A 55,267-nucleotide genomic window follows, 5' to 3' on the forward strand; every position below is an offset into this window, starting at 1 on the left:
TCCAGGTTGATCTTCCCGACGCCGGGCGCGGGCGCGGCCGGGGCGGCGGGCGCTGCGGGCGCGGCCTGGCGCGGGTCGGCGACCGGCGGGGGCGGGCCCTGCACCGGCTGGCCCACCGGGGGAGCCGGGGGAGCCGGAGGTGCCACGGGCGCGGCGGCCGGGGCCGGGGCGGGCTCCTCCACCGAGACGCCGAAGTCCGTGGCGATGCCCGCGAGACCGTTGGCGTACCCCTGGCCGACCGCGCGGGCCTTCCACGCGCCGTTGCGCAGGTAGATCTCGACGATCACGAGGGCGGTCTCGGTGCCGAGCTGCGGCGGTGTGAAGGTGGCGAGCACCGAGCCGTCGTCGGCGTTGCGGATCGTGGCGGTGGGCTCGACGCCCTGGAAGGTCTGGCCCGCCGCGTCCGGGCTCGCGGTCACGACGATCTTCTCGATGCCGGGCGGCACGGCGGAGGTGTCGACGGTGACCTTGTCGGGGGTCGTGCCGCCACCGGACTGGTAGGTCACGCCGGGCCCGGAGGGCTGGTTGAAGAAGATGAAGTCGTCGTCGGAGCGCACCTTGCCGTCGGCGGTGAGCAGCAGGCCCGATACGTCGAGCCGCACCGGAGCGGCGACGTCCACCGCCACGCGGGTGGCGGTCAGCGGGATGTTCGAGCCAGGGGTCATAGCTGTCATGCCAGGGGTAACGAACGATCCCGCTTTGCCGTTCCCTTACCTGGCGAAGGTTTTTTCCGGGCCTCGCGGGCGGCGGGGCACGGCCGGAAGCGCGTGTCCCGGCCCCGCCGCGCGGTACCGGATTTACGGCACGACCACGATCTTCCGCCCCACCCCGGCGGCGAACCGGTCGAGCGCCTGCGGGTACTCCGCGAGCGGCAGCCGGTCGCTGATGAAGACGTCCGGGTCGAGGACGCCGCCCGCGAACAGCTCCGCCGCCCGCTCGTAGCTGTGCAGGACCGCCATCGAACCGGTGATGGTGATCTCCTGGTTGTAGATCCGGTACGGGTCGATGTTCACGCGCGTGGCGTAGTCGGCGACGCCGAACTGCAGGAACGTGCCCGCCTTGGCGACCCGTTCGAGCCCGTCCTGGATCGCGGCCGCGTTGCCCGTCGCGTCGACGACGACGTCCCAGCCCTGCGGCCGGTCGAGCTCGTCCGCGTGCGCCGCCGACCCCGAGACGCCCAACTGCCGTGCCGTGGCGAGCCGGTCCGCGTTCAGGTCCACGACGTCCACGCTCGCCGCGCCGGTGCGCTTGGCGAGCTCCAGCATCATCAGGCCCATCGTCCCCGAGCCGTAGATCAGCACGTGCGAGCCGAGCCGCGAGCGCAGCACGTCGTAGCCGCGCACGGCGCACGAGAGGGGCTCGATCAGGGCGGCGTCCTCGGTGCGCACGTGGTCGGGCAGGCGTACGCAGTTCGCGGCGGGCGCCACCGCGTACTGGGCGGCGCCGCCCGCGGTGGTCACGCCGATCGCGGCCCACCGCTCGCAGAGGTTGCCCCGCCCGTCCCGGCAGTAGCGGCACTCGTGGCAGTGCAGCGAGGGGTCCACGGCGACCCGGTCGCCGACGGCGAGCGTGCGCACGTCGCTGCCGAGCGCGACGACCTCACCGGCGAACTCGTGCCCGGGCACGACCGGCAGGGTGGGCGCGAACTCTCCCTGGAGGATGTGCAGGTCGGTCCCGCACAGTCCGCATGCGGCGACCTCGACGACGACCTCACGGGGCCCCGGCGTGGGGTCGGGCAGCTCCCCGACGGCGGCCTTGCCGACGGACTCGATGATGGCGGCCTTCACTTGACGGCTCCCAACGACAGGCCCTGGACCAGCTTGTCCTGGGCGGCGAACCCCGCGGCGAGCACCGGCAGGGAGATCACGAGCGACGCGGCGCACACCTTCGCCAGGAACAGGCCCTGGCTGGTGATGAAGCCGGTCAGGAAGACGGGCGCGGTCTGGGCGACGACGCCCGTGAGCACCCGGGCGAAGAGCAGTTCGTTCCAGCTGAAGATGAAGCAGATCAGGGAGGTCGCGGCGATCCCGGGCAGCGCGATGGGCGCCACCACGCGCGTGAGGATCGTCGGCAGCCGCGCCCCGTCGATCTGCGCGGCCTCGATGACCGGTCTGGGGACCTCGGCGAGGAACGACTGCATCATCCACACCGCGATCGGCAGGTTCATCGAGGTGTAGAGCAGGACGAGCAGCCAGATGTTGTCGAGCAGGCCGGTGTTCTTGGCGAAGAGGTAGATCGGCAGCAGGCCCGCCACGACCGGCAGCATCTTCGTGGACAGGAAGAAGAAGAGCACGTCCGTCCACTTCTTGACGGGCCTGATGGACAGCGCGTACGCGGCCGGCAGGGCCAGGACGAGCACGCACAGGGTCGAGACGACGGACGCCACCGTCGAGTTGACGAGCGAGGGCCAGGGGCTCGCGCCGCCGCCCGAGCCGAAGAACTCGCGGTAGCCGTCGAGGGTGAGGGAGGCGGCGAGCGAGGGCGGGTTGGTCGCCGCGTCCTCCTCCGAGTGGAAGGAGGTCAGCGCCATCCAGGCGATGGGCAGGAAGAACAGGATGCCGGCGAGCCAGGCGGTGAGCCCCAGGCCGATTCCCTTGCCGCGTGCGTTGCTCATCAGCGGGACACCTCCTCGCGGAACAGGGACGAGACGACCCGCAGCGCGAAGGTCGCGATGACGAGCGAGCCGATGACGACGAGCACGCCCGCCGCGGAGGCCAGACCGTTCTCGTGGGCCTGGTAGAAGCTCTGGTAGACGGTGTACGGCAGGTTGGCGGTGCCGAGGCCGCCCGAGGTGAGGGTGAAGACGGCGTCGAAGTTCTGCACGATGTAGATCGAGCCGAGCAGCGCGCCCAGTTCGAGGTAGCGGCGCAGGTGCGGCAGCGTCAGATGCCGGAAGACCTGCCAGTTGCTCGCGCCGTCCATCCGGGCCGCCTCGATCAGCTCGGGGTCGCGGCTCTGCAGCCCCGCGAGCAGGATCAGCATCATGAAGGGCGTCCACTGCCACACCAGGGAGGCCTCGACGGCGAGGAGCGGGGTGTGGGAGATCCAGTCGGGCTGGGCGGCGGAGTCCCCGCCGACCCAGTGCAGGAGGCCGTTGAAGAGCCCGTACTCGGGGTTGTAGAGCACGTGTTTCCACAGCAGCGCCGCGGCCACGGGGACCAGCAGGAACGGCGCGATGAGGAGCGTGCGCACCAGGCCGCGGCCGCGGAACCTGCGGTTCAGGAGCAGCGCGAGGCCGAGCCCCGCGACCAGGCTCGCCAGCACGACGGAGGCCGTGAGGACGATCGTGGTCAGCACGGACTTGCGCAGGTCGGGATCGGTGAGGACCTCGGTGTAGTTGGCAAACCCGGTGAAGCTGCGGGCGTCCGGATAGAGGGCGTTCCAGTCGAAGAAGGAGATCACCAGGGTGGCCACGAAGGGCAGTTGGGTCACGGCGATCATGAAGACGAGTGCGGGCAGCAGGGGCGCGCGGGTCGCCCAGGCGCGCAGCCTTCCCGGTGGCCTGGACGCCGTCGTGCCGGGCACGCGCGCGTGCCCCACGGCGGAGGTGCTTGCGGTGGCGGTCATCGTCCCTCGTACTCCTCGGAGATCTTCTCGGCGAGCTCCTGCGACTTCTTCAGGGCCGACCCGACGGACTGGCGTCCGGCGATGGCCGCACTGATCTCCTGGGAGACCTTGGTGCCGAGGTCGGTGAACTCGGGGATGCCGACGAACTGGATGCCGGGCGCCGGGCGGGGCTGCACGCCCGGGTCGCGGGGCCGCGCGCCCTCGATGGCGGCGCGGGTGACGTCCTGGAAGGCGGCGGCCTCCGCGCGGTAGGCCGGGTTCGCGTAGGTCGAGGCGCGTTTGCCCGCGGGGACGTTCGACCAGCCGGTCTTCTCGCCGACGAGCTTCTCGTACTCCTTGCCCGACGCCCAGGAGATGAACTGCCAGGCCCTGTCCGGGTTGTGGGAGGCCTTCTGCATGCCCCAGGCCCACGTGTAGAGCCACCCCGAGCTCTTCGTCCGCTCCACCGGGGCGGGCACGTAGCCGATCTTGCCCTTGACCGGGGACTTGGCGGATTCCAGGGACCCCGCGGCGGCCGTCGCGTCGTACCACATGGCGGTCTTGCCCTGGGTGAGGTTGTTGAGGCACTCGGCGTAGCCGGACTGCGCGGCGCCGGACTCGCCGTGCTCGCGGACGAGGTCCACGTAGAAGCGGGTCGCCCTTTCGAACTCGGGGGAGTCCAGACGGGCCTTCCACCCCTTGTCGAACCAGGTGCCCCCGAAGGTGTTCACCACGGTCGTCAGGGGCGCCATCACCTCGCCCCAGCCGGGCAGCCCGCGCAGACAGATGCCCTTCATCCCCGGCTTCTTGCCGTCCACGCGGGCGGCGAGAGCGGCCACCTGCTGCCAGGTGGGGTGCTCGGGCATGGTCAGGCCGGCCTTCTTGAAGACGTCCTTGCGGTACATCAGGAAGGACGACTCTCCGTAGAAGGGCTGCCCGTAGAGCTTGCCGTCGTCGCCGGTGAGGGACTGGCGCATCGGCGCCAGGATGTCCTTCTCGTCGTACGCCCGGTCCTTTCGCGCGTACGAACCGACCTCGTGCAGCCAGCCGTTCCTCGCGTAGATCGGTATCTCGTAGTTGCTGAGCGTCGCGACGTCGTACTGGCCTGCCTGGTTGGCGAAGTCCTGGCTGATCTTGTCGCGGACGTCGTTCTCCGGCAGGACGGTGAAGTTCACCTTGATGCCCGTCCTCTTGGTGAAGTGGGCGGCGGTGAGCTTCTGCAACTCCACCATCTGCGGGTTGTTCACCATGAGGACGTTGATGGAGTCGCCGCCTGAACCGGACCCGCCGGCGCCGGCCCAGCAGCCGGCGAGCAGCGGGGCGAGCAGCGCCCCTGCGGCGGCCGCGGCGAGCGTGCGCGGCCTCCGTCGGCTCGGGGTTCGCATGAGTCGCTCCTGAACATAGAGGGGCAAGAGGGGTGTTCGGGGCATGCCGGGGCGTGCGGAAGCCCGCGATGCGCGCGGAGAGAGCGGAAGAGAGCGGGAGAGAGAGCGGGAGGAGTTGGGGGGAAGCGGAGGAGAGGGAGGGAGCGGTCGGTCAGGTGCGGATGACCTGGGGGCCCAGGAGCGAGTAGCGGTGTGCCTCGGACGTGGGCAGCCGACTGCTCGTGACGATCGCGTCCAGATCGCCGATCCCCGCGAACCGGCAGAAGCTCGTCGCCCCGAACTTGGTGTGCACGCCCAGGAACACGGTGCGCCGCGACGCCCTGATGGCCTGCGCCTTCACCTCGCTGACCGCGGGGTCGGGGGTGGTCAGGCCGTGTTCGCGGGAGATGCCGTTGGCGCCGATGTACGCCAGGTCGATGACGAATCCGGCCAGCATGCGGGTCGTCCAGTGGTCGACGGTGGCGAGCGTGCCGGGGCGGACCCGGCCGCCGAGCAGCAGGACGGTGATGTTCTCGGCCTCGGCGAGGGCGCCCGCGGTGGCCAGCGAGGCGGTGACCACGGTCAGGGCGCGGCCCGCCGCGGCGCCGGGCAGGGCCTCGGCGATCAGCTGCGGGGTGAAGCCCTCGTCGACGAAGACCGTCTCGGCGTCGCCGAGGAGCTCCGCCGCGGCGGCGGCGATGCGCCGCTTCTCGGGGACGTGCATGGTGGTGCGGAAGGCGAGGGTGGTCTCGAAGCCCGCGCTCTCCACGGGGTAGGCGCCGCCGTGGGTGCGGCGGACCAGGCCGTGGTCCTCCAGGGCCCGCAGATCGCGGCGGACGGTCTCCTTCGCGACCCCGAGCTCCCCGGCGAGCACCGTCACGTCGACGGAGCCGGAGTGGCGGGCCGCGTTGACGATCCGCCGCTGACGTTCTTCCGCGGTCATCGGCGCCACCTTCTTCCCCTGGTCGGTGCGTGCCCGTTCGGGCCTGTGGGGGAAGTTCTACCGTCCGGGCCCGGGGGTGACCAGGCTCGCAGTGGGCTCGATGCTGCCCGTTTGTGCCCGCTTGGCGGGACGACGGCCTGTGCGGCGGGCCGGGGGCGTGCCCGTTCCGGGGGGTCGCGCTGCCCGTTCGGTGCCCGGTCGGGGGCGGGCGGGCACCGGGCGGAGGCAGGCGGCGGCCGGTGCGGTCAGTACGGCCACACCGGCGGGCTCGTGCAGAAGTGGCCCCCCAGGAGCGTGTGGTCGGGATTGGCCGGATCCGGTTCGCCCTGCTCGGCGAGGAGCTTCTGCGCGTACCGCTCGGAGTCGTCCCGCGGGGCGTAGCCGAGCGCCCGCGCGGAGGAGAGGTCCCACCACAGGCGGGTGTTGGCGGAGGAGCCGTGGACCACGGTGTGCCCGACGTCCTCGGCGGTGAGCGCCGCGTGGAAGAGGCGTGCGCCGTCCCCGGGGCTCAGCCAGATGGACAGCATCCGCACGCTCGACGGCTCGGGAAAGCACGACCCGATGCGGACCGAGACGGTCTCGATGCCGTGCTTGTCCCAGTAGAGCTGGGCGAGGTCCTCGCCGAAGGACTTGGACAGGCCGTAGAAGGTGTCGGGGCGGCGCGGGGTGTCGACCGGGATCAGCGGCTCGTCGCCGAGGGGGCGCGGGGTGAAGCCCACCGCGTGATTGGAGGAGGCGAAGACGATCCGGTTGACGCCTTCCTCGCGGGCCGCCTCGTAGAGGTTGTACGTGCCTTCGATGTTGGCTCGCAGGATCTTGTCGAAGGTGGACTCCAGGGAGATGCCCGCCAGATGGAGGACCGCGTCGACCCCGCGCACGGCCTCGCGCAGAGCCGCGGGGTCGGCCAGGTCCGCGGTGATGGCGTCCGGTTCGCCCTCGACGGGGCGCACGTCGAGCAGGCGCAGGTCGTAGCCGTACGTCGGCAGGAGACCGCGCATCAGCGTGCCGAGGCCGCCGGCGGCGCCGGTGAGCAGGACGGTGCGGGGAGCGGGCATGACGGATCTCCTCGGGCGCGTATGTATCCACGGACCGGATTCACATGCATGGACGCAGCTGCGGACACGCTAGGGATCTCCGTCGCGCGGCGTCAAGTGTCCGTGGCGCGCCGCGCGGGGGGCTCGCGGAGGAGGTACTCCGCTCCAGCCGCCCCTGGGTGCGGAGTTCGTCCGCTTGACCGGGCTCGATCGGGCGCTTTAGCGTGGACGCGTTCAGAGATATGGACATGAATCAGAAACGTGCACGCTCCGCACGCACGCCTGGCACGCACGCCTAGGGAGAGCCCGTGACGTCAGCCCCCCTCGCTTCCCGACTCCGCGTCCCCAGCGGGCCGCTCTTCTTCCCGGTCACCGCGTACGGGCCCGACGGCGCCCTCGACCTGGACACCTTCCGCGACCACGTGCGCGACGGCATCGACGCGGGGGCGGCGGCCGTGTTCGCCTGCTGCGGCACCGGCGAGTTCCACGCCCTGACCCCCGAGGAGTTCCAGGAGTGCGTCGCCGCCGCCGTCGACGAGGCGGCGGGGCGCGTCCCGGTGGTCGCGGGCGCCGGGTACGGCACCGCGCTCGCCGTGCGGTACGCGCGCCTCGCCGAGGAGGCGGGCGCCGACGGCCTCCTCGCCATGCCGCCCTATCTCGTCGTCGCCGGACAGGAGGGGCTGATCCGGCACTACACCGAACTGGCCGCGGCCACCTCCCTGGACGTCATCGTCTACCAGCGCGACAACGCCGTCCTCACCCCGGAGACGGTCGTCGCGCTCGCGCGCGCGGAGGGCGTCATCGGCTTCAAGGACGGCCTCGGCGACATGGACCTGATGCAGCGCACGGTCAGCGCCGTGCGCAGTCAAGTGCCGGGCGGCTTCCTGTACTTCAACGGGCTGCCGACCGCGGAGCTGACCGGGCTCGCCTACCGGGGCATCGGCGTGACCCTCTACTCCTCGGCGGTGTTCTGCTTCGCGCCCGACATCGCGCTCGCCTTCCACCGTGCGTTCAACGCGGGCACCCCGGAGGGCGACGCCGCCGTCGACCGGCTCGTCGACGGCTTCTACCGGCCCTTCGTGGAGCTGCGCGCCCTCGGCCGCGGCTACGCGGTCTCCCTCGTCAAGGCGGGCGTGCGGCTCGGCGGCCTCGACGTCGGCCACGTACGGCCGCCGCTGCACGAGCCGGACGCCGAACACGTCAAGCGACTCGCGGAACTCGTCGAGCGGGGCCGGGAGTTGCTGCGGAGCGGGCTGCCCGGCGGCTTCGGGGAGGGCGTGTGAAGGCCGCCGCGTTCCTCTACCCCTGGGACGTCGTCGGCGACCCCGGCGCGCCCACCCGCCTCGCCGCGCTGGGCATCCGCCAGGTCACCCTGGCCGCCGCCTACCACTCCACACGCGCCCTGACGCCGCGCCACCCCCGCCACCGCGTCGTCACGGCCGCCCACGCCGCCGTCCTCTACCCGCCGGGCGACCGCTGGCAGGGGCGCGAGCCGCGGCCGTACGCCGCCGGGGACTGGGCGCCGGGCGACGCCTACGGAGAGGCGGCGCGGGCGCTCGGCGACGCCGGGATCGAGGTGCACAGCTGGGTCGTCCTCGCCCACAACTCCCGTATGGGCGAGGAGCATCCGGCGACCTCCGTGGTGAACGCCTACGGCGACCGCTACCCCTGGGCGCCCTGCATCGCCCGGCCCGCCACGCGCGCGTACCTGGTCGACCTCGCCGCGGAGGCCGCCGTGCGCCCCGGCACGCGCGGCACCGAACTGGAGTCCTGCGGCTGGTACGGCCTCGCGCACCTGCACGCCCACGACAAGACCGCCGGTGTCCCCCTCGGCGAAGCCGGGCAGTACCTGATGTCGCTGTGCTTCTGCGCCTCCTGCCGGGAGGGGTACGCCGGACAGGGCCTCGATCCGGACGAGCTCGCGGCCGTCGTCCGCGGCGCCCTGGAGCCCGTGTGGCGCGGTGCGGGCGAACCCGACGGCTGGACGGCCGTGGAGAGACTGATCGGCGCCGACCGGGCGGCGGCCACGCGCGCGTGGCGCGGGGCGACCGCCCGTACCCTCCAGGAGGCCGCCGTCGGCGCGGTCCGCGCGGCGGCGCGCGACGCGGAGCCCGGCTTCCAAGTGCTGCTCCACGCCGACCCGGTCACGTACCACTGCGGCGCGAACGCGGGCGTCGACCCGGCGCACGTCCTCTCCGTGGCCGACGGAGTGGTGGTGCCCTGCACGGGCGGCCCGCGCCTGCTCGCGCCGTTCGCCGGGCTGGGCGGGGACGGCACGGTCCTGGCCGCCAACCTCACCGTGGTGAGCGGCATGGGCGGCAGTCCCGCCACCCTCGCCGCCGACGCGGCCCGTGCCGCGGAGCTCGGCGCCACCGAACTGCGGCTCTACCACGCGGGCCTGGCGTCGGACGGTGACCTCGGCCTCGTCGCCGAAGCCCTGTCGCGCCCGGCGTGATCGCCGATACGATCCGCGGAACCACAGGCGTCACTCCCGTGACGGTCATGACAGCGACCGGCACGGAGGCGACAGCGGACAGAGGGAGCAAGGTGCGCAACAAGGGGATATCCGGGCTGGTCTGCGCCGGACTGATGGCGGGCGCCGCGGCGCTCGGGGGAGCGGTCCCGGCCGCCGCACAGACGACCGCCGCGGACCGGCACGCCGCCGCCACCGACATCCGTGAACGCCTGGAGCGCATACCGGGCATGACGGTGGTCTCGGTCGCCGACAAGGAGGGCCACCCCCTCTACACGCTCACGTACGAGCAGCCTGTCGACCACCGCAAGCCCCACGGCGCCACCTTCACGCAGCGCGCCACGCTCTGGCACAAGGCCACGGACAAGCCGACCGTCCTGTACACCGGCGGCTACACCCTCCCCGGCGGCACCACCGCGCTCACCAAGCTGATCGACGCCAACCAGGTCGCCGTCGAGCACCGCTACTTCGCCCAGTCGCGGCCCGCGGGCCCCGAGGGCGACGACTGGTCCAAGATGACCATCCAGCAGGAAGCCGCCGACGAGCACCGCCTCACCCGCGCCCTGCGCGGGATCGAGAAGGGCAAGTGGCTCGGCACCGGCGCCAGCAAGGGCGGCATGACGGCGACGTACCACGAGCGCTTCTACCCCGGGGACCTGGACGCGGTCGTCGCGTTCGTCGCGCCGAACGACGCGGACAACCGTGACGACCGGGGCTACGAACGCTTCTTCAGGACGGTCGGCACCAAGGAGTGCCGGGCCGCGCTGAACGCCGTGCAGCGCGAGATGCTCGTACGCCGTGACACCTTCCTGCCGACGTTCGAGAAGGAGCAGAAGGCCGCCGGGCACACCTTCCACGAGACGCTCGGCACCACGGACCGCGCCTACGAGTTCGCCGTCCTCGACCAGGTGTGGAACTTCTGGCAGAGCGGCAACGAGGCCGACTGCGCGGGCGTCCCCGACGCGAAGCAGGTCACCGACGACGAGCTCTGGCAGTGGTCGAAGGAGCACGGCTTCAGCGTCTACCACGACCAGGAACTCGGCACCAACGGCACCGGCCCCTACTACCGCCAGGCCGCCACCCAACTCGGCTGGGCCGACCTGGAGTTCGCCCACCTCAAGGGCGTGCGCCACTACCCCGGCATCTACCAGCCCAACTCGGTGCTGCCCGCCGCCATGCGCGGCACGTACAACAACAGCACCACCGCCGACGTCGACCGCTGGGTGAAGACCCGCGGGCGCCACATGATGTTCGTCTACGGCGAGAACGACCCGTGGAGCGCGGAGAAGTTCACGCCGAGCCGCCACGACTCCTACCGCTACGTGGTCCCCGGCGCCAACCACGGCGCGTCCATCGCCAAGCTGCCCGAGGCCGAGCAGACGAAGGCCGTCGCCACCATCAAGCGCTGGGCGAACGTGAAGTAACCCGCTCCCGGGTCCTCAGCAGGGGCGCGGCGATCAGCAGCCGCGCCCCCGCGAGCACCAGCAGCAGCACGCGGTGGTCGACGCTCTCCACGAGGGCCGCGCCCGCCGCGATGCCGAGCGCGGTCGGCGTGAACATCAGGGTGTTGGCGGTCGCCGCCACCCGGCCGACGAGCGCGTCCGGCGTCTCGCGCTGGACCGCCGTCAGGCCGGCGATGAGCACGCAGGGCAGCCCGACGCCGTTCGTGAAGCTGCCCACGAGCACCGCCGCGTCGTTCGGCAGCGCGTTCAGGACCGCGGCCGCGCCGGTCAGCGCGATGCCCGCGCCCGCGAACCGGCGCGCCCCGAACCGCCGCATCAGCGCCCCCGACGCCACGCCCACCGCCACGGAACCGGCGCCCTGAGCGACGTACAGCACGCCCGTGTACGAGGGGGAGCGGCCGAGGCCCTCGACGATCGCGAAGAGGACCGCGCCGCTGATCCCCGAGCTCAGCATCGTCAGGCCGCCCGCGAGGACGAGGGGCCGCAGCCGTGCGTGCCCCCACAGGTACCGCGCCCCCTCCCCGGTCCGCGCCCGCAGCGACGAGCGGTCGGGCACCGGCACGCTCTCCCGCACCCGCAGCAGCGCGAACATGCCCGCCGCGAGCACGAACGTCACCGCGTCGAGGAGCGCCACCCGGGCGCCACCGTACGCGGCGAAGAGGCCCGCCCCGGCGAGCGGAGCCACCAGCTTCATGCCCTCGTTCGCGGTCATCCGCAGGCCGTTGAAGTCACCGAGCAGCTCCTTGTCGACGGCCGTGGCGACCAGGGCGGCCTCCGCCGCGTCCGTGACGACGCCGCACGCCCCGTACAGCACGAGGACGGCGAAGAGGATCCAGAGCCGCCCCGCGGCGTCGACGGCGAACAGGGACAGGAGCAGGGCGCCGAGCGCGAGATTGGCGGCCACGAGGAGCGGTCTGCGGCGGGTGCGGTCGGCGAGCGTGCCGAGCAGGGGGCCCGCGAGGGTGGGCGCCCAGAGCGCGAACTGGCAGAGCGCGGCCAGCCCGTCGGACCCGGTCAGCTCCTTCACCCAGATCCCGGAGGCCAGCCACAGCGCGGAGCTCCCGAAGCCGGAGACCACCACCGCCCCGAGGTACAGCCCGGCGTTGCGGTCCCGCAGGACGCGCCCGATCGTCGATGTCATGCCTGGTGATGCTGGCTTCTAAGGCCCCGGCGACGGTATCGGGTGTTTTCCCTAGGGCGGGGGCGATGAGTTCGCGGCGCGGTGCCGGTCTACAGGGGAGAGGTACCGAGACGGCCGCCTTAGGCCGTGGTCCGGGACGGGCCCCGGGCTCGGCCCGTCCCGGACTGCCGTCCATGACCCGCACGCACCCAGGGAGTTCCCATGACCGACACCACCGGCGCCACCGGAACCACCGGCGACGCCCTCCCCGACCTCGGCCCGCAGGCCCGCCTCGTGGCGCGGATCGCCGGGCGCATCACGGACGAGCAGCTCGCGGGCCTCACGCCCTGTCCCGACTACGCCGTACGCCACCTCCTCGGCCATGTGCTCGGCCTCGCCGGAGCCTTCGAGACGGCCGCCCGCAAGGAGTTCGGGCCGGCCCTCGACCGGAAGCCCGGCAGCGTCCTGCCCGACCTCGACCCCGGCTGGCGCGAGGAGCTGCCCAAGGCGCTCGACGGCATGGCCGGGGCGTGGCGCGATCCGGCGGCCTGGCAGGGCATGACGCGCGCGGGCGGCATCGACCTGCCGGGCGAGGTCGCGGGCCTCGTCGCGCTCGACGAACTCGTCGTCCACGGCTGGGACCTGGCGCGCGCCACGGGGCAGGAGTACGCGCCGGACGAGGCGAGCCTGGAGGGCGCGCGGGCCCTGCTCTCCCCCGCGGCGCAGGCGAAGCCCGGGGACGGCCCTGACGGGGCCGGACTGTTCGGGACGCCGGTGCCGGTGCCGGACGGCGCGCCGCTGCTGGACCGGGTGATCGGGCTGAGCGGCCGCGACCCGGGCTGGCGGCCGCAGGACTGACCGCCGCGCAGGTACGGATCCGGCCCGCCGCACAGGCACGGACGGGCCCGCCGCGCAGGTACGGATCCGGCCCGCCGCACAGGTATGGATCAGGTAAAGGGTCATCCCGCCCCCTCCCCACACCCGGGTTGATGCGCGTAGACAGTCCTTGACCTGCCCGAACCCTGATGCGGAGACGCAATACATGCGGAAGTCCCTACGCGTGGCCGGCCTGGCCACCGCCTGCACCGTCGCCGGCGCCGCCCTCTACGCCACCGGTGCCGCCAGCGCGGACCAGGCCGAGGCGCGCCCCACCAAGGAGCCCCACAACATCGGTCTCCTCGTCGGCGAGATCGACGCCTACTACGGCGCCGCCAAGGACGCCGACGGCGTGTGGAAGTCCTCGCCCGACAGCCCGTACGCCAAGGACCTGGCCCGCATCCAGGCCAAGGCGAAGAAGGACATCAAGAAGGCCGCGCACCACACCCGGCACGGCAAGAAGCCGGCGATCGTCCTCGACGTCGACGACACCGCGCTGCTCAGCTTCGACTACGAGAAGTCGACGAACTACACGTACAACAACGACAGTTGGAACGCCTACGTCAAGGAGGCCAAGCGTCCCGCGGTCTTCGGCATGCCCCAGCTGGTGAAGTACGCCAAGCGCAAGGGCGTCGAGGTCTTCTTCCTCACCGGGCTCGCCGAGCCGCTGCGCGAGGGTGCCGTGACCAACCTCGCCAGGGCGGGCTACGACACCGCGCTCGACCGCACGCACGTCTTCACCAAGGACAAGGCGAATCCGCCCGCGTACCTGAAGGACTGCGCGACGCCCGCCGCCTGGAACTGCACCACCGTCCAGTTCAAGGAAGGCACCCGCAAGTACATCGAGTCGACCGGCTACAACATCGTCGGCAGCTTCGGCGACCAGACGTCCGACCTCGCGGGCGGCTACGCCGACAGGACGTACAAGCTCCCGAACCCGACGTACTACGTGGGCTGACCGGGGACGCGCGAGATTCTTGGTCTGCCGCGCCACCTAGGTTGCAATCCTGACTAGGTGGCCATACGGTCTAGGCAGCTCAGACGCTCGGGGACCGCGAGGCGTGCGGCACACGCACGCCGCGCGGCCCCTTCGGGAAACGGGGATCCCATGACCATCTCGCCGGACTTCTCGACGGCATCGACCGCCGTCACCGCCACCCTCGCCGCGTACCTGCTGCTCGGCGAGCCCTGGGCCGGCCGCCGGATGTACGGCTCGCTGGCCCGCCGCAGGGACACCGAACCCCGCGCCCTGGTCCGCTACTTCGGCCTCGTGCTCGTCCTCGTCTGGACCTTCGCCGCCTTCGCCGTCGCGGCGCTGCTGCTCTCGCCGGGCACGGACGCCGCCGACCTCGGCCTGACCCTGCCCGAGCGGCCCGTCTACGCCGTCGCCGGAATCCTCGTCTGCACGGCGATCGCCGCGGCCTCGGGGCGGAACTTCCGCGACCTCGCGGAGCGCGGCAGGAACGTGCCGGGGCTCGCCGCCATCGAGGCGATGCTGCCGCGCACCGCCGAGGAGCGCAGGCTCGCCCTGGCCGTCGCCGTGAGCGACGGCCTCTGCTCCGAACTGGTCTACCGCGGCCTGCTCATCGCCTTCGGCGTCGGCGCCCTTGGACTCGACCTCTACGCGGCGGCCGCCCTCTCCGTCCTCGTCTACGCGGTCGCCGGGTACTACCAGGGCCGCCGGGGCGTCCTCGGCTTCGCGCTCTTCGGCGCGGTGTTCACCGGCCTCTACCTCGGGACGGGCAGCCTGCTGCTCCCCGTCGCCGTGCACGTCGCCCTCTCCGTACGCGATCTGACGCTGCCCGCGCCCGACAGGCCGCGCACCGCGCCCGCCGTCCGAAAGGCACAGTGAAGTGACCGACCGCCGCGCCAGCTGGTTCAAGGGCGTACTCGACCTCCTCGTGCTCGCCGGACTCACCGACGGCGAGAGCTACGGCTACGAGATCGCCAAGCTGCTCGACGCCGCGGGCTTCGGCCAGATCAAGGGCGGCACGCTCTATCCCGTACTGAACCGCCTGGAGGAGGCGGGCCTGGTCTCCGCGGAGTTCCGCGCGACCGAGAAGGGGCCGGGCCGCCGCTACTACCGGCTCACCGACGCCGGGCGCGAAACCCTCGGTGAACAGGGCGGCCTCTGGCTCGCCTTCGACGGATCCGTACGCGACGTCCTCGCGAAGGCGGGAGTGACCCCACGATGAACACCACGGACGCGACGAACGCGCGCCACGAGCGCGACGGTTACCTCATCGGCCTCGCCGAGCGGCTGCGGGCGCACGGCCTGCCCGCCGACCGCGTCGAGGCGACCGTCAGGGACCTGGCCGCCCACCTGGAGGAGGCCGGCGCCGACGACGCCGAGGCCGAGTTCGGCCCGGCGGACGAGTTCGCCCGGCAGCTGCTGCCCGCCGCGGGGGAGCGGGCACCGGCGCCGGGCGACACGGTGGAGACCTGGCGCTGGACCGCCGACACCTACGTCGACGAGGAGCTCCTGAACCGCTTCGGCGACGAGGGCTGGGAGGTCGAGCGGGTCGACGCCGTCGGGCGCTTCGTGAGCCACCGCGACCTGGCGCAGCCGCAGCGCTGGGAGTACCGGCGCGAGCTGATCACGCGCGGGCGCGAGGGCCTCGACGAGCGGCTCGCCCCCGACGGCTGGGAGGCGTGCGGGACCTGGGTGATCTACGCGTGGTTCAAGCGCCCGCGCGCGGCGAGCCTCGGGCCCGCGGCCCGGGTGGAGTCACCGCCGCCGGCACCCCTGCGGACCAGATTCTTCAGCGGCAAGTTCTACGGGCTGCTCGCCGTGCTCGCCGTCGGGCTCGTCGCGGCGGGCGTCGGGGTGGCCCTCGACGAGGGCGACGCGAGCTCCGGCATCGGGTTCGTGGTGGGGTGCTTCGCGGGGGCGGCGGCCGCCGTGGGCGCCGCGTGGGGGGTCCAGGCGTGGCAGGGGCGGGGCGCCCGGCGGGACGGGGCGTGAGCAGGCGGCGAGGGACCCGGCGGTAGAGCCAGCGAGGGGAGGGCCCCGGCGGCGCGCCGGGCGCCGGGACCCTCCCCTCACGAAGCGCCTCCGGTCGGGCGGACCGCCCGGCTCAGGCCTTCAGCGCCGCCGACATCATCGCCTTCGCGATCGGGGCCGCCAGGCCGTTGCCGCTGACCTCGTCGCGGGCCGCGCTCGACGACTCGATCATCACCGCGACCGCCACCTGCTTGCCGTCGCCGCCCTTGGCGTACGACGTGAACCAGGCGTACGGCGTCTTGCTGTTGTTCTCGCCGTGCTGGGCCGTGCCCGTCTTGCCGCCGACCGTCGCACCGGCGATCTTCGCGTTCGAACCGGTGCCCTTCTCGACGACCGTCTGCATCGCGGACTGCAGGCCCTCGGCGGTGGACTTGTCCATCACGCGCTGGGAGTCGCCGTCGTCGTACTTCTCCAGGACGTTGCCACCGGAGTCGCTGATCTGCGAGACCATGTGCGGCCTCTCCAGCTCGCCGCCGTTGGCGATGGCCGCCGACACCATCGACATCTGCAGCGGCGTCGCCGTCACGTCGAACTGGCCGATGCCGCTGAGCGCCGTCTGCGCCTTGTCCATGCCCGAGGGGTAGACGCTCTTCGAGGCGCGCACCGGGACGTCCAGCTTGTCGGCGTTGAAGCCCAGCTTCTCCGCCATCGCCTCGACCTTGTCCTGGCCCAGGTCGACGGCCATCTTCGCGAAGACGTTGTTGCACGAGTACTGGAGCGCCGTGCGAATGTCCGCGTTCTCGCAGGGGGCCGCCTGGTTCTCGTTCTTGAGGACCGTGCGCGTGCCGGGCAGCGTGTACGGGTTCGGGCTGCTCGTCCGCGTGTCCACCGAGTCGTAGAGACCGTCCTCCAGGGCCGCGGCCGCGACGACCAGCTTGAAGGTCGAGCCGGGCGGGAGCGGCTGGCGCATCGCGCGGTTGACCATCGGCTTCTCCTTGTCGGTGGTCAGCTTCCGCCACGTCTCGGAGTCCGTGGAGCCGCTGATCCTCGACGGGTCGTACGACGGCGTCGAGACCATGCCGAGGATCTTGCCGGTCTTGGGGTCGACGGCGACCGCGGCGCCCTTGGTGTCGCCCAGCGCCTTGTACCCGGCCTTCTGCACCGCGGGGTCGATCGTCGTCACGACGTCACCGGGGGCGGCGCGCTTGCCGGTGAGCGTGTCGAGGGGCGTCTTCAGCCGGTTGTCGGTGCCGTCGAGCAGGTCCTTGTAGATGCCTTCGAGCTGGGTGGCGCCGTAGACCTGGGAGCTGTAGCCCGTGACGGGTGAGTAGAGGTCGCCGTCCTTGTAGGTGCGTTTGTACGCGAGGTCTCCGCCTTTCGTCCGCTCGGAGCCGGTGATGGCCTCACCGCCCACGATGATGTTGCCCAGCGGGTTCGCGTACTGCTCGATCGCGTTGCGCCGGTTGTGCTTGTCGTCCGCGAGCGCCGTCGAGTCGTGGAACTGCACCCATGTCGCCCGTATCAGCAGGGCGAGCACGAGCAGCAGTGCGAAGACCGAGGCGCGCCTGATCGTCTTGTTCATCCCGTGGGAAGACGAGCGGAGGAGAGGGATTCGTTCCCTTCTGGGGCGCTTGCGGCCGTTTTCTCAGGAACTCCTCATGCGGCGGCGGGGCCCTCAGCCGTGCAGGACGAGGACGACCTCGTCGATCTCCGCCCCGCGCGCCGGGGCGTACCCGCGCTCGGTGGCGGAGACGCGGAAACCGCACTTCTCCAGGACCCGGATCGACCCGGCGTTGTCCGCCGCCGCGCGGGCGTAGAGCGGCCGGTCCGGCTCCAGCTCCAGGAGGCCGCGCAGGGCCGCCGTGGCCAGGCCGCGCCCCCAGTACGCGCGGTCGATCCAGTACGTGACCTCGCGCTCGCCCGGCGCCCCGTACACCCCGGCGCTGCCCACCACGTCCCCGTCGGCGAGGACCGTGCGCACGTCGGTGTCCGCGGCGGAGCGCATCTTCGCCCACTGGGCGTCGAAGCGGTCGCGGTCGGCCGGGTCCTCGGGGGTGAAGGCGGCCATGTGGCTCGACTCGGGATCGTTCATCTGCCGGAAGAAGACGGGCAGGTCGCTGTCGTGCACTTCGCGCAGGCTGACATCCATGGGTCAGAGCCTACGAGTCGCCAGTGTCAGCCGGTCCCGCGCGTCGAACAGGGCGTCCTTGACCATCTGCTCGTGCGCGGGCGTGAGCCGCGCCACCGGCACCGAGCAGCTGATCGCGTCCCGCGCCGGAGTGCGGTAGGGGATGGCGACGCCGAAGCAGCGCAACCCCAGCGTGTTCTCCTCGCGGTCCACGGCGAAGCCCTGCTCGCGCACCGCGTGCAGCTCCTCGATGAGCTTCTCGCGGTCGGTGATGGTGTGCTCGGTGAGTGCGGGCAGCGTCTCCGGGAGCAGCTTGCGGACCTGCTCGTCGGTGTGGGTCGCGAGCAGCGCCTTGCCGAGCGACGTGGAGTGCGCGGGGAGGCGGCGGCCCACCCGCGTGAAGGGCCGCAGGTAGTGCTGCGACTGGCGGGTGGCGAGGTAGACCACGTTCGTGCCGTCCAGCCGCGCGAGGTGGATGGTCTCCGTGGTGTCGTCGGAGAGCCGGTCCAGGGTCGGCCGGGCGGCGGCCACGACCTCGTCGCCGTCGATGTACGACGTGCCGACGAGCAGGGCGCGGACCCCGATGCCGTACCGCGTGCCGGTCGCGTCCGTCTCGACCCAGCCGAGCTCGACCAGGGTGCGCAGGAGCATGTACAGGCTCGACTTGGGATATCCGACGGCCTCCTGGACCGCGGCCAGCGAATGCATTCCGGGACGGCCCGCGAAGTACTCGAGCAATTCCACCGTCCGCACCGCGGACTTGACCTGCGCACCGCCTCCGGTCTCGCCAGCCGACATCGCCCTTGACCCCTTTGAACGCCGAGAAATAGTCTCCGAGTCCCCGCACATTCACCGACGAAGACGGCGTTCAGCATATCGAACAGCCCTGGTGAGTGGCATACCTCCGGCAAGACCCTCGGCACGACCCCTCATACGACCCTGGCAGTACCTCTGGAAAGGGAATCCGCGGTGGCAACAGCACCAGTCTGGAGTGTCGACCCCCGAACCGGGAAGCAGCGCGAGCAGGTTGCGGTGGAGGCCACGGCCGAGGAGGTCGACCTGACCGTCCGCGCCGCCCGGGACGCCGCGCCCGCGCTGGCCGACCGCGCGGTGCGCGCCGCCTTCCTGCGCACCGCGGCGGAGCTCCTCGAAGAGGCGAAGGACCACCTCGTGGAGGCCGCCGACGCGGAGACCGCGCTCGGGCCCGTCCGCCTCACCGGCGAACTCGCGCGCACCTGCTACCAGTTGCGCTCCTTCGCGGACATCGTCGACGAGGGCGCCTTCCTCGGCGTGGTCATCGACCACCCCGACGACTCGGCCACCCCGCCCGTCCCCGACCTGCGCCGCTACAAGATCCCGCTCGGCGTCGTCGCGGTCTACTCCGCCTCCAACTTCCCCTTCGCCTTCTCCGTGCCCGGCGGCGACACCGCGAGCGCGCTCGCCGCGGGCTGCCCCGTGGTCGTCAAGGCGCACCCCGACCACCCGGGCACCTCCGAGCTGGTCGCCTCCGTGCTGCGCAGGGCCGCCGCCCGGCACGGCATCCCCGAGGGCGTGCTCGGCCTCGTGCACGGCTTCGAGGCGGGCGTCGAACTCGTCAAGCACCCGCTGGTCGCAGGCGCCGGCTTCACCGGCTCCATCCGCGGCGGGCGCGCCCTCTTCGACGCGGCCGCCGCCCGGCCCGTGCCGATCCCCTTCCACGGCGAGCTCGGCTCCCTCAACCCTGTCGTGGTCACCGAGGCGGCGGCCGCCGAGCGCGGCGAGCAGATCGGCGCCGGGCTCGCGGGCTCCATGACGCTCGGCGTCGGCCAGTTCTGCGTCAAGCCCGGCCTGGTCCTCGCCCCCGAGGGCGCGGGCGGCGACCAGCTCGTGAAGTCCCTGACCGAAGCGGTCAGCAACACCGAGTCCGGGGTGCTCCTCGACCACCGGATGCGGGACAACTTCGTCGCAGGGGTGCGCGAGCGCGCCGGGCTCCCCGGGGTGGAGGCCCCGGTGACCCCCGGCGCGGGCGGCGAGCACACCGTCAGCGCGGGCTTCCTGACCGTCCCGGCCGCGCGCCTCGCCGCAGAGGGCGCGCACGACCTGCTCCTCGAGGAGTGCTTCGGCCCGGTCACCGTCGTCGCGCGGTACGCCGACGAGGCGGAGATCACCGCCGTACTCGCCCGGCTGCCCGGCAACCTCACCGCCACCGTGCAGCTGTCCTCGGACGAGGCGGCGGGGGAGAGCGGCCGGGGCGCGGAGCTGCTCGCCGAGCTCACCCCGCTCGCCGGGCGCGTCCTCGTCGACGGCTGGCCCACGGGCGTCGCCGTCGCCCCGGCCCAGCACCACGGCGGCCCCTACCCCGCGACGACGTCGACCTCGACGTCCGTGGGCGGCACGGCCGTCGAGCGCTGGCTGCGGCCCGTCGCGTACCAGAACACCCCCGAGGCGCTGCTCCCGCCGGAGCTGCGCGACGCCAACCCGCTGGGCCTGCCGCGTCGCCTCGACGGCCGCCTGGAACACTGAGGCCATGGACGTCACCCTTCCCGAACTGCCCTTCCCGCTGCGCACGTACGGCCCCGACGGCCACTGGTCCCACGAGGACGGCGTGCTCACCGGCTGGGCGGGCGCCCGCCAGGACCGCTTCGTGCCGCCGACGGGCGAGGCGCTGGAGCCCGCATCCGACGCGCCGCGCCTCCTCGGCGCGCCCGAGGGCGACTTCCAGCTGATCGCCCGCGTCACGGTCGGCTTCGCCGCGGCCTTCGACGCGGGCGTGCTGTACCTGCACGTGGGCGAGCGGGAGTGGGCCAAGCTCTGCCTCGAGCGCTCCCCGGACGAGCCCACGATCTGCACGGTCGTCACCCGCGGCCACTCCGACGACGCCAACGCCTTCGTGGTGGACGGCAGCAGCGCCTGGCTGCGCGTCAGCCGTACGGGGTCGGCGTTCGCGTTCCACGCCTCGACGGACGGCGAGCGGTGGACGTTCGTGCGGATCTTCTCGCTCGGCGACGAGGAGACGGCGAGCGCCGCGCTCGTCGGCTTCCTGGCGCAGTCGCCGGTGGGCGAGGGCTGCGTGGTGACGTACGACCACATCGAGTTCCGCCCCAACTGGCCGAAGGGGCTGCGGGACGGCTCCTAGAGCATCACGCGCGCGCCGGTCGCGGCCGACCGTTCGACGGCGTCGAGCAGCCGCTGGCGCCGCGCCGCGTGCGCGAAGTCCGGTGCGTGCGCGGTGCCTTCGGTGAGGTCGGCGAGTACCTGCGCGTACTGCGCCCCCACGTTGTACGCGGGGAGGCCGCGCAAGCCGTCGATCTCCGGTACGTCGAAGTAGCGTGCGGGGACGGGGAGTCCGGCGACCGACCCGCCCGTGCCCCGCCCGCCGCGGACGGTCAGGGACGCCTGCTGGAGGTGGCCCGAGTCGCCCGTGACCACCAGGTCGCCCTCGGTGCCGTTGATCTCCCAGTGGAAGTCCGTGCCCCGGGAGAGGCCGCCCCGGAAGTGGACCGAGGCCACGGCGCCCGAGCCGAGCCTGGCGGTCACCGCGATCTGGTCGTGGACGGTCATGGCCGCGGGGCGGCCCGTGCCCTCCTCGTGCACGACCGGGCGCCGGGTCGCCAGGGTCGCGGAGACCTCGGTGAACTCGCCGAGCACCATCGCGACGGCGTCGACGGTGTGGCCGAAGGGGATCGTCAGCATGGTCCCGCCGTTCCGCCGGTCCAGGAGGTACTCCCCGGACGGCTCGAAGACGGGGCCCCAGCGCCGCCCGGACGCGACGAGGCTGCTCGACAGGACCTCACCGGCGTAGCCGTCGGCGACGAGGTCGCGGACGAACCGCACCGCGGGCGCCGAGCGGGCCTGCAGCCCCGCGAACGTCCGTACTCCGGCCCGGCCCGCGGCCGCCGCCAGCTCGTCGGCCTCGGCGGGGCCGTTGCCGAGCGGCCACTCGGAGAGCACCGCCCTGCCCGCGCCGAGCGCGGCGAGGACCACCTCGCGGTGCAGCGGCACCCGCACGCTCACCACGACGAGGTCGACCTCGTCGCTGCGGACGAGCTCGGCCGCCGAGCCGAAGGCCAGGGGTACGCCGTACTTCTCGCCCGCGGCCCGCGCGGTGGCCTCGCTCGACGCGGCCAGGGCGCGCAGCTCGTAGCCGCCGAGGCGGGTCAGCGCGGGGAGGTGGGAGTGGGACGCCCAGCCGCCGCGGGCGGAGAGCCCGACGAGGCCGACGCGGACGGGGGTGGGGAAGGAGTTCATGGCCGGCACGGTAGGAGCCACCCCCTGATCACCCGCAAGGGACCCAACTATATTTTGGGAACCATGACTGGTCAGACCCCTGAAGACCGCTCCGCCCGGCACGACATCTACGGCCTGCTCTGCCCCGGCCGGGCGATCTTCGAGCTGCTCGTCAACAAGTGGACCGGCCTCGCGATCACCGCCCTGGAGGACGGCCCGCGCCGCTTCGGCGAGCTCCGCCGCAAGCTGGAGGGCGTCAGTCCGAAGGTGCTCACCCAGACCCTGCGCCGCCTGGAGGGCCACGGTCTCGTGACCCGCACGGTCCACGCCGAGGTCCCGCCCCGCGTCGAATACGAACTGACCGACCTCGGCCGCGGCGCCCTGGAGCCCCTGGCCCACCTGCGCACCTGGATCAGGACGAACACGGGGAAGTTCACGGTGGGGGAGTGAGGCGAGGGGAGTCGGGCAAGGGGAGCCCGGCAGGGGGAATGCGGCGCTTTGCCCGTGTGTTGACGCCGGGAGCGGAGGCCCCCTCCGTACCCACCCGACGTACGACCTGAAGAGAGCCACACACATGCGCGTCGAGATCTGGAGCGACATCGCCTGCCCCTGGTGCTACGTGGGCAAGGCCCGCTTCGAGAAGGCCCTCGCTGCCTTCCCGCACCGCGACGGCGTCGAGGTCGTGCACCGCTCCTTCGAGCTGGACCCCGGCCGCGCCAAGGGCGAGACCGGGCTCGTGCTGCCGATGCTCATGCGGAAGTACGGCATGAGCGAGGAGCAGGCCCGCGAGGGCGAGAAGCGGCTCGGGGAGAACGCCGCCGCCGAGGGCCTCGACTACCGCACCGAGGGCCGCGACCACGGCAGCACCTTCGACATGCACCGCCTCCTGCACTTCGCCGCGGAGCAGGGCAGGCAGGACGAGCTGATCGGCCTGCTCTACCGCGCGAACTTCGCCGAGGAGCGGTCCGTCTTCGCGGACGACGCGCGCGTCGTGGAGCTCGCCGTCGAGGCGGGCCTGGACGAGGGCGAGGTGCGGGCCGTCCTCGCCGACCCCGAGCGGTACGCCGACGACGTCCGCGCCGACGAGCGCGAGGCCGCCGAACTGGGCGCGAACGGCGTGCCGTTCTTCGTCCTCGACCGCAAGTACGGCATCTCCGGCGCCCAGCCGGCCGAGGTCTTCACGCAGGCCCTGGAGCAGGCGTGGGGCGAGCGTTCGCCGCTGACCACCCTCGCCGCCGCCGACGGCGGCGACGCCTGCGGCCCCGACGGATGCGCGGTTCCGCAGGCCTGAACGGCCGCATAGGTTGATCCCCATGGAGTCCATGGGGATCAACAACGGCACCGAATTCGCTCCCGCGTCGACGTACCTGAACACCGCGGTCTGCGGTCTGCTGCCCCGTCGCGCCATCGAGGCGGTCTGCGCACTCGCCGCCGAGAACGGCGCGGGGCGGGCGGGCGGCGCCGGTGACTTCGAGGTGGTGGACGCGGTCCGGGCCGCCTTCGCCCGGCTCGTCTCGGTGGCGCCCGGCCGGGTGGCCGTCGGCGGCTCGGTCGCGGTGCACGCGGGCCTGATCGCCGCCTCGCTGCCCACCGGGGCCGAAGTCCTCGTGCCCGAGGGCGAGTTCGCCTCCATCGTGAACCCCTTCGTGCTCCGCGGCGACCTCAAGATGCGGTACGCGCCGCTGGACGGGCTCGCCGGGGCGATAGCGCCGACGACGGCGCTCGTCTCCTTCTCGTCCGTCCAGTCCTCCGACGGCCGCACCGCCGACCTCGCGGCCGTCCGCGCCGCGGCGGCCGCCCACGGCGCGCGCACGCTGGTCGACGCGACCCAGGCGGTGGGCTGGCTGCCCGTCGAGGCGGGCGCCTACGACTACACCGTGACCGGCGCCTTCAAATGGCTGCTGTGCCCGCGCGGCGTGTCGTTCCTGACGGTGCGCGAGGAGGCGCAGGACTCCCTGGCCCCGCTGCACGGCGGCTGGCTCGCGTCGGCGGACGGCTGGCACTCCACGTACGGGCCGCTCACCGAGCTCGCCCCGGACGCCCGCCGGTTCGACGAGCCCACCGCCTTCCTCTCCTACCACGGTGCCGCCGCCGCGCTGACCCTCGTCGAGGAGACCGGGATCGGCGCGATCCACGCCCACGACACGGCACTCGCCGCCCGCTACCGCGCCGGACTCGCCCATCTCGGCCACGCTCCGGTGCCGGGCACCACCCCCATCGTCTCGGTGCCCGGACTGGCCGACCGCGCACCGGAGTTGGCCCGCGCGGGCATCCTCACCTCGGCACGGGCGGGACACCTGCGGGCCACGTTCCATCTGTACAACACGGAGGCGGACGTGGACCGGCTCCTCGACGTCCTGTCCGGCTGAAGCCTGGCGCGACGGGCCCCGGGGCGCCACGCTTGGCGCAACGAGGTGGCCCGCGCGAGGTGGTGGTGCCGGTGGAGCCGTCCTTCGAGGAGCCGGGCACGGCGGACCCGCGGGCAGGCCCCGGCAGACCCCCGGCCGACGCGGTACTGCACCGGCGGCTCGTCTACGGAGAGGAGGCCGCCCTCGCCGAGGCCTACGCCGCGTACGGCCCGCTCGTCCGCCGCGTCGCGACCCGCGTCACCCGTGACCACAACGCCGCGGAGGACGTGGCGCAGGAGGTCTTCGCCCACCTGTGGAGCAGGCCCTACGCCTTCGACGTCCGCCGGGGCAGCCTGCGCGGCTGGCTCTCGATGCTCGCGCACCGGCGCGCCGTGGACTGGGTGCGCGGCGAGGAGCGGCACCGCAAGGCCGTCCACGCCGATGAAGCGGCCCTGCGCGCGGCCCCGGCGCCGGGGCCCGCCCCGGACGAGGCGATCCTGGAGCAGGAGCGCTCCCTCCTCCTGCACTCCGCCCTCGCCCGGCTCCCGCTGCCCCAGCAGCAGGTGGTGCACCTGGCCTACTTCGCGGGCCGCACCTACCGCCAGACCGCCGTCGAACTCGGCATCCCCGAAGGCACCGCCAAGACCCGCCTGAGAACGGCCCTGCGCACCCTGGCCGAGACCCTCGCGGACCCGCCCCTGCGAGGTGAACGCCCGTGACGACCGACCACGAGACGGTACGTGAGCTGCTCGGCGCCTGGGCCGCGCACGCCCTGATGCCGGGCGACGAGGCCGAGGTCGGCCGCCACCTGGGGGAGTGCGCGCCCTGCGCCGCCGAGGCCACCAGGCTGCGGGCCACGGTGCGCCACCTGGACGGCCCCGCGCTGCCGGACCCCGCGCCCGGCGCGGCCCCCGTGGAGCACGGCCTCTCGCTGGCCCTGCGGACCCGCGCCCCGGCCTTGCGCACCGCCCTGCACGCGGCGCCCTACGCCGCGGCGGTCGCCGGACTCCAGGCACTCCTCGCGGAGCTGGACGAGCGCGGCCCCTGGAGCACGCCGGTCGTGCACGACTGGGACGTGCAGGACACCGTCGCCCACCTCATCGCCGCCGACGAGCCGCTCGCCCGGCACGTGGGGGCGGGCGGGCCGCATCCGCGCGGCGCCGTGTCCCGCCCGCCGGACGGCACGCCGTGGCGCACGGCGTGGGAGGCGCGGACCCGCGAGGCGATCCGCCGCGAGCGGGGCCGTACCCCCGCCCAGACCGTCTCCGCGTGGCGGGCGCAGGCCGCCGGGCTGCTGTCGTCCCGGGCCGCCCACGACACCGAGCGGGCCGCCCGCGCCACGGACATCGCGGGGGTGCGGCTGCCCGTCGCCGACCACTTCCTGGCGCGGGCCTTCGAGACCTGGGTGCACGCCGACGACATCGGCGGCGCGCTCGACCGGGTCGTGCCCCCGCCGCCGCCCCCGCACCTGTGGCAGCTCGTGCGCCTGGCCGTCCGGCTGCTCGGTCCGGCGCTCGGCCCGCGCGCGGCCCCCGTGGCGCTCACCATCGCGGGGGAGGGCGGCGAGACCGAGTGGGTGCTGGGCAGCGCGGACGAACCGGTACGGGCCGAGCTCGTCCTCGACCCCGTCGACTTCTGCCTGCTCGTGGGCGGGCGGCGGGCGCCGGACCGGGTGCCGCGCGGCACGTCGGGCGACGCCTCCGCGGCCCGGCGCGTGCTGGTCAGGGCTGCGTCGCTGGCGTGGCTGTAGGCCCTAGGAGCGGCCCTTGCGCTCCGGGCAGTCCTCGGTCTCCTTGCACAGGTTGGTCTCCACCTTCGCGAGCAGCCTGGCGAGGTCCGCGCGTTCGGTCTCGTCCAGGCCGGTCAGCGTGTGGCCCTCCAACTCGGCCCAGGCGCGCTCCACCTGGGTCAGCAGCCCGCAGCTGGCCGCGCTGGCCTCGACGAGCACCGCGCGCCGGTCGGCCGGGTCGGGGCGGCGCCGCACGTGCCCGGCCTGCTCCAGACGCTGCAGCATCTTCGTGACCGTCGAGGGGTCGAGGTCGACCGCCTTGATCAGCTCGGCCTGCCGCACCGCGCCCGCCTCCCACAGGTGCATCATCACGAACTCCTGGCCTGGGTAGAGACCCAGATCCTTGAGCACCTTGCCCGCGGCGATGCGGTGCAGCCGGGCCACCCGGCTGACGGCGAGGCTGACCGGCCCCGCCGCGGCGACACCGGACGCGCCGGGGGTACAGACGGGGTCGGCCGGCGGGGCCTGCGCGGTGTCGGCCTTCATGAGGGGCTCCTGTCGGTCGTCGCAGGCGCGGTCCGGCCGCTGTGCCGGGCCGCCGTATGTCCTGCGCAATACGTCTTCGAAAAGATTACCTTGGTCGGCCAAGGAATGGGTTACAGTGGCCTCGGCCCGATTGATTGGCCGACCACATAAATAACCCGGGAGTCCCTGATGAGCACCGCGTTCGACCCGATCGACCTGTCCGGCCGCACACTCCGCAACCGCATCGCCATGGCCCCCATGACCCGCAGCCGCGCCGGTGAGGGCGGTGTCGCCACGGAACTGACCGCCGAGTACTACACCCAGCGCGCCACCGCGGGCCTGATCGTCACCGAGGGGATCCAGCCCTCTGTGGTCGGCCAGGGATATCCCGACACTCCAGGCCTGCACAGCACGGAGCAGATCGCCGCCTGGCGCAAGGTCACCGACGCCGTGCACGCGGCGGGCGGCACGATCTTCGCCCAGCTCATGCACGCGGGCCGCGTCGGCCACCCCGTCCTGCTCCCCGACGGCCTGGTCAACGTCGCCCCCTCACCCGTCGCCGCCGAGGGGCAGGTCTACACCGCCGAGGGCCTCAAGGACTTCGTCACCCCGCGCGAGCTGACCGGCGCCGAGGTCCGGGCCACCGTCGCCGACTTCGCCGCCGCCGCGCGGGGCGCCATCGACGCGGGCTTCGACGGCGTCGAACTGCACGGCGCCAACGGCTATCTGATCCACCAGTTCCTCGCGCCCGGCTCCAACCACCGCACCGACGAATGGGGCGGCACGGTCGAGAACCGCATCCGCTTCGCCGTCGAGGCGGCCGCGGCCGTCGCCGCGGAGATCGGCGCGCACCGCACCGGCTTCCGCGTCTCGCCCGGCAACACCGCGAACGGCATCTCCGAGCCCGACCCGGCGCCCACGTACACCGCGCTCGCGAAGGAACTCGCCGCGCTGGACCTCGCGTATTTGCACGTCATGGAGGTGGGCGGGGCCCGCGAGCTGACCGCCGCGCTGCGCCGGGAGTTCGGCGGCACGTTCGTCCTGAACCCGCACAGCGAGGGACCCACCGGCCCCGACGCGCTGGCTCTGATCGAGGACGGCACCGCGGACATCATCACGTTCGGCGCGCTCTTCCTCGCCAACCCCGACCTGCCGGCCCGCCTGCGCGCCGGAGGCCCGTACAACACGCCGGACCGGGCGACCTACTACGGCGGCACCGAGAAGGGCTACACGGACTACCCGGCGCTGTAGCCCGGCCCCGCCGACTTCCCCCCCCACACACGACGGATCGGCCCGGCTCCCACGGGGGGTGCCGGGCCGATCCGCGTACGCGCTACCTCACTTGACGGGGGTGAAGTCCCGCGCCCCGATGTACTCGGGCCGTCGCACCGGCGCCGAGAACGGTTCCACCGCTGTGTTCTCCACGCTGTTGAACACGATGAAGACGTTGCTGCGCGGGTACGGGGTGATGTTGTCCCCCGAGCCGTGCATCGCGTTGCAGTCGAACCACGTGGCCGACCCGGCCTCACCGGTGAACAGGCGGATGCCGTAGTCGGACGCGAGGTGCGTGAGCGTCTCGTCCGACGGGATGCCCGCGTCCTGCATCTGCAGCGACCGCTTGTAGTTGTCCTTCGGCGTCGCGCCCGCACAGCCGAGGAACGTCTTGTGCGACCCCGGCATGATCATGAGGCCGCCGTTGGTGTCGTAATTCTTCGTCAGTGCGATCGACACCGAGACGGTCCGCATGTTGGGCAGGCCGTCCTCCGCGTGCCAGGTCTCGAAGTCCGAGTGCCAGTAGAACCCGGAGGCGCCGAAGCCCGGCTTCACGTTGATCCGCGACTGGTGGACGTACACGTCCGAGCCGAGGATCTGCCGTGCCCTGCCGACGACGCGCGGGTCCGCCGCCAGCCTGCCGAACAGCTCGCTGATCCTGTGCACCTCGAAGATCGACCGGATCTCCTGGGTGCGCGGCTCGACGATGGAGCGGTCGTCCGCCCGCATCGCCGGATCGCTCATCAGCCGCTCCAGCTCGGCGTGGTACACGCTCACTTCGTCCGGGGTGATCAACTGGTCGATCGCCAGGAAACCGTCCCGCTCGAACCCGGCCAGATCCCCGGCCGTGATCGGCCCCGCTGCACCCGGCTCGGACCACACGACGGGGTCCTTGCGCTCGATCAGCACCTCTTCGGCGCCTCGGGTCGGGTACAGGTCACTGGTGCGTTCGGGTGCGGTGGTCATGGTGTTGCCTGCCTCTCCTCTCGTACGGCCCTGTTCGGGATGTAGGCGGTGTCAGTCCGCGTCCGGCTCCGTGAGCAGCGGGTACACGCCGTTCTCGTCGTGGTCCTCACGACCCGTGACGGGCGGGTTGAAGACGCACAGGCAGTGGAAGTCTTCCTTGATCCGCATGGTGTGCTTCTCGTGCCCGTCGAGCAGGTACATGGTGCCCGGCGTGATCGTGTACTTCTCGCCGGTCGTGTCGTCGGTCAGCTCCGCCTCACCCTTGGTGCAGACGACGGCCTCGATGTGGTTCGCGTACCACATCGACGTCTCCGTACCCGCGTACAGGATGGTCTCGTGCAGCGAGAAGCCGACCCGCTCCTTGGCGAGAACGATGCGCTTGCTCTCCCAGGTGCCGGAGGCGGCCTTCACATGGCGGTCGGTGCCTTCAATGTCCTTGAACGAACGGACGATCACGGTGAGTTGGTTCCTTTTCTCTTACGGTGCCGGGGGTTGCCGGTTCGCTCGGTCAGGCGGTCTCGCGGACCGCGCGGGCCAGCGTGCGCAGCCCCTCGTCCAGCTCGTCGGGGGTGATCGTCAGCGCCGGAAGGAGCTTGACGACCTCGCCCTCGGGGCCGGAAGTCTCGATGAGCAGGCCCAGTTCGAAGGCCCGCTTGGCCACGGCGCTCGCGCGCTCCTTGTCCAGGAACTCGATGCCCCAGACCAGTCCGCGGCCGCGGAACTCCTTGATCTCCGCACGGTTCTCCTCGACGATCGCGGAGAGCACCTGCTCCACCTGCTCGCCGCGGGCGCGGGTCTGCTTCTCCATCGCCGAGCCATCGGCCCAGTAGGCCTCCAGGGCGGCGGCGGCCGTCACGAAGGCGGGGTTGTTGCCGCGGAACGTGCCGTTGTGCTCGCCCGGCTCCCACACGTCGAGTTCCGGCTTGAACATGCACAGCGACATCGGCATGCCGTAGCCGCTGATGGACTTCGACACCGTCACGATGTCCGGCGTGATGCCCGCCTCCTCGAAGGAGAAGAACGCGCCGGTGCGGCCGCAGCCCATCTGGATGTCGTCGACGATCAGGAGCATGTCCCAGCGCTCGCACACGTCGGCGAGCTTGCGCAGCCACTCGGCGCGGGCCACGTTGATGCCGCCCTCGCCCTGCACCGTCTCGACGATCACGGCGGCGGGCTGGTTGAGGCCGGAGCCCTGGTCCTCCAGGAGCCGCTCGAACCAGATGAAGTCCGGCGTCCGGCCGTCCAGGTAGTTGTCGAACGGCATCGGGGTGCCGTGCACCAGCGGGATGCCGGCGCCCGCCCGCTTGAAGGCGTTGCCGGTCACCGCGAGGGAGCCGAGCGACATGCCGTGGAACGCGTTGGTGAAGGACACGATCGACTCGCGGCCCTTGACCTTGCGCGCCAGCTTCAGCGCGGCCTCGACGGCGTTGGTGCCCGTCGGGCCCGGGAACATGACCTTGTACGGCAGGTCGCGCGGGCGCAGGATGATGTTCTGGAACGACTCCAGGAAGGCCCGCTTGGCGCTGGTCGACATGTCGAGGCCGTGGACGACCCCGTCGCGCTCCAGGTAGTCGATGAGGGCGCGTTTCAGGACCGGGTTGTTGTGGCCGTAGTTGAGTGAACCGGCTCCGGCGAAGAAGTCGAGGTACTCGTGGCCGTCCTCGTCGTACATGCGGCTGCCCTGCGCGCGGTCGAAGACCGTAGGCCAACCGCGGCAGTAGCTGCGCACCTCCGACTCCAGGGTCTCGAAGACGCTCAGGTCGGGCTGGGTGATGGTCACAGCAGATCTCCTGGGAGATGGAAAGGCGTGGGAGTGGGGGGTTACGGGTGTGGGGGGAGCGAAGCTCAGGGGTTGATCGGACCGATGCGGTAGAGCACCTCGGGCTCGTGCCCGTCATCCGGGAAGAGACCCGCGTCGAAGAGGGTCTTCCGCTCGACCGACGCGCCGTGGCGCCGTGCGTAGGAGAGGAACAGCCGCTCGGAGGCGGTGTTCCCGGGCGTGATGGTCGTCTCGACCGTGAGCGGCGCGCGCCCGGCGACGACCTTCGCGGTCAGCCCGTCGAGCAGCGCTCCGGCCAGGCCGCGGCCGCGCTGTCCGTGATCGACGGCCACCTGCCAGACAAGCAGGGTGTCCGGGCGCTCGGGCCGGATGTAGCCGGTGATGAAGCCCACCGGCTCGCCGTCGGCGTCCCTGGCCACCACGGAGGTCGCCGCGAAGTCGCGGCACCACAGCAGGTAGCTGTACGAAGAGTTGAGGTCGAGCACCTTGGAGTCGCGGGCGATACGCCAGATGGCGGCGCCGTCGGCGACAGCGGGACTGTCGAGTCGCAGCCCCTCAGGCATTTCCAAGTATTTCGCTTGCAGGTCGGTCGGTAGATCGGCTTGTGCAGCGGTCATGCGGATTGAATTTACCGAGCAATTTCTGGAATTGCATCGGGGGGAGGGGTTACGTCAGCGCGTCTCATATGTTATCGCGCGGGGGTGCGCGCCCGCATGAAACTTTGACGCTATGTCCCTGTTTGTACGGGTAATTCTTCGCGAAACGGGCGCGATGTGGAGTGCGTCACACGGAAGGGGCCCGTCCGGGTGGTGTCCGAATTACGGTGATTGGTACTGTCGAAATCTTAGTGTTTAGGTCCCGGGAAAGCGGGCAGAAGAACACGGTAAGCTGTGTTGATAAAGAATTCGTGAGAATTCGCGGATGAATTGGCGGACGATGTTCGGTGAGTGCTTTTTAGGCGCGCCCGATTCATGTCCACGCGCGCGCGATTCACGTTCCCGTCACGCCGTCGATGCGTTCGCGCAGGAGATCCGCGTGGCCGTTGTGCCGCGCGTACTCCTCGATCAGATGGATCAGGATCCAGCGCAGGCTGACCTGCTCGCCGCCCACGAGGGCAGCCCTCTCCGCGTCGAACCGTCCCGTCTCGTCGAGCGAGCGCCCCGCGCAGATCTCCCGGCTCACGGCGACCTCGCGCTCCCACACCCCGAGCACCTCGGCGAAGCTCCGTGTCCGGTCCAGGGTGAAGCCACCGGGCTCGCCCTCGTAGAGCGGCGGGACGTCACGCCCGGCGAACACCTGCTGGAACCACTCCCGCTCCACCTCGGCGAGATGCTGCACGAGCCCGAAGAGCGAGAGCCCGGACGGCTCCGCTGGCGTGCGCAGCGTCTGCTCGTCGTCGAGCCCCGCGCACTTCAGCGCCAGGGTGGCGCGCTGCAGATCGAGCCAGCCCGCCAGCATCGCCGGCTCGTCGGCGGTCAGGGGCGGGATGCGGCGGCCGTCCGGAAGGGTGCTCATGACAGGCACGGTGCCATGGGGCGGTGGACGGCCGCAGGCGTTTCGTACAGGTTGTCGAGGAGAGGGGCGGACGGCCTGACGGCGAGGCAGCCGTCCGGAGGTCCGTACGGCCCCCCGGGCGGGCCCGCGTACGGCCCCGGGCGCGGCCGTCGCGGCGACCGCGCCCGGCCGGGCTCAGCGCCAGGCGTCGGTCACCGCGCGGCGGGCCGCCTCCAGGTCGACCGGCAGGCCGGCCTCGCCCATCGCGGCGCCCAGGGCGGCGACGCAGGCGTGCACCACGCCACGGGTCGCGTCCGGCCCGTAGTGGTTGACCCGGATCATCTCCTTGGCAAGCGCCCCGCCCCCGGCGACCAGCGGAAGCACCGGGTCCGCGGCGAGGGCCCGCGCGACCAGCTCCGAGGCGTCCGTGCCCGAGGGCGCCCGCAAGGTGGTGGCGACCGGGGCCGCGTCGGAGGCCTCGTACACGTACGGCTCCAGGCCCCCGCCCAGCGCCAGCGCGCCCGCGCGGGTGGCGGCCGCGGCGGTGGCGTGCCGCGCCATCAGGGCATCGAGGCCCTCCGTCTCGATGCGCTCCACGCACGCCTCCAGGGCGAGCATCTCCAGCTGGGCCGGCGCGTGCAGCAGGGCCTTGCGGCCGCCGTCGATCCAGCGCTCCTTCCAGTCCAGGAGCGAGAGGTAGGAGCGGCGCGGCGCCTGCGGATTGGCGGCGATGCGCTGCCAGGCCCGCTCGCTCACCGACACCGCGGAGACGCCCGCGGGACCGCCCATCGCCTTCTGCGCGCCGATCACGCACAGGTCCACGCCCCACGCGTCCGGCAGCAGCGGCTCCGCGGCCACCGAGGCGACCGCGTCCAGCATGAACAGCGCGCCGTGCGCGCGCACGACCTCGCCGATCTCCGCGACCGGGTTGGTGTTGCCCGTCGCGGCCTCGGCGTGCACCAGCGAGACGAAGTCGATCTCCGGGTGCTCGGCGAGGGCCCGGCGCACCTGGTCGGCGGTGACGGCCGTGTGGAACGGCACGGCGAGGTCGATGACGCTCGCGCCGCAGTCCCGCAGCCAGTTCCCGAAGGTCTGGCCGTACGGGCCCGTGATCACGTTCAGTGCCGTCGTGCCCGGACCCGCCACGCCCCGGATGCACCCCTCCAGGGGCAGCAGCGCCTCACCCTGCATGATCACGACGTCCTGCTCGGTGGCCAGCAGCCCCGCCACCCGCGCCTCGATGGCGGCGAAGTGCTGGGCGCTCAGCGGCGCCAGGTCCAGAAAGGGGTGCGTCACGGTACTGCTCACGTCACTGCTCACTTCGCTCACGAGGTCGTTCGGGCTGCCGTGCCGAGCGTACCGACCGGCCCCGTGCCGGGCGTGGTGAGTGCCTCCTAAGCTGCTGGTCATGAACGATCACGCGGTGCTGCACATGAAGGGGCGGGTGCTGGTCGGGCCCGATGACGTACGGGACGAACTGTGGGTCGTCGGGGGGAGGGTGACGTACGACCGCCCCGTCGGGACGGCCGCGGACGACGTGCGCACCGTCGAGGGCTGGGCCCTGCCCGGACTGGTCGACGCGCACTGCCACGTGGGTCTGGACGCGCACGGCCCGGTCGACGCCGACACCACGGAGAAGCAGGCGCTCACCGACCGTGAGATCGGCGCCCTGCTGCTGCGCGACGCGGGCTCGCCCTCCGACACCCGCTGGATCGACGACCGCGAGGACCTCCCCAAGATCATCCGGGCGGGCCGCCACATCGCGCGCACCCGGCGCTACATCCGCAACTACGCCCACGAGATCGAGCCCGAGGACCTGGTGGAGTACGTCGCCAGGGAGGCGCGGCGCGGAGACGGCTGGGTCAAGCTCGTCGGCGACTGGATCGACCGCGAGGCGGGCGACCTGACGGCGTGCTGGCCGCGCGACGTGGTGCGCGAGGCGATCGCGGAGGCCCACCGGCTCGGCGCCCGCGTCACGGCCCACTGCTTCGCCGAGGACTCCCTGCGCGATCTGGTCGAGGCGGGCATCGACTGCATCGAGCACGCCACGGGGCTGACCGAGGACACGATCCCGCTCTTCGCGGAGCGCGGCGTCGCGATCGTCCCGACCCTGGTCAACATCGCCACGTTCCCGGACCTGGCCGCGGGCGGCGAGAAGAAGTTCCCCCGCTGGTCGGCCCACATGCGCCGACTCCACGAGCGCCGCTACGACACGGTGCGCGCCGCGTACGACGCGGGCGTCCCGGTCTACGCGGGCACCGACGCGGGCGGCTCCCTGGCCCACGGCCTGGTGGCCGCGGAGGTCGCCGAGCTGACCCTCGCGGGCATCCCCGCGGTGGACGCGCTCTCGGCGACGACGTGGGGCGCGCGGGAGTGGCTCGGACGCCCCGGACTGACCGAGGGCGCGCCGGCGGACTTCGTGGTGTACGAGGCGGACCCCCGGGAGGACGTACGCGTGCTCGCGGCGCCGCGCAGGGTGGTGCTGAACGGGCGGGTGGTGGGCTGAGGGCCGACGGGCTGCTTGACCTGGACGTTGCCCAGCGATGGTGCGGCTCGTTGACTGCGCCGGTTCCGGCGGCGCGGGGGCGTGCGCGTCAACTCCCGTGCGCGGTGGGGGAGATGCTCGGGTGGTACGGGGGAACGGGTGTGCCGCGCGATTCGAATGCAGGGACGGAAAGCGCCCTTTGGGGTGAACTCACGTCAGGTTGCTGACCGTTCACTCTCAGTGCGTAAGGATTCCGGCGTCGCCCTCACCGATGTGGGGCGACGCCATCGGACGGTGCGCACGTGTTGTCCCCTTGTGGCGTACGCCGCCGGTGGCCCGTGACTCTTGTGGGGGTTCCACCACTTTGAACAGCAACACCTTCCGCATGCCCGCACGCAGGCTCTCCGTCGTCGCCGCCGTCACCGCGCTCACCGCGGGCCCCGCGGCGCTCGCCGGCGCGGGGGCCGCGCAGGCCACGGGTGGCGACGGCCACCGGGGCGGGCGGGCCGACGCCGTCGTGCTGCGCACCGGGCTGAACGTCTCCCTGCTCAACAAGACCCTGAACGTCCCGCTCAAGGTCGCCCTGAACGAGGTGCGGGCCCCCGCGAGCGCCTCGAAGACCGCGCTCACCGCCCGCCTGAACGGGGTCGACGGCGGCCGTCCGTTCAGCGTGCTGCGCGCGGACGTCGCCACGGCGAAGGCGACCGTGCGGGGCGACACGGCCAAGGGCTACAGCAACATCGCGCGGGCCAGGCTGCATGTGCCGGGGCTGCCGCTGCTCTCCCTCGTCGAGGTCGGCCAGGTGACGTCCAAGGCCGTCTGCACGGCGGGCGAGCGGCCCGTTGCCGAATCGAATCTGCTCGGCGCGGTGACGGTCCTCGGCAAGAAGGTCACGCTGACCGCCCGGGGCACGACCGAGGTGAAGGTGCCGGGCGTCGGCGAGGTCCGGCTCGACCTGTCGAGGACACAGGTGACGTCACGGACGGCCGCGGCCTCCGCGCTGGAGCTGACGGTGTCCGTGAACCCCCTCAAGCTGAACGTCGCGGAGGTGACGGGCACGGTGCGCCTGGCCGGCGCGGGCTGTGAGGCACCGGCACCGGGCCCGGTCCCCCCGAAGGAGCAGGCCGGCAACCCCGAGCCGAAGCCGCAGGGCGCGGGCCGCGAGGCCAACCTGGCGGAAACGGGCGGCAGTTCGCTGACGCCGTACGTGGCGGGCGGGGCTGTGGCGCTCCTGGCGACGGGAGGAGGAGCGGTGGCACTGACGCGGAGGGGGCGCCGCTGAGGTGACGCGGCCTTGACCTGACCCCGGGTGGCGTCGCGGGGCCACCCCCACGCGCTTCCGGTCCCGCCCGGCGTCGCAGGGTGAGCCGCGCCCAGGCGCTTCCGGTCCCGCCCGGCGTCGCGGGCTGCCCACCCACTCGCTTCTGGCCCTGCCGTGCGTCGCGGGGCTGCCCACCCGCCCGCCCCTACTCCCGCCGTACGTCGCGGGGCAAACGGGTGGGTGGGTGGGACGACTCCGTCGCGGAGCGGCGGTCCTGTTCGAACCCGCACGGGAAGGCAGGGAGGAGCCCCCCCACCACCCCACCCCCCCCCGCTACCGCGAAACCGTCGCGCGGAGCGCAGCCAGAAACCGATCCGACGTCCCCCGATCCCGCACGGCAACCCGAACCCAGTCAGGCCCCAGGCCAGGAAACGTATCGCCACGCCGCACAGCGAACCCCCGCCCCCGAAGCCGCTCACGCACCCCGGCCGCCCCGGGCACCCGTATCAACAGGAAGGGCCCCTCCGCGGGCCCCACTGCGCGGACCCCGAGGGGCGCCAGCTCCGCGAGGCCCGCGAGCAGGTGGGCCCGGTCCGCGGCGACCCGGTGCGCCGCGTGACCGGCCTCCGCGAGGGCCCGCGGCGACACGCACGCCCGCGCCGCGGCGAGCGCGGGCGAGGACACCGGCCACAGCGGCTGCGCCTGCGCGAGGGCGGCGAGGACGTCGGGCGCGGCGAGGACGTAGCCGATCCGCAGCCCGGCCAGGCCCCACGTCTTCGTGAGGCTGCGCAGCACCACGAGTCCGGGCACGTCCGTACGCCCGGCCAGCGCCTCCCGCTCGCCCGGCACCGCGTCCATGAACGCCTCGTCCACCACCAGGACCCGCCCGGGACGCGCCAGTTCGGCGACCGAGGCGGCGGGATGGAGGACGGACGTGGGGTTCGTGGGATTGCCGACGACTACCAGGTCGGCCTCCTCCGGCACCGCCGAGGCGTCGAGCCGGAAGCCGTCCTCCTCGCGCAGCAGCACGCGCCCGACCTCGTGCCCGGCGTCCCGCAGCGCCGCCTCCGGCTCGGTGAACTGCGGGTGCACGACGTAGGGGTGACGGACCTTCAGGGCGCGGGCGAGCAGTACGAAGGCCTCCGCCGCGCCGGAGGTGAGCAGGACCCGGTCGGGGGTGAGCCCGTGCCGCGCCGCCACCGCCTCACGCGCCGCCCGCCCGTCGGGGTAGGCGGCCAGGCCGTCGAGGGACGCCGCGATGACGTCCTTGAGCCAGGCGGGGGGAGTGTCGGACCGTACGTTGACCGCCAGGTCGGTGAGGCCCGCGCCGTCGTCCCGTACCTCCGCGTCCCCGTGGTGGCGCAGGTCGTGGGCCGGGGGAGCGGAAGCGGTGGCGCGCGGGCGGCCCACGATCGCGCACGTCGCCATCGGCGGGCGTCCCCCGGGCGCCGACTTGCGCTTGGGAACGAGGAGTTGGCCGCCGCCGCGCAGCGCCGCCGCCTCCGCCACGGACGGCGTGCCGACCGCGGCGCGGGCCCGCGCGGTCGGGTTCGGCACCGTGACCTGCGCCAGTTCCCGCGCCGAGTACGTCACGAGCGGCACTCCGAGCCGTTCCGCCGCCCCGACGATCGCCGGCTCCCCGCCCTTGACGTCGACGGTCGCCAGCTCGGCGACCGCCCCTTCGGGGAAGCCCGCCTCGCGGACCGCGTCCCGGACGAGGCCGAGCACCTCATCCGCCGGGGCGTCCTCGCAGGCGCCGACGCCGACGACGAGAACGACGTCCTCGGCGGGCGTCATCTTTCCGGCACCGGACATGGAACGGGTCCTTTCGTACGGGAGGGAGGGGTGATGGATGTGCGCGGCAGGGGGTCAATCGGATAGCAAGGGCCCATGGCGGTGTTCGTGGCGCTCGGCGCCTTCCTCATGACCCTGGTGGGCGGCTGGACGGCCCAGCGGGTCACCGACCGGCGCCATCTCGTCCTGGGCCTCGCGGGCGGCCTCATGCTCGGGGTCGTCGGCCTGGACCTGCTGCCGGAGGCGCTGGACGCCGCGGGCGATCCCGTCTTCGGCGTGCCGGCGGCGCTGCTGCTGTTCGTGGCGGGCTTCCTCGTCGCCCATCTGGTCGAACGCCTCCTCGCGGGCCGCCAGGCCGCGCACGGCGCGGGCGAGCACGGGTCCGGCCGGGTCCCCCAGGTCGGCCTCACGGCCGCCGCCGCGATGGTCGGGCACAGCGTCATGGACGGCGTCGCGATCGGCGCCGCCTTCCAGGTGGGCGGCGGCATGGGGGTGGCGGTGGCGCTGGCGGTCGTCGCCCACGACTTCGCGGACGGTTTCAACACGTACACGATCACCAGCCTGTACGGGAACGCCCGCCGCAAGGCGCTCGCGATGCTGTTCGCGGACGCGGTGGCGCCGGTGGTGGGCGCCGCGTCGACCCTGCTCTTCATCATTCCGGAGCAACTGCTCGGCTGCTATCTGGGGTTCTTCGGCGGCGCGCTCCTGTATCTCGCGGCGGCCGAGATCCTGCCCGAGGCGCACCACGACCACCCGGCCCGCTCGACCCTGCTGTGCACGGTGGCGGGCGCGGCGTTCATCTGGCTCGTGGTGGGCGTCGCGGGCTGAGCCGCCGCGTGCGGTCACCGCGCGCAGCTCTCGACGAAGCGGCGCGCGACACCGGGCTCCGCCGCCCAGTGCGTGTGCAGGTAACTGGCGTGCACGGTGCCCTGGACGAAGCCCTCGACGCGCCGCTCGGGCGCGTGCAGGCCCCAGGCGGGCGTCGGCCCCGCGCCGGGTTCGACGGTGGTGCGGTGGAACTCGTGGCCCCGCATCCGGGTGCCCGCGACGGCCAGCACGCTGTCGGAGACGGCCACCGCTTCCCGGTACCCGAGCGTCAGCCGCTCCGCCATCCGCGCCCCGGCGTCGAGCACCCCGCACATCGGCTTCCCGTCCAGCTCGCGGGAGAGGTACAGCAGACCCGCGCACTCGGCGGCCACGGGCGCGCCGGAGAAGGCGAGTTCGGCGACGGCCTTCCTGAGCTGCTCGTTGGCGGAGAGCTCGGGCGCGTACACCTCGGGGAAGCCGCCCCCGATGACCAACCCGGCGGTGCCGTCGGGGAGTTGTTCGTCGCGGAGGGGGTCGAAGGTGACGACCTCGGCTCCGGCGGCCCGCAGCAACTCCGCGTGTTCGGCGTACGAGAAGGTGAACGCGGCCCCACCGGCGACGGCAATGACAGCCCGTCCGGCGTTCGAGGACGAACTCGGCGAAGCCGGTGACCCGGCGAGCCCCGTCCGCGGGTCCCACGCCTCGTCCGGCAGGGACGGCGCGCTGCGCGCCAGCGCGAGCAGGGCGTCCAGGTCGCACCCGTCCCGCACCTGCGCGGCCAGCGCGGCGACCGACTCCACCGCCTCCGGCTGCCGCTCGGCGACCGGCACGAGCCCCAAGTGCCGTGAGGGCGCGCTGACTTGACGCACCCGCCGGAGCACGCCGAGCACCGGCACCCCCGACTCGTCCAGGGCTTCCCGCAGCAGCGCCTCGTGCCGGTCCGAGCCGACCTTGTTGAGGATCACCCCGGCGACCCGCACCTCGGGGTCCCAGGACGCGAAGCCGTGCACCAGCGCCGCCACCGACCGCGACTGCGACGACGCGTCGACGACCAGCACGACCGGCGCCCGCAGCAGCTTCGCGACATGCGCGGTGGAGGCCAGCTCGCCCTGCCCGGCGGCCCCGTCGTACATCCCCATCACGCCCTCGACCACGGCGAGATCGCACCCGGCAGCGCCGTGCGCGAACAGCGGCGCGATCAGGCCGGGCCCGCACAGGTACGCGTCGAGGTTGCGGCCGGGACGGCCGGTCGCGAGCGCGTGGTAGCCGGGGTCGATGTAGTCGGGGCCGACCTTGTGCGGCGACACGGCGAGCCCGGCCGCCGCGAACGCGGCCATCAGGCCCGTCGCGACGGTCGTCTTGCCGCTGCCCGACGACGGCGCCGCGATGACGAGGCGAGCTACCACTCGATGCCCCTCTGGCCCTTCTGGCCCGCGTCCATCGGGTGCTTGACCTTGGACATGTCGGTGACCAGGTCGGCGAAGTCGATCAGCTGCTGCGGCGCGTTGCGGCCGGTGATCACGACGTGCTGGGTGCCGGGACGGCCGCGGAGGACCTCGACGACCTCCTCGACGTCGATCCAGCCCCAGTGCATCGGATAGGCGAACTCGTCGAGGACGTACAGCTTGTACGTCTCCTCGGCCAGGTCACGCTTGACCTGCTCCCAGCCCTCGCGGGCCTTGTCCTCGTTCGTCAACTCGCCCTCGGCGGGAGCGCGCTGGATCCACGACCAGCCCTCGCCCATCTTGTGCCAGGCGACCGTACCGCCCTCGCCCGATGCGCCGAGGACCTTCAGCGCGTTCTCCTCGCCGACCTTCCACTTCGCCGACTTCACGAACTGGAAGACCCCGATCGGCCACCCCTGATTCCAGGCGCGCAGCGCGAGCCCGAACGCGGCCGTCGACTTGCCCTTGCCGATGCCCGTGTGCACGAACACCAGCGGGCGGTTGCGGCGCTGGCGCGTCGTGAGCCCGTCGTCCGGTACGACGTTCGGCTGTCCCTGCGGCATTAAGCGGCCCTCCTCGAAGGCGAGTTCATTGTCTGTACGTCCTTGACGAGGCCGGCGATCGAGTCCGCCCGCAGCTCGTCGAGGGTCACGGCCGTCGCGCCGAGCTCACCCGCCAACCGTCCCGCGAGACCCAGGCGTACGTAGCCGGATTCGCAGTCGACGACGACCGAGGCGACCTGGTCGTCGGCGAACAGCCGGGCCGCGCGCCCGGCCTGGGCCACGGGCTCCACACCGCCCGTCGCGCGCCCGTCCGTCACCACGACCACGAGCGGCCGCCGCGCGGCGTCCCGCAGCCGCTCGACCCGCAGCACGTCGTGCGCCTTCAGCAGGCCCGCGGCCAGCGGGGTGCGGCCGCCGGTCGGCAGCGATTCGAGCCGGGCGGCGGCCGCGTCCACCGACGACGTCGGCGGCAGCGCCACCTCGGCGCCCGTGCCCCGGAACGTCACGAGCCCCACCTTGTCGCGCCGCTGATAGGCGTCGAGGAGCAGCGAGAGTACGGCGCCCTTGACCGCGCTCATCCGCTGCCGCGCCGCCATCGACCCGGAGGCGTCCACGACGAACAGCACGAGGTTGCCCTCGCGGCCCTCGCGCGTCGCCTGCCGCAGATCGTCACGGCGTACGACGAGCCCGGTGCCGGAGCGCCCGCGCGCCTTCTGGTGCGGGGCCGCGGCCTGCACCGTGGCCGCCAGGTGCAGCTTGGTCAGGGCGCCCCGGGGGCGGCGCGAGCCCGTCGTGCGCCCGTGTTCGGTGCGGGCGCGCGAGCGGCGGCCCGCCGCGCCCTCGCCGATGCCGGGCACGCTCAGCATCTTGGTGCGGAACGGCTCGGCGGCCCGCACGGCCTGCTGCTCGCCGGCGGCTCCGCCCGGGGCCGGGGCGGGCTCCTGCGCGGGCTCCTGGGGGGCGGTCGTCCCGTCGGGGTCCGGGCCCCGGTCCTGCGCGGGAAGCTCGGGGGAGGGGGAGTCGGGGCCGTCGGGACCGTCGGCGGGGGGCTGTCCGCCGCCGCCCCCGTCGGGGCCGCCGTCCGGGCCGCCGCCCTCGGGGTCGTCACCGCCCTCCGGAGGCTCCGGCTCCGTGTCCTCGCGCGCCTCCTCCAGCGTCTCGTCGAGCTTGTCCTCGTCGAGCCCGGGGGCGTCGAAGGGATTGCGGCGCCTGCGGTGCGGCAGCGCGAGCAGCGCGGCCTGGCGCACGTCCTCGCTCTGCACGTCGGTGCGGCCCGCCCACGCGGCGAGGGCCGTCGCCGTGCGCGCCATCACGATGTCCGCGCGCATCCCGTCGACCTCGAAGGCGGCGCAGGTCGCCGCGATCTGCCGGAGCGCCGCGTCGCCCAGGGTGACCCGGGGGAGCAGCGCGCGGGCCGCCACGACCCGCTCGCGCAGCGCGCCCTCGTCCTCGTGCCAGCGTCCGGCGAAGCCCTCGGGATCGTCGTCGTAGGCGAGCCTGCGCCGGACGACCTCGACGCGCTGGTCGGTCTCGCGGGACGCGGCCACCTCGACGGTGAGCCCGAACCGGTCGAGCAACTGCGGCCGCAGCTCGCCCTCTTCGGGGTTCATCGTGCCGACGAGCAGGAAGCGCGCGGCGTGCCGCACGGAGACGCCCTCGCGCTCCACGTACGAGGCGCCCATCGCGGCCGCGTCCAGGAGGAGGTCGACCAGGTGGTCGTGGAGGAGATTGACCTCGTCGACGTAGAGGATGCCGCGGTGCGCGTCGGCGAGCAGACCCGGCTCGAAGGCCTTCACGCCCTCCGCGAGCGCCCGCTCGATGTCCAGGGCACCGACGAGCCGGTCCTCGGACGCGCCGACGGGCAGCTCCACCATCCGCGCGGGCCGCGCGGTGGCGCCGCCCGCCTCGTGCGGGCCGTCCGGGCAGTTCGGGTCGGCGGCCTTCGGGTCGCACGAGAAACGGCACCCGGCGACGACCGGCACCTCGGGAAGCAGCGCCGAGAGCGCGCGCACGGCGGTGGACTTGGCGGTGCCCTTCTCCCCGCGCACGAGCACACCGCCCACTGCGGGCGAGACGGCGTTCAGCAGGAGCGCGAGCCGCAGGTCGTCCTGGCCGACGAGAGCGGTGAACGGGTACGGGGTGGTCACTGAGCCTCCTTGATGCGGTGGTGCGTGGTGGTGCTCACGACGGCGCTCACGAGGGCGCGCCGGGCGCGATGAACGGCAGCCCGGCCGGCGCGCCGTTCTCGATCAGGCCCAACAGGCCGTCCGTGTCCGCGTGTTCTTCGATCAGGTCGCCGAGCAGGTCGAGCTGTTCCTCGCGCAGCGTCCCGAAGCTGGTGTCGGGTGCGGGGACGAAGCGGCGTCCGGCCGCGCGGGCGACCTCGGTGAGGAACCGGCGCCGGAACGCGTCGCTCTCCAGCGACCCGTGCCAGTGCGTGCCCCACACCTCGCCGACCCGGCAGCCGTCCAGGAAGGGTTCGCCGCCCGCCACCTCGGCGACGCCGTGGTGGATCTCGTACCCCTCGACGGGCTCGCCGAGGGCCTCGCCCACCGGCCGGGCGAGGGTCTTCTCGCGGGCGAACCGCACCCGCACCGGCAGCAGCCCGAGCCCGTCGACGGACCCGGCCCGCGACTCCACCTCGTCCTCGATGTGCTCGCCGAGGACCTGGAAGCCGCCGCAGATGCCCAGCACCGGCCTGCCCTCGGCGGCGCGGCGCGCGAGGGCGTCCGCGAGGCCGCGCTCGCGCAGCCACCGCAGGGCGCGCACGGTCCCGCGCGTGCCCGGTACGACCACGAGGTCGGCGTCGACGAGTTCCTCGGCCCGGTCCACGAACCGCACGACGACGCCCGGCTCCGCGGCCAGTGCGTCCACGTCGGTGAAGTTGGACATCAGCGGCACCGCGCACACGGCGACCCGCAGCACGTCCTCGCCGACCGGCGGGGCCACCACGGACTCCCGGACGGCGCCCCGCAGGGACACCCGCAGGCCGTCCTCCTCGTCGATGCCCAGCCCGTGCTGGAACGGCAGCACACCGAACGTGCGCCGCCCGGTGAGCCCGTGCAGCATGTCGAGCCCGGGTTCGAGCAGGGAGACGTCGCCCCGGAACTTGTTCACCAGGTAGCCCGCGACGAGTTCCTGGTCGGCCGCGCTCAGCAGCGCCGTCGTCCCGAAGAACGACGCGAACACCCCGCCCCGGTCGATGTCCCCGACCACCAGTACGGGGAAGCGGGCGGCGCGCGCGATGCCCATGTTCACGATGTCGGTGCGCCGCAGGTTGATCTCGGCGGGACTGCCCGCGCCCTCACAGATCACGGCGTCATACGTGCCCCGGAGCTCCTCCAGGCATCCCACGACCGTGTCGAGCAACTGCGCCTGCCGCCCCCCGTGGTAGCCACGGGCGCTCATCTCGCCCACGGGCCTGCCCATCAGCACGACCTGGCTCGAGCGGTCACCGCCGGGCTTGAGTAGTACGGGGTTCATCAGCGCGCTGGGCTCGACGCGGGCGGCCTGGGCCTGCATGGCCTGGGCCCGGCCGATCTCCGCCCCCTCACGGGTGACGAAGGAGTTGAGGGACATGTTCTGCGCCTTGAACGGCGCGACGGACACCCCTTTGCGGGTCAGCCACCGGCAGATGCCGGCGGTGACGACGCTCTTCCCCGCGTCCGAGGTGGTCCCGGCGACCAGCAGTCCACCGCTCATGCTTTCCCTCTCCTCGACCTTGCCGACCGCAGCACCCAGCGGGCACCCACCACGACCCCGAGGGCGAGCAGGCCGACCCGGCGGGACAGCTCGGCGGCCCGCTCGATGTCCGCCGCCTCGACGTCGCGTCCCGCCGCGTTCAGAACGGGCCGGTGCTCGACCCGGCCCCCGTACGAGAGCGTTCCCCCGAGCCGCACGCCCAGCGCCCCGGCGAAGGCCGCCTCGACGGGCCCGGCGTTCGGGCTCGGGTGCGCGGCCGCGTCGGCGCGCCACGCCCGTACCGCCCCCGAGGGCGAGTCACCGGCCAGCGCCGCGAGCCCCGCGGTGAGCCGCGCGCCCGGCCAGCCGAAGACGTCGTCGAGGCGGGCGGACGCCCAGCCGTAGCGCCGGTACCGGGGCGACTTGTGGCCCACCATCGCGTCCAGCGTGTTGACGGCCCGGAACCCGACGAACCCGGGGACGCCGCCCAGGGCGCCCCACACGAGCGCGCCGACGACCGCGTCGGAGGTGTTCTCGGCGACGGACTCCACGACGGCCCGGGCGATGCCGTCGGCGTCGAGCGCCTGCGGGTCCCGTCCGCACAGGTGCGGCAGCCGCTCCCGCGCGACCTCGATGTCCCCGGCCTCCAGCGCCCCGCCGATGGCCCGCGCCTCCCGCGTCAGCGACGTACCGCCGACGACGGCCCAGGTGGCGGCGGCGGTCAGCGCGACGGACCCGGCCCGGGAGCGGCGTACGAGAGCGGTGGCGAGGGCGGCGGCACCCGCCGCGCCCCCGGCGCACACCACGGCGTGCAGCACACCCCAGCCTCGGTGGTCGCGCCACAGCATCCGCTCGACGGCGCCCGCGGCACGGCCGAACGCGGCGACCGGATGGCCCCGGCGGGGATCGCCGAGCAGCAGGTCACCGAGGAGGCCGGCGGCGGCGCCGTACGCGAAGTCGCGATCGGCACTCATGCGCTCAGCCCGCCGCTGCGCTGAGGAGACGGCTCGTACTCAAGAGAAGGGGCGGCACCGGGCGGCCGAGCATGGCGATATGTCCTCACTCAGGGTGTCCGCGCCCTGGTTCGACGTGATCGGCGGCGAGAGTTCCTGGCTCGCGGGGAATGGCTCCCCGGTGACAGTGGCGGGACCGCGCCGGATTCGCACCGGCTTCCTCTTCTGCCGCCGTAGTTGGCCCGGGCAGTCCACCACGGCCCGCGAAGGCCCGTCAACTCGCTGTTGACCTGCGGCGGGAGAGTGTGTTGGGGCCCACACGGGCGGCCCGCGCGCGGGGCCCGCACGCGAGGTCCTGACATGCGCGTGGGGCGCGGAGCGTCCGTACGCTCCGCGCCCCACGCGGGACGGCTGCCGTCAGGCGACGATCAGGAAGATCCCGTACGCCACCGCCGCCGCGCACAGGGCGAAGCAGGCGTACGCGCCGGTGCGGGCGAGGGGGGCGGCGCCACCGGTGGAGGCGGCCGCCGTCTGCTGCTTGGAGAGGCCGACGATGCCGAGGGTGAAGAGGCCCACCAGGGCCACGGTCACCGCGAGACTGACTCCGAAGACGGAGCCGAGAGCTGCCCAGTCGATGCTCATGCTGGTCTGTCCTTACACGGTCGCGGGCCGGGCGGGGTCCGCCATGGCGCCGGTCGTGGTGGTGGTCGGAGCCGTGACGGTGGCCTTGACGGACGCGTCCGACGCGACGGAAGAGGCCATCGCGCCCACGGGGGGCGGCGTGACGGCGGCGATCGCGGTGGTCACCACGCCCGCGGGCTCGGTGGTCGCGGTGTCGTCGGTGCGGATCTCGTCATCCGTGACGTTGGTGTGGTCGACGGCGTTGCGCCGGGAGAGCGTCCAGATCACGCCCGATCCGGCGATCAGGAGCGCCGCGGTGGCCGTGATGCCCCAGGGGCCCTGCTTGGTGAGGAACTCGGCGCCCGCGCCGACCAGACCCGCGGCCGGCAGGGTCAGGCCCCACGCGACGAACATCCGGGTGGCGGTCGACCAGCGGACGACGCCGCCCTTGCGGCCGAGGCCCGCGCCCATCACGGCGCCCGAGCAGACCTGGGTGGTGGAGAGCGAGAAGCCGATGTGGGAGGAGGCGAGGATCGCGGTCGCGGCGCTGGTCTGGGCAGCGAAGCCCTGCTGCGGCGCGAGGTCGGTCAGGCCCTTGCCCATGGTGCGGATGATGCGCCAGCCACCGAGGTAGGTGCCGAGCGCGATGGCGATGCCGGCCGAGACGATGACCCACATCGGGGGGTTGGCGCCGGGGTTCAGGACGCCGCCCGTGATCAGGGCGAGCGTGATGATGCCCATGGTCTTCTGCGCGTCGTTCGTGCCGTGGGCCAGGGAGACGAGTCCGGCGGAGGCGATCTGGCCTGCGCGGTAGCCCTTGGCGGTGGCCTTCTGGTCCGTGGTGCGGCCGATGCGGTACGTCAGGCGCGTGGCCAGCGTCGCGGCGATGCCCGCGACCAGCGGAGCGGCGACGGCCGGGATCAGGATCTTGGTGACGACGGTGCCGCCGTTGATCGACGACCAGCCCATCGACATGACCGCGGCGCCGATGAGGCCGCCGAAGAGCGCGTGGGAGGAGCTGGAGGGCAGGCCCACCAGCCAGGTCAGGAGGTTCCAGAGGATCGCGCCGACGAGCGCGGCGAAAATGACCTCGGTCTTGAGGCCGTCCTCATTGACGATGCCGCCGGAGATCGTCTTGGCGACTTCGACGGAGAGGAAGGCGCCGACGAGGTTCAGCACGGCGGACATGGCCACCGCCGTCTTGGGCTTGAGAGCGCCGGTCGAGATGGTCGTCGCCATCGCGTTGGCAGTGTCGTGGAAACCGTTCGTGAAATCGAACACGAGAGCGGTGACGATCACGATCCCGAGGAGAAGCGTGATGTGTTCCATTTACCCAGGCTTCTGTTGGACGTCAGTGGCATGTGGAACGTAGGCAACCCGGGTGAACGGAAAGTGAACTGGGCCGGGCGGTGCGGTGACCCGAAGCGGAGTGCCCTTGCTCCGTATTGAGCTGATCTCTGATCCTGATCGTACGGAGCGGTGGCGGGAGCCCCGCAAACGGGGCGGAGTGTCGGGTTCCGCCATCCGGCGGCGGCCCGCCGCGCACCCCTCGGACCGGCGCACGAACTCGGCGGGGAGATCCTGCTCACCCGGCGGCCCGCCGCCGTAACCGGAATCCCCCCGAGGACCGCCCCGACGCCCTCGGCTCTACGGTGCGGGGCCACCGGCTGGCAGGATCACCGCATGACTGAGCAGCGGCAGGGGCAAGGACGGCAGGCGGACGGGGACGCGCTCGGGCGGGCCTGGGCCGAGCTGGTCGGGACGGCCCGCAGGACGGTGACGGACGGCCTGGTCGTCGGCACCTCGGGCAACGTCTCCCTACGCGTCGGCGACACCGTCCTGGTCACCCCGAGCGGCGTCCCGTACGACAGGCTGCGCCCCGAGGACGTGCTCGGCGTCGACCTCGACGGCCGCCGGGTCCTCGGCGGCCTCACCCCCACCAGCGAACTGCCCATGCACCTCGCGATCTACCGCGCCACCCGCGCGCGGGCGGTCGTCCACACCCACGCCGTGCACGCCACGGCCGTCTCCCTGCTGGTCACGGAGCTCCCCGCCGTGCACTACATGACCGCCGCCCTCGGCGGCCCGGTCCGGGTCGCCCCGTACGCGCTGTACGGCACCGAGGAGTTGGCCGGGAACATGCTCCACGCCCTGCGCGACCGCACCGGATGCCTCCTCCAGAACCACGGCACGGTCACCTACGGGGACAGCCTCGACCAGGCCTTCGACCGCACGGCCCAGCTGGAGTGGATGTCCCGCCTCTGGCTCACCGCCGCAGCGGTTCCCGGCCACACCCCGGCGCTCCTGTCCCCGGACCGGCTGCACGAGGCGGCGGAGAAACTGCGGGGCTACGGCCAATCGGCCACCTGAGCCACGACTCACCCCACGGGTACCGCCCACTGGCCTCCGGGGCCTCGCCCCCGGACACTGGGACGGTGCGCCCAGCCAAAGCGACGGCAGCGGCCGTCACCGCAGTAACAGCCGCCCTAGGAACAGCCGCAGCCGCGATCGCGGCGGGCCGGTTCGCCAGCGACGCCGCCCTCAGGGCGCCCGCGGGCCGCCCCCTGCCGACCGAACCACGCCTGACCGTGCACGCCACGGCCGCGGGGCAGATCAGCCTGACCCGCGCCCTGGCGAGCCGCCGCCCCGGCACGTACGGCCTGAGCGGCAACGGCACCCACGCGATCGTCGGACCCGTCCTGGAGTCCGCCCCGCACGAGGCCGACACGGTCGTACGCCGCCTCGAAGCCGTCACCCACGGCTCCCTGGACCCCGGCGCCCGCGTCTGGCTCACCCCGCAGGTCCACACCGGGGACCCCCGCTCCGCCCTCGGCATCGACCACACCGACGTCGACATCCCCGGCGAGCTCGGCACGCTGCCCGCCTGGTTCGTGCCGGGCTCCCGCGACACCTGGGTCATCACCGTGCACGGCCTGGGCACGACCCGCGAACACCCCATGGTCGTCATGGACTTCCTGCGCCGCCTGCAAGTGCCGGTCCTCGACCTCGCCTACCGCGGCGACCCGGGCGCGCCCCGCTCCCCGGACGGCCTCGGCCACCTCGGCGAGTCGGAGTGGCGCGACCTGGACGCCGCCCTGCGCCACGCCGTGCGCGAGGGCGCCGAGCGCGTCGTCCTGCACGGCTGGTCCACCGGCGCCGCCATGTGCCTGCACGCCGCGGCGCACTCCGCGCTGCGCGACCGGATCAGCGGACTCGTCCTCGACTCCCCGGTCCTCAACTGGGAGACCACCCTGCGCGCCCTCGCCGGCGCCCGCCGCACCCCCGGACCGCTCCTTCCGCTTGCGGTCCGTGCGGCACAGGGGCGCACGGGACTGCGCGGCGACCGGATCCTGGCGGCCGCGGGCCCCGGCGTCCTGCGGGTCCCCACCCTGCTCGTACACGGTCCCGACGACGCCGTCGCGCCCTGGGGCCTCTCCCGGCAACTGGCTGCTCAGCGCCCGGACCTCGTCACCCTGCACCCCGTGCAGGACGCGCCGCACGGTGCCATGTGGAACGCCGACCCGCAGGGCTACGAAGAGGTGCTGCGCCGCTTCCTCACCCCCCTGCTGTGACCCTTCGCACGTCCGCCCGCCCGCCGCGCCCGGCCCCGGCGCGCGGCGGGTGAACGCCCCACGTCCCCATTCCGTTTGGGTTTTCGGACCGTCAACAGGAAGACTGTTCCCGTGACGTCCCGTACCCCGCGCGACTCCAGGCTCCGACTTGTCCGTGCGCCCCACCAGAGGGCCGAAGAGCGAGGAGAAGCCCGGCGCGACGCGACACGCCCCCTCTCAGCCACCCCCGGCGCGATGAGCAACCGCCGCACGCGCCGTCCCGCGCCCCGGCCGCCCGAGGGCACACCCGCCCCCTCGGAGCTGGCCCGCGCCGCGCGCGCCGGCCTCGCCGACGCCGTACGGGTCGCCCGCTGGGCCGACGACGCCCTGCGCCCCGGCCCCGGCCGCCGCACCGAAGGCTCGCCCGACGGCAAGGGCACGCTCTCCGACGCCACCGCCGAACGGGCCGCCGCCGAGCTGGGCCTGACCCCCGCTCAGGTCCGCGCCGACTGGGACACCGCACGCCTCGCGGGCCTCGTCGAGGTGCACGGCGACAGCGCGCGGCCCGGCTGGCGGCTGCGCGCCTGGGACCGCGACGACACCGCCGTGCTGCGCGGCTGGGTCGCCCTGTTCGACGCCTGGTCGCTGGCCCACCCGGCGCCGGACGCCCTCGCCCCCGCGGCGGTCGCCGAGGTCGTCGAGGCCATGCCGCAGGTGCTCTCCCTGCTGCAGCTGTCGGCGGGCCCCGTACCCGTGCCGCAGTTGCTCGACCTCCTGGACCAGCGCGTCACGGAACTGCGCACCGAGCGCTGCGAGATCCCCTACGGACCCCAGCCCGAGCCCGCCGTCCCGGCCGGCTGCCCCGAGGACGCCCCGCTCCCCGCCCTCCTCGACTGGGCCCTGCACGGACTCGCCGCCGTCGGCGCGCTGACCTGCGCCGACGGGCAGGCCGTACTCACCCCGCTCGGCAGCTGGGCGGTCTGGGTCAAGCTGGAGCAGATCTGCGTCGCCGCCCAGAGCCCCGCCGGGCACATCGAGCAGTCCGCCGAGGACATGCTCCGCGGCTGCGCCCGCCTGCGCCCCAACGCGGCCCGCGCCGAATACCGCGCCTGGCTCGCCGCCCGCACCGTCTCCAGCGCCGTCACCGAACTCCTCACCGCCGCCCGCGGCGAGGACGCGCTCCTGCGCGGCCTGGCCTTCGAGGCCCTGCGGGTGGTCGGCGCACCGGCCGAGGCGGAGGTCAGGGCCGTCGTCGACGAGGCCTCGCTGCGCCCCTACGCCCTGCTGTGGCTCGCCGAGCAGGAGGGCGCCGACCCCGAGGACGTCCACCTCGTGCTGACCCGCGAGGAGTCCACCTGGCTGTGGATCGACACCGCGGCGGCCGTCGCGGACCACGGCGAGACCCAGCTCCTCGTGCGCCACCTGGAGTCGGCGGTCCAGCCCACCGTGCCCGCCCTCCTCGACGAGGTGCGCCGCGCCGGACACCCCCGCACCGTCCAGGTCCTGGTCGCCCTGGCCGCGGCCCACCCCGACCCGGCCCTCGCCAAGGCGGTGCGCCGCGCGGCCTTCCAGGTCCACACCGGCGGCGAGTGAGAGCCGCGAGGACCGGCTCTCAGCCTCGGCGGAACGTGTCGCACTGCCCCATGTCGCCGGTGCGGTAGCCCTGGTAGAACCACTGCTGGCGCTGCTCGGCCGAGCCGTGGGTCCAGGACTCCGGGGTGACCCGGCCCTGGAACTTCTCCTGGATCCGGTCGTCGCCCACCGCGGCCGCCGCGTCCAGGCCGTCGCGGATGTCGTTGTCGTCGAGGCTGCTGATCAGCGGCTTGCCCGTGCGCTCGTCCGGGCTGCGGGTCGCGTGCCGCGCCCAGACCCCGGCGTAGCAGTCGGCCTGCAGCTCGACCTTCACGGCGTTGCTGTCGCGCCCGGTGCGCCCGTCCTGGGAGCGCTGCAGGGTGCCCATCAGGTTCTGCACGTGGTGCCCGTACTCGTGGGCCACCACGTACGCCTGCGCGAAGGGGCCGCCAGTGGAGCCGAACTTGGTCCGCAGATCGTCGAAGAAGCCCAGGTCGAGGTAGACCTTCCGGTCGCCGGGGCAGTAGAAGGGGCCGACCGCCGAGGTGGCCGTGCCGCAGGCGGTGCCCACGCGGCTGGTGAACAGCACGGTCGGCGCCGAGGAGTACGCGCCCCGCCTGCGCTGGAACTCCGGGCGCCAGTAGTCCTGGACGCTGTTGACCACCGCCACGATGCGGCAGTCCTCCTTGCTGTTCGCGTCGCGCCCCGTGCGGCAGCTCTGCTGGACCTCCGCGAGGGACGACGACGTGGCCGAGGGCTCGTCGTTGCCGGAGGAGAGGCCCAGCTGGTCGGGGCCCACCCCGAAGAAGAGCCCCAGGAGCAGCGCGATCAGACCGGCGATGCCGCCGCCCACGGTCGCGCGGCCGCCGGGGATCCGACTGCCGCGCACGTCCTGCACCTCCGAGGTGTCCAGGTCCGCGTCGTCGTCGAACTGCATGGGCGCACCCCTCTGCCGCGCATCCGGAACGACCCGCGTCGCCCCGCACCGGGCTACCGGCCACTTCATCCTGGTACGAGCTCCGCCGCCGGGCCCCGGACGGAGGTCCGAACGGGGGACGCGCACCGCCCGGCGCCGTGTCGCCCCGCGCCACGGCGGCCCGCCGGGACCCCCGCCGCTACGCTCTGCGCCTGATCCGTGGGCAGTGGGTACCGAAGGGGGGCGTCATGTCCGCTCTGCCGCTCGACTCGACCGGCCCGCCGCACGAGGCACCCGTCCCGTGGTCCGCCCCGGCCCGCCGCGGCACCCGTATCGCCCTGCCCGTGGCGCTCGCCCTGCTCGCGCTGCCGCTCATCACCGCCGCCCACCACTCGCGGCCCGCCCCCTACGGAGACCGCCTCACGGTCCACGCGCGCGTGGCCGCCCCCGCCGCCGACCCCGCACTGCGCACGAAGGGCTCGGCCGTCGAGGCGTACGACACGCGAAGCGGCCGCCCCCACTGGACGTACACCCGCCAGGGCCGTCGTCCCGTCGCGCTCCTGCCCGCGCCGGGGCACGCGCTCGCGCTCTGGAGCGACGGCCTGGTCACCGACACCGCGCGCGGCGACGGCGGCTCCGTGCGCTGGCACCGGGCCGTCCCCGAGAGCGCCGCCTGGCTGCGCACCCCGGCCGCGCGCGGCGGCGCCGGGGTCCTGCAGCCGCTCGCCCCCGACGCCCGCATGCTGGCCGTCGTCACCCCGCAGCGCATCGCCGCCTACCGCACCGCGGACGGCGATCTGCGCTGGGTGCTGCCCGCGCGCTCCGGCTGCGCCTTCGAACCCGCGCGCTCCGTGCGCAGGGGCGGGGCCCTGCTGATCGCCCAGCCCTGCGCGGGCGCCACCGCGTCCTGGACGGCGCAGGTCATCGCGGTGGACGACTACGGAAGAATCGTTCCGGGGCGCACTCCGCTGGGCAACGGGGACGCCGGGCCCGGCCCCGAAGGCGGCGGCGGCCCGGAAAAGTAGTTGCGACGGCCCGTTAGACTGGCTGCCATGGCAGCACCTCTCCTCAGTTGGACGGCATAGACACCGGTTCCTGAGCACCTCAGTCGTCCCTCCCGCCGTCCACTCTGTTTCAGGAGAACCCCGTGATCACCGCTTCCGGCATCGAGCTGCGCGCCGGCGCCCGCATCCTCATCGAGAACGCCACCTTCCGCATCGCGAAGGGTGACCGCATCGGCCTCGTCGGCCGCAACGGGGCGGGCAAGACCACCCTCACCAAGTGTCTGGCCGGTGAGGGCATCCCCGCCGGCGGCACGATCTCCCGCTCCGGAGAGGTCGGCTACCTCCCGCAGGACCCCCGCACCGGCGACCTCGACGTCCTGGCGCGGGACCGCATCCTCTCCGCGCGCGGACTCGACACCCTGATCCGCAAGATGCGCGAGAACGAACAGCGCATCGCGAGCGGCTCGGGCGCGACCCGCGAGAAGGCCCTCAAGCAGTACGAGCGCCAGGAGACGGAGTTCCTCACCAAGGGCGGGTACGCCGCCGAGGCCGAGGCCGCCACCATCGCCGCCGCGCTCAACCTCCCCGACCGCGTGCTCGGCCAGCCCCTGCACACGCTCTCCGGTGGTCAGCGCCGCCGCATCGAGCTGGCCCGCATCCTCTTCTCGGACGCCGACACGCTCCTCCTCGACGAGCCGACCAACCACCTCGACGCCGACTCGATCGTCTGGCTGCGCGACTACCTGAAGACGTACCGCGGCGGCTTCATCGTGATCTCCCACGACGTCGACCTGGTCGAGACGGTCGTCAACAAGGTCTTCTACCTGGACGCCAACCGCGCCCAGATCGACGTCTACAACATGGGCTGGAAGCTCTACCAGCAGCAGCGCGAGTCCGACGAGAAGCGCCGCAAGCGCGAGCGCCAGAACGCCGAGAAGAAGGCCGCGACGCTCCACTCGCAGGCCGACAAGATGCGCGCCAAGGCCACCAAGACCGTCGCCGCGCAGAACATGGCCAAGCGCGCCGACAAGCTCCTCGCGGGCCTGGAGGCGGTGCGCCAGAACGACAAGGTCGCCAAGCTGCGCTTCCCCGAGCCCTCGCCGTGCGGCAAGACGCCGCTGATGGCCGAGGGCCTGTCGAAGTCGTACGGCTCGCTGGAGATCTTCACCGACGTCGACCTCGCCATCGACAAGGGTTCGCGCGTCGTCATCCTCGGCCTCAACGGCGCGGGCAAGACCACCCTCCTGCGGCTCCTCGGCGGCGCGGAGAAGCCCGACACCGGGCAGGTCATCGAGGGCCACGGCCTCAAGCTCGGCTACTACGCGCAGGAGCACGAGACCCTCGACCCCGAGCGCACGGTCCTGGAGAACATGCGCTCGGCCGCCCCTGACCTCGACCTCGTCGAGGTGCGCAAGACGCTCGGCTCGTTCCTCTTCTCCGGGGACGACGTCGACAAGCCGGCGGGCGTGCTCTCCGGCGGCGAGAAGACCCGGCTCGCGCTCGCGACCCTCGTCGTCTCGTCGGCCAACGTCCTCCTCCTCGACGAGCCCACCAACAACCTCGACCCGGCGAGCCGCGAGGAGATCCTCGGCGCGCTGCGCACCTACAAGGGCGCGGTCGTCCTCGTCACGCACGACGAGGGCGCCGTGGAGGCGCTCCAGCCGGAGCGGATCATCCTGCTGCCGGACGGCGTCGAGGACCTGTGGGGCCAGGACTACGCGGATCTGGTCGCCCTCGCCTGACCCCGGAGCAGCGGGACGCCCCGTGCCGAGGCGTCCACCGCGCTTGATCGAATGACTGATCCACTGGGTATGGATCATTCGGCCGATCGGTGATCCCTCATCTGTGTGAGCTCTCCTCGTACCGAGGTGTGTCATACACGGATTCTGGCGCTGACCTGCACACAGGTTTGCCTGATCATCCGGCACGCCCCTGACCTGCCGGTTCGCGGAAGCGGCCGGTCCACTGATCGAAATTCGGCACGCGGAATTCTTAATTCCGCTCGTGTCCGCCGCTTATGGCACGGCAAACCTCGTCGTATGGACCTTGTCGAATGGGTGGCCAGGAAGCCCGCAAGGGGTGATCATGAGAAGTCCAGAGCGCACTTCCCATGAGGAGGCACGGGTGGCCGAGACTCTGAAGAAGGGCAGCCGGGTAACCGGCGCCGCGCGCGACAAGCTCGCGGCAGACCTGAAGAAGAAGTACGACGGTGGTGCGAGCATCCGGGCGTTGGCCGAGGAGACCGGCCGCAGCTACGGGTTCGTCCACCGCATGCTCAGCGAATCCGGCGTCACGCTGCGGGGACGCGGCGGGGCGACGCGAGGCAAGAAGGCCGCCGCCGGCTGACGGCGGGCGGCACGCGGTACCAGTGGTCCGATGGTGACCACCCGGTAGGTCGGCCGACCGACCGGGTGGTTACTGTGCAGTCACTTACGGGCGCTCCTGTGCGTCCGCCCGACCGCA

At 73.1% G+C, this 55,267-nt stretch carries 53 protein-coding genes and 1 riboswitch (1 of these 54 cut by a window edge); of the genes, 25 read left to right on the forward strand and 28 right to left on the reverse strand.

Going from position 1 to position 55,267, the window contains the following annotated elements:
• The 7 genes from ACZ69I_RS05575 to ACZ69I_RS05605 form a co-directional block, all read right to left on the reverse strand.
• Positions 1-665: the 5' portion of a TerD family protein gene (locus ACZ69I_RS05575; RefSeq protein ID WP_470830565.1), read on the reverse strand. 562 nt of this gene lie to the left of the window's left edge; 665 of the gene's 1,227 nt are visible here — the first part of the coding sequence; its start codon is at positions 663-665; the stop codon falls past the left edge of the window.
• Positions 666-797: 132 nt separating this feature from the next.
• A complete protein-coding gene (locus tag ACZ69I_RS05580; RefSeq protein ID WP_470830566.1) occupies positions 798-1,787 on the reverse strand; it encodes a zinc-dependent alcohol dehydrogenase family protein in 990 nt (329 codons plus the stop codon).
• Entirely contained in the window at positions 1,784-2,614 is an 831-nt protein-coding gene (locus tag ACZ69I_RS05585) for a carbohydrate ABC transporter permease (RefSeq protein WP_467682078.1), read from the reverse strand. The genes ACZ69I_RS05580 and ACZ69I_RS05585 overlap by 4 nt, the downstream gene beginning before the upstream one ends.
• The gene (locus ACZ69I_RS05590) at positions 2,614-3,567 is read right to left on the reverse strand and encodes a carbohydrate ABC transporter permease (protein WP_470830567.1); all 954 of its coding nucleotides are present in this window, start codon (positions 3,565-3,567) and stop codon (positions 2,614-2,616) included. The genes ACZ69I_RS05585 and ACZ69I_RS05590 overlap by 1 nt, the downstream gene beginning before the upstream one ends.
• A complete protein-coding gene (locus ACZ69I_RS05595) occupies positions 3,564-4,931 on the reverse strand; it encodes an ABC transporter substrate-binding protein (RefSeq protein ID WP_470830568.1) in 1,368 nt (455 codons plus the stop codon). The genes ACZ69I_RS05590 and ACZ69I_RS05595 overlap by 4 nt, the downstream gene beginning before the upstream one ends.
• 151 nt (positions 4,932-5,082) lie before the next feature.
• On the reverse strand, positions 5,083-5,853 hold the full coding sequence (locus tag ACZ69I_RS05600) for a DeoR/GlpR family DNA-binding transcription regulator (RefSeq protein WP_467682072.1): 771 nt from the start codon (positions 5,851-5,853) through the stop codon (positions 5,083-5,085).
• A 245-nt stretch (positions 5,854-6,098) separates the two neighbouring features.
• Positions 6,099-6,908 (reverse strand): NAD-dependent epimerase/dehydratase family protein, encoded by an 810-nt coding sequence (locus ACZ69I_RS05605; protein WP_467682070.1) that lies wholly within the window; start codon positions 6,906-6,908, stop codon positions 6,099-6,101.
• A 287-nt stretch (positions 6,909-7,195) separates the two neighbouring features.
• Between ACZ69I_RS05605 and ACZ69I_RS05610 the strand changes: the two genes are divergently transcribed.
• The 3 genes from ACZ69I_RS05610 to ACZ69I_RS05620 are packed head-to-tail and all read left to right on the forward strand — an operon-like array spanning position 7,196 to position 10,784.
• Positions 7,196-8,170, forward strand: a complete 975-nt coding sequence (locus ACZ69I_RS05610; RefSeq protein WP_470830569.1) for a 5-dehydro-4-deoxyglucarate dehydratase — start codon at positions 7,196-7,198, stop codon at positions 8,168-8,170.
• Entirely contained in the window at positions 8,167-9,342 is a 1,176-nt protein-coding gene (locus ACZ69I_RS05615) for a hypothetical protein (protein WP_470830570.1), read from the forward strand. Before ACZ69I_RS05610 ends, ACZ69I_RS05615 begins: the two co-directional genes overlap by 4 nt.
• Before the next feature lie 47 nt (positions 9,343-9,389).
• Positions 9,390-10,784 (forward strand): S28 family serine protease, encoded by a 1,395-nt coding sequence (locus tag ACZ69I_RS05620; RefSeq protein WP_470830571.1) that lies wholly within the window; start codon positions 9,390-9,392, stop codon positions 10,782-10,784.
• Here ACZ69I_RS05620 and ACZ69I_RS05625 read toward each other — a convergent pair.
• On the reverse strand, positions 10,759-11,964 hold the full coding sequence (locus tag ACZ69I_RS05625; protein ID WP_470830572.1) for an MFS transporter: 1,206 nt from the start codon (positions 11,962-11,964) through the stop codon (positions 10,759-10,761). The two genes, ACZ69I_RS05620 and ACZ69I_RS05625, sit on opposite strands and share 26 nt — an antisense overlap.
• Positions 11,965-12,165: 201 nt before the next feature.
• On the opposite strand from ACZ69I_RS05625, the gene ACZ69I_RS05630 reads away from it, so the two are divergent.
• The 5 genes from ACZ69I_RS05630 (at position 12,166) to ACZ69I_RS05650 (ending at position 15,784) form a co-directional block, all read left to right on the forward strand.
• Positions 12,166-12,801 carry a TIGR03086 family metal-binding protein gene (locus ACZ69I_RS05630; protein WP_470830573.1) on the forward strand — a complete coding sequence of 212 codons (636 nt, stop codon included), beginning with the start codon at positions 12,166-12,168 and terminating at the stop codon, positions 12,799-12,801.
• 184 nt (positions 12,802-12,985) lie between these two features.
• Positions 12,986-13,777: an HAD family acid phosphatase gene (locus tag ACZ69I_RS05635; RefSeq protein WP_467682058.1), complete on the forward strand. Its 792-nt coding sequence runs from the start codon at positions 12,986-12,988 to the stop codon at positions 13,775-13,777.
• A 150-nt stretch (positions 13,778-13,927) separates the two neighbouring features.
• Positions 13,928-14,671 carry a CPBP family intramembrane glutamic endopeptidase gene (locus ACZ69I_RS05640; protein ID WP_467682056.1) on the forward strand — a complete coding sequence of 248 codons (744 nt, stop codon included), beginning with the start codon at positions 13,928-13,930 and terminating at the stop codon, positions 14,669-14,671.
• A 1-nt stretch (position 14,672) separates the two neighbouring features.
• Entirely contained in the window at positions 14,673-15,014 is a 342-nt protein-coding gene (locus tag ACZ69I_RS05645; RefSeq protein WP_389712550.1) for a PadR family transcriptional regulator, read from the forward strand.
• Positions 15,011-15,784 (forward strand): hypothetical protein, encoded by a 774-nt coding sequence (locus ACZ69I_RS05650; protein ID WP_470830574.1) that lies wholly within the window; start codon positions 15,011-15,013, stop codon positions 15,782-15,784. The genes ACZ69I_RS05645 and ACZ69I_RS05650 overlap by 4 nt, the downstream gene beginning before the upstream one ends.
• A 112-nt stretch (positions 15,785-15,896) precedes the next feature.
• On the opposite strand, the gene ACZ69I_RS05655 is transcribed toward ACZ69I_RS05650, so the two are convergent.
• From ACZ69I_RS05655 to ACZ69I_RS05665, 3 genes are all read right to left on the reverse strand, one after another.
• Positions 15,897-17,345, reverse strand: coding sequence for a peptidoglycan D,D-transpeptidase FtsI family protein (locus ACZ69I_RS05655; RefSeq protein WP_470830575.1), 1,449 nt, complete (start codon positions 17,343-17,345; stop codon positions 15,897-15,899).
• A 93-nt stretch (positions 17,346-17,438) separates the two neighbouring features.
• On the reverse strand, positions 17,439-17,912 hold the full coding sequence (locus ACZ69I_RS05660; RefSeq protein ID WP_467682049.1) for a GNAT family N-acetyltransferase: 474 nt from the start codon (positions 17,910-17,912) through the stop codon (positions 17,439-17,441).
• A gap of 3 nt (positions 17,913-17,915) precedes the next feature.
• The gene (locus ACZ69I_RS05665) at positions 17,916-18,689 is read right to left on the reverse strand and encodes an IclR family transcriptional regulator (protein ID WP_361727178.1); all 774 of its coding nucleotides are present in this window, start codon (positions 18,687-18,689) and stop codon (positions 17,916-17,918) included.
• A 171-nt stretch (positions 18,690-18,860) separates the two neighbouring features.
• On the opposite strand from ACZ69I_RS05665, the gene ACZ69I_RS05670 reads away from it, so the two are divergent.
• Together ACZ69I_RS05670 and ACZ69I_RS05675 are read left to right on the forward strand one after the other, a co-directional pair.
• Positions 18,861-20,393, forward strand: coding sequence for an aldehyde dehydrogenase (NADP(+)) (locus ACZ69I_RS05670; RefSeq protein ID WP_470830576.1), 1,533 nt, complete (start codon positions 18,861-18,863; stop codon positions 20,391-20,393).
• A gap of 4 nt (positions 20,394-20,397) precedes the next feature.
• Positions 20,398-21,006, forward strand: coding sequence for a DUF1349 domain-containing protein (locus ACZ69I_RS05675; protein WP_467682045.1), 609 nt, complete (start codon positions 20,398-20,400; stop codon positions 21,004-21,006).
• Here the strand turns inward: ACZ69I_RS05675 and ACZ69I_RS05680 are convergent.
• A complete protein-coding gene (locus ACZ69I_RS05680) occupies positions 21,003-22,118 on the reverse strand; it encodes a Gfo/Idh/MocA family protein (protein ID WP_470830577.1) in 1,116 nt (371 codons plus the stop codon). The genes ACZ69I_RS05675 and ACZ69I_RS05680 overlap by 4 nt on opposite strands.
• A gap of 63 nt (positions 22,119-22,181) precedes the next feature.
• Between ACZ69I_RS05680 and ACZ69I_RS05685 the strand changes: the two genes are divergently transcribed.
• The 5 genes from ACZ69I_RS05685 (at position 22,182) to ACZ69I_RS05705 (ending at position 26,195) form a co-directional block, all read left to right on the forward strand.
• Complete coding sequence (locus ACZ69I_RS05685) at positions 22,182-22,547, forward strand: winged helix-turn-helix transcriptional regulator (RefSeq protein ID WP_467682041.1); 366 nt, start codon at positions 22,182-22,184, stop codon at positions 22,545-22,547.
• A gap of 124 nt (positions 22,548-22,671) precedes the next feature.
• Positions 22,672-23,388 carry a DsbA family oxidoreductase gene (locus ACZ69I_RS05690; protein ID WP_467682039.1) on the forward strand — a complete coding sequence of 239 codons (717 nt, stop codon included), beginning with the start codon at positions 22,672-22,674 and terminating at the stop codon, positions 23,386-23,388.
• A gap of 22 nt (positions 23,389-23,410) precedes the next feature.
• Positions 23,411-24,466, forward strand: coding sequence for an aminotransferase class V-fold PLP-dependent enzyme (locus ACZ69I_RS05695; RefSeq protein WP_470830578.1), 1,056 nt, complete (start codon positions 23,411-23,413; stop codon positions 24,464-24,466).
• 59 nt (positions 24,467-24,525) lie between these two features.
• Entirely contained in the window at positions 24,526-25,164 is a 639-nt protein-coding gene (locus ACZ69I_RS05700; protein WP_470830666.1) for an RNA polymerase sigma factor, read from the forward strand.
• Entirely contained in the window at positions 25,161-26,195 is a 1,035-nt protein-coding gene (locus ACZ69I_RS05705; RefSeq protein ID WP_470830579.1) for a maleylpyruvate isomerase family mycothiol-dependent enzyme, read from the forward strand. Before ACZ69I_RS05700 ends, ACZ69I_RS05705 begins: the two co-directional genes overlap by 4 nt.
• Positions 26,196-26,198: 3 nt before the next feature.
• Here ACZ69I_RS05705 and ACZ69I_RS05710 read toward each other — a convergent pair whose 3' ends face one another.
• Positions 26,199-26,720 carry a MarR family winged helix-turn-helix transcriptional regulator gene (locus tag ACZ69I_RS05710; protein ID WP_467682033.1) on the reverse strand — a complete coding sequence of 174 codons (522 nt, stop codon included), beginning with the start codon at positions 26,718-26,720 and terminating at the stop codon, positions 26,199-26,201.
• A 168-nt stretch (positions 26,721-26,888) separates the two neighbouring features.
• Between ACZ69I_RS05710 and ACZ69I_RS05715 the strand changes: the two genes are divergently transcribed.
• Positions 26,889-27,950 carry an alkene reductase gene (locus ACZ69I_RS05715; protein WP_470830580.1) on the forward strand — a complete coding sequence of 354 codons (1,062 nt, stop codon included), beginning with the start codon at positions 26,889-26,891 and terminating at the stop codon, positions 27,948-27,950.
• An 87-nt stretch (positions 27,951-28,037) separates the two neighbouring features.
• On the opposite strand, the gene thpD is transcribed toward ACZ69I_RS05715, so the two are convergent.
• The 6 genes from thpD to ACZ69I_RS05745 all read right to left on the reverse strand — a co-directional run bounded on the left by thpD (position 28,038) and on the right by ACZ69I_RS05745 (position 33,507).
• Positions 28,038-28,937: an ectoine hydroxylase gene (gene thpD / locus ACZ69I_RS05720; protein ID WP_467682029.1), complete on the reverse strand. Its 900-nt coding sequence runs from the start codon at positions 28,935-28,937 to the stop codon at positions 28,038-28,040.
• 51 nt (positions 28,938-28,988) lie between these two features.
• Complete coding sequence (locus tag ACZ69I_RS05725; RefSeq protein WP_362335612.1) at positions 28,989-29,393, reverse strand: ectoine synthase; 405 nt, start codon at positions 29,391-29,393, stop codon at positions 28,989-28,991.
• Between the two features lie 52 nt (positions 29,394-29,445).
• Positions 29,446-30,717 (reverse strand): diaminobutyrate--2-oxoglutarate transaminase, encoded by a 1,272-nt coding sequence (gene ectB, locus ACZ69I_RS05730; protein WP_389712534.1) that lies wholly within the window; start codon positions 30,715-30,717, stop codon positions 29,446-29,448.
• Between the two features lie 65 nt (positions 30,718-30,782).
• Positions 30,783-31,334 carry a diaminobutyrate acetyltransferase gene (ectA, locus tag ACZ69I_RS05735; RefSeq protein ID WP_467682027.1) on the reverse strand — a complete coding sequence of 184 codons (552 nt, stop codon included), beginning with the start codon at positions 31,332-31,334 and terminating at the stop codon, positions 30,783-30,785.
• Between the two features lie 373 nt (positions 31,335-31,707).
• A complete protein-coding gene (locus ACZ69I_RS05740; protein ID WP_470830581.1) occupies positions 31,708-32,232 on the reverse strand; it encodes a DinB family protein in 525 nt (174 codons plus the stop codon).
• Between the two features lie 174 nt (positions 32,233-32,406).
• Complete coding sequence (locus ACZ69I_RS05745; RefSeq protein WP_470830667.1) at positions 32,407-33,507, reverse strand: pyridoxal-phosphate-dependent aminotransferase family protein; 1,101 nt, start codon at positions 33,505-33,507, stop codon at positions 32,407-32,409.
• Between the two features lie 112 nt (positions 33,508-33,619).
• Here ACZ69I_RS05745 and ACZ69I_RS05750 point away from each other — a divergent pair, with 112 nt between their 5' ends.
• Positions 33,620-34,717: an amidohydrolase family protein gene (locus ACZ69I_RS05750; RefSeq protein WP_470830582.1), complete on the forward strand. Its 1,098-nt coding sequence runs from the start codon at positions 33,620-33,622 to the stop codon at positions 34,715-34,717.
• 343 nt (positions 34,718-35,060) lie between these two features.
• Positions 35,061-35,978, forward strand: coding sequence for an SCO1860 family LAETG-anchored protein (locus tag ACZ69I_RS05755; RefSeq protein ID WP_467682021.1), 918 nt, complete (start codon positions 35,061-35,063; stop codon positions 35,976-35,978).
• 312 nt (positions 35,979-36,290) lie between these two features.
• Here ACZ69I_RS05755 and cobC read toward each other — a convergent pair whose 3' ends face one another.
• Positions 36,291-37,772: an Rv2231c family pyridoxal phosphate-dependent protein CobC gene (cobC, locus tag ACZ69I_RS05760; RefSeq protein ID WP_470830583.1), complete on the reverse strand. Its 1,482-nt coding sequence runs from the start codon at positions 37,770-37,772 to the stop codon at positions 36,291-36,293.
• A 75-nt stretch (positions 37,773-37,847) separates the two neighbouring features.
• Between cobC and ACZ69I_RS05765 the strand changes: the two genes are divergently transcribed.
• Entirely contained in the window at positions 37,848-38,579 is a 732-nt protein-coding gene (locus ACZ69I_RS05765) for a ZIP family metal transporter (RefSeq protein WP_470830584.1), read from the forward strand.
• A gap of 14 nt (positions 38,580-38,593) precedes the next feature.
• Here the strand turns inward: ACZ69I_RS05765 and ACZ69I_RS05770 are convergent, their stop codons facing one another.
• The 7 genes from ACZ69I_RS05770 to ACZ69I_RS05800 all read right to left on the reverse strand — a co-directional run bounded on the left by ACZ69I_RS05770 (position 38,594) and on the right by ACZ69I_RS05800 (position 47,090).
• The gene (locus tag ACZ69I_RS05770) at positions 38,594-39,964 is read right to left on the reverse strand and encodes a cobyrinate a,c-diamide synthase (RefSeq protein WP_470830585.1); all 1,371 of its coding nucleotides are present in this window, start codon (positions 39,962-39,964) and stop codon (positions 38,594-38,596) included.
• On the reverse strand, positions 39,958-40,566 hold the full coding sequence (cobO, locus tag ACZ69I_RS05775; RefSeq protein ID WP_470830586.1) for a cob(I)yrinic acid a,c-diamide adenosyltransferase: 609 nt from the start codon (positions 40,564-40,566) through the stop codon (positions 39,958-39,960). Before cobO ends, ACZ69I_RS05770 begins: the two co-directional genes overlap by 7 nt.
• Positions 40,566-42,653: a putative cobaltochelatase gene (locus ACZ69I_RS05780; RefSeq protein ID WP_470830587.1), complete on the reverse strand. Its 2,088-nt coding sequence runs from the start codon at positions 42,651-42,653 to the stop codon at positions 40,566-40,568. Before ACZ69I_RS05780 ends, cobO begins: the two co-directional genes overlap by 1 nt.
• Before the next feature lie 46 nt (positions 42,654-42,699).
• Positions 42,700-44,208, reverse strand: a complete 1,509-nt coding sequence (locus ACZ69I_RS05785) for a cobyric acid synthase (RefSeq protein ID WP_470830588.1) — start codon at positions 44,206-44,208, stop codon at positions 42,700-42,702.
• Positions 44,205-45,161, reverse strand: a complete 957-nt coding sequence (locus ACZ69I_RS05790; protein WP_470830589.1) for a cobalamin biosynthesis protein — start codon at positions 45,159-45,161, stop codon at positions 44,205-44,207. Before ACZ69I_RS05790 ends, ACZ69I_RS05785 begins: the two co-directional genes overlap by 4 nt.
• Before the next feature lie 107 nt (positions 45,162-45,268).
• A riboswitch (cobalamin riboswitch) is annotated at positions 45,269-45,414 on the reverse strand.
• Positions 45,415-45,557: 143 nt separating this feature from the next.
• Positions 45,558-45,782 (reverse strand): hypothetical protein, encoded by a 225-nt coding sequence (locus tag ACZ69I_RS05795; protein ID WP_467682005.1) that lies wholly within the window; start codon positions 45,780-45,782, stop codon positions 45,558-45,560.
• 12 nt (positions 45,783-45,794) lie between these two features.
• The gene (locus ACZ69I_RS05800; RefSeq protein WP_470830590.1) at positions 45,795-47,090 is read right to left on the reverse strand and encodes an inorganic phosphate transporter; all 1,296 of its coding nucleotides are present in this window, start codon (positions 47,088-47,090) and stop codon (positions 45,795-45,797) included.
• Between the two features lie 354 nt (positions 47,091-47,444).
• Between ACZ69I_RS05800 and ACZ69I_RS05805 the strand changes: the two genes are divergently transcribed.
• The 3 genes from ACZ69I_RS05805 to ACZ69I_RS05815 all read left to right on the forward strand — a co-directional run bounded on the left by ACZ69I_RS05805 (position 47,445) and on the right by ACZ69I_RS05815 (position 50,905).
• Positions 47,445-48,131 carry a class II aldolase/adducin family protein gene (locus ACZ69I_RS05805; protein WP_470830591.1) on the forward strand — a complete coding sequence of 229 codons (687 nt, stop codon included), beginning with the start codon at positions 47,445-47,447 and terminating at the stop codon, positions 48,129-48,131.
• A 65-nt stretch (positions 48,132-48,196) separates the two neighbouring features.
• Entirely contained in the window at positions 48,197-49,333 is a 1,137-nt protein-coding gene (locus ACZ69I_RS05810) for an alpha/beta hydrolase family protein (protein ID WP_467681999.1), read from the forward strand.
• A 111-nt stretch (positions 49,334-49,444) separates the two neighbouring features.
• Positions 49,445-50,905 (forward strand): hypothetical protein, encoded by a 1,461-nt coding sequence (locus tag ACZ69I_RS05815; protein WP_470830592.1) that lies wholly within the window; start codon positions 49,445-49,447, stop codon positions 50,903-50,905.
• A gap of 19 nt (positions 50,906-50,924) precedes the next feature.
• On the opposite strand, the gene ypfJ is transcribed toward ACZ69I_RS05815, so the two are convergent.
• On the reverse strand, positions 50,925-51,821 hold the full coding sequence (ypfJ, locus tag ACZ69I_RS05820; protein ID WP_467681995.1) for a KPN_02809 family neutral zinc metallopeptidase: 897 nt from the start codon (positions 51,819-51,821) through the stop codon (positions 50,925-50,927).
• Positions 51,822-52,048: 227 nt separating this feature from the next.
• Here ypfJ and ACZ69I_RS05825 point away from each other — a divergent pair, with 227 nt between their 5' ends.
• The 3 genes from ACZ69I_RS05825 to ACZ69I_RS05835 all read left to right on the forward strand — a co-directional run bounded on the left by ACZ69I_RS05825 (position 52,049) and on the right by ACZ69I_RS05835 (position 55,150).
• Complete coding sequence (locus ACZ69I_RS05825) at positions 52,049-52,825, forward strand: PQQ-binding-like beta-propeller repeat protein (RefSeq protein ID WP_470830593.1); 777 nt, start codon at positions 52,049-52,051, stop codon at positions 52,823-52,825.
• A 122-nt stretch (positions 52,826-52,947) separates the two neighbouring features.
• Positions 52,948-54,546: an ABC-F family ATP-binding cassette domain-containing protein gene (locus ACZ69I_RS05830; protein WP_467681991.1), complete on the forward strand. Its 1,599-nt coding sequence runs from the start codon at positions 52,948-52,950 to the stop codon at positions 54,544-54,546.
• Positions 54,547-54,928: 382 nt separating this feature from the next.
• The gene (locus ACZ69I_RS05835; protein WP_055550175.1) at positions 54,929-55,150 is read left to right on the forward strand and encodes a helix-turn-helix domain-containing protein; all 222 of its coding nucleotides are present in this window, start codon (positions 54,929-54,931) and stop codon (positions 55,148-55,150) included.
• Positions 55,151-55,267: the final 117 nt, after the last annotated feature.

Source organism: Streptomyces sp. NPDC036815 (assembly GCF_055609205.1).

What these genes read in the sequence shown, in the direction of transcription:
- ACZ69I_RS05695 (WP_470830578.1), top strand. Translation starts at nt 23,411, where the DNA reads ATGGAGTCCATGGGGATCAACAACGGCACCGAATTCGCTCCCGCGTCG.
- ACZ69I_RS05825 (WP_470830593.1), top strand. Translation starts at nt 52,049, where the DNA reads ATGTCCGCTCTGCCGCTCGACTCGACCGGCCCGCCGCACGAGGCACCC.
- ACZ69I_RS05800 (WP_470830590.1), bottom strand. Translation starts at nt 47,090, where the DNA reads ATGGAACACATCACGCTTCTCCTCGGGATCGTGATCGTCACCGCTCTC.
- cobO (WP_470830586.1), bottom strand. Translation starts at nt 40,566, where the DNA reads ATGCCGCAGGGACAGCCGAACGTCGTACCGGACGACGGGCTCACGACG.
- cobC (WP_470830583.1), bottom strand. Translation starts at nt 37,772, where the DNA reads ATGTCCGGTGCCGGAAAGATGACGCCCGCCGAGGACGTCGTTCTCGTC.
- ectA (WP_467682027.1), bottom strand. Translation starts at nt 31,334, where the DNA reads ATGACCGCTGCACAAGCCGATCTACCGACCGACCTGCAAGCGAAATAC.
- ACZ69I_RS05685 (WP_467682041.1), top strand. Translation starts at nt 22,182, where the DNA reads ATGACTGGTCAGACCCCTGAAGACCGCTCCGCCCGGCACGACATCTAC.
- ACZ69I_RS05630 (WP_470830573.1), top strand. Translation starts at nt 12,166, where the DNA reads ATGACCGACACCACCGGCGCCACCGGAACCACCGGCGACGCCCTCCCC.
- ACZ69I_RS05710 (WP_467682033.1), bottom strand. Translation starts at nt 26,720, where the DNA reads ATGAAGGCCGACACCGCGCAGGCCCCGCCGGCCGACCCCGTCTGTACC.
- ACZ69I_RS05660 (WP_467682049.1), bottom strand. Translation starts at nt 17,912, where the DNA reads ATGGATGTCAGCCTGCGCGAAGTGCACGACAGCGACCTGCCCGTCTTC.
- ACZ69I_RS05715 (WP_470830580.1), top strand. Translation starts at nt 26,889, where the DNA reads ATGAGCACCGCGTTCGACCCGATCGACCTGTCCGGCCGCACACTCCGC.
- ACZ69I_RS05585 (WP_467682078.1), bottom strand. Translation starts at nt 2,614, where the DNA reads ATGAGCAACGCACGCGGCAAGGGAATCGGCCTGGGGCTCACCGCCTGG.
- ACZ69I_RS05665 (WP_361727178.1), bottom strand. Translation starts at nt 18,689, where the DNA reads ATGTCGGCTGGCGAGACCGGAGGCGGTGCGCAGGTCAAGTCCGCGGTG.
- ACZ69I_RS05675 (WP_467682045.1), top strand. Translation starts at nt 20,398, where the DNA reads ATGGACGTCACCCTTCCCGAACTGCCCTTCCCGCTGCGCACGTACGGC.
- ACZ69I_RS05605 (WP_467682070.1), bottom strand. Translation starts at nt 6,908, where the DNA reads ATGCCCGCTCCCCGCACCGTCCTGCTCACCGGCGCCGCCGGCGGCCTC.
- ACZ69I_RS05640 (WP_467682056.1), top strand. Translation starts at nt 13,928, where the DNA reads ATGACCATCTCGCCGGACTTCTCGACGGCATCGACCGCCGTCACCGCC.
- thpD (WP_467682029.1), bottom strand. Translation starts at nt 28,937, where the DNA reads ATGACCACCGCACCCGAACGCACCAGTGACCTGTACCCGACCCGAGGC.
- ACZ69I_RS05590 (WP_470830567.1), bottom strand. Translation starts at nt 3,567, where the DNA reads ATGACCGCCACCGCAAGCACCTCCGCCGTGGGGCACGCGCGCGTGCCC.
- ACZ69I_RS05750 (WP_470830582.1), top strand. Translation starts at nt 33,620, where the DNA reads ATGAACGATCACGCGGTGCTGCACATGAAGGGGCGGGTGCTGGTCGGG.
- ACZ69I_RS05655 (WP_470830575.1), bottom strand. Translation starts at nt 17,345, where the DNA reads ATGAACAAGACGATCAGGCGCGCCTCGGTCTTCGCACTGCTGCTCGTG.
- ACZ69I_RS05650 (WP_470830574.1), top strand. Translation starts at nt 15,011, where the DNA reads ATGAACACCACGGACGCGACGAACGCGCGCCACGAGCGCGACGGTTAC.
- ACZ69I_RS05680 (WP_470830577.1), bottom strand. Translation starts at nt 22,118, where the DNA reads ATGAACTCCTTCCCCACCCCCGTCCGCGTCGGCCTCGTCGGGCTCTCC.
- ACZ69I_RS05595 (WP_470830568.1), bottom strand. Translation starts at nt 4,931, where the DNA reads ATGCGAACCCCGAGCCGACGGAGGCCGCGCACGCTCGCCGCGGCCGCC.
- ACZ69I_RS05740 (WP_470830581.1), bottom strand. Translation starts at nt 32,232, where the DNA reads ATGAGCACCCTTCCGGACGGCCGCCGCATCCCGCCCCTGACCGCCGAC.
- ACZ69I_RS05620 (WP_470830571.1), top strand. Translation starts at nt 9,390, where the DNA reads ATGACAGCGACCGGCACGGAGGCGACAGCGGACAGAGGGAGCAAGGTG.
- ACZ69I_RS05805 (WP_470830591.1), top strand. Translation starts at nt 47,445, where the DNA reads ATGACTGAGCAGCGGCAGGGGCAAGGACGGCAGGCGGACGGGGACGCG.
- ACZ69I_RS05625 (WP_470830572.1), bottom strand. Translation starts at nt 11,964, where the DNA reads ATGACATCGACGATCGGGCGCGTCCTGCGGGACCGCAACGCCGGGCTG.
- ACZ69I_RS05635 (WP_467682058.1), top strand. Translation starts at nt 12,986, where the DNA reads ATGCGGAAGTCCCTACGCGTGGCCGGCCTGGCCACCGCCTGCACCGTC.
- ACZ69I_RS05600 (WP_467682072.1), bottom strand. Translation starts at nt 5,853, where the DNA reads ATGACCGCGGAAGAACGTCAGCGGCGGATCGTCAACGCGGCCCGCCAC.
- ACZ69I_RS05795 (WP_467682005.1), bottom strand. Translation starts at nt 45,782, where the DNA reads ATGAGCATCGACTGGGCAGCTCTCGGCTCCGTCTTCGGAGTCAGTCTC.
- ACZ69I_RS05785 (WP_470830588.1), bottom strand. Translation starts at nt 44,208, where the DNA reads ATGAGCGGTGGACTGCTGGTCGCCGGGACCACCTCGGACGCGGGGAAG.
- ACZ69I_RS05765 (WP_470830584.1), top strand. Translation starts at nt 37,848, where the DNA reads ATGGCGGTGTTCGTGGCGCTCGGCGCCTTCCTCATGACCCTGGTGGGC.
- ACZ69I_RS05790 (WP_470830589.1), bottom strand. Translation starts at nt 45,161, where the DNA reads ATGAGTGCCGATCGCGACTTCGCGTACGGCGCCGCCGCCGGCCTCCTC.
- ACZ69I_RS05690 (WP_467682039.1), top strand. Translation starts at nt 22,672, where the DNA reads ATGCGCGTCGAGATCTGGAGCGACATCGCCTGCCCCTGGTGCTACGTG.
- ypfJ (WP_467681995.1), bottom strand. Translation starts at nt 51,821, where the DNA reads ATGCAGTTCGACGACGACGCGGACCTGGACACCTCGGAGGTGCAGGAC.